Here is a 57,117-nt window from a genome sequence, read left to right on the forward strand (position 1 = left end):
GAAAGTACAGCGCAAGCTCAAGGCGCAGCGTGATTTCTGTAGGAATGGGTTTGCCCGCGAAGGAGGCACCACCTTGGATGGCACGGGCTTCGCCCGTGTTCGCGGGTAAACCCGCTCCCACAGGGTCAGCAACTCGCTTACGAACTTTGTTCTCTGCTCGACAACGCGGTCCAAAGGGCTGGCTGATTTCCCAGAGGACGGAATGCCCCCAGAAATTTGAACAAGACAGTTGCTCCCACCCGAACTGTGTAGCCTCCAAGTCTAGCGCCGCACCTGTGGGAGCTGGCTTGCCAGCGATTGGGCCGCAAAGCGGCCCCTAATTTATCTGGGTAACTCGATACGCGAGGTCTCCCCCGGTACCGTAGGCCAATCTCCCGCAGCCCACCTCACCCTGGCCTGCTCGATCAAGGCCGGATCGCTCGCCACGAAATTCCAGTTCATCCGCCGCGGCCCATCCAGTGGCTCGCCGCCGATCAACACCAGCTGGCACTCACCCTCCGCATACAACGTCACCTGCTCACCCTCCGGCAGCACCACCAGGCTGCATGGCTCAACCTCCTCATCATTGAGCATCAACTCGCCATCCAGCAGGTAGAGCGCCCGTTGCACTGGCTCATCAGGTACCCGCAATGCAGTGGCGGGCTGCATCTGCACATGCGCGTAAAGGGTAGGGGAGAGCACGGGCACCGGCGATTCCAGGCAAAAGCCACTGCCCGCAATCATGCAAATGCGCACACCGAGGTTATCGCTCACCGGCAGGCTAGCCGCCGGGTGATGGCTGTAATGGGGCGTGCCTTGTTCGAGCGCGCGGGGTGACGCCAGCCACACCTGCAGGCCATGCAGCCGCGAGCCTCGGGCAAGCGCACTGGCAGGGGTGCGCTCGACATGCGCCACGCCACTGCCTGCCGTCATCCAGCTGACATCGCCCGGCTTCACGTGCTGTTCGGAGCCGAGGCTGTCCTTGTGCAGGATCTCGCCTTCGAACAGGTACGTCAGCGTCGACAGGCCGATATGCGGGTGCTGGCGTATGTCCATGCCATGGCCTGGGGCGTAGTCCGTTTCGAGCATATGGTCGAAGAACACGAAAGGGCCGACACTGCGGCATTGGGCCGAGGGCAGCGGGCGAAAAATCGGCTGGCCCTCGACCGACTCGGCACGTGGGCGGATGACCAGGGGGCTGCTCATGAGGGGCTCCAGGCAGGTTGCAGGTGCTCCAAGCATAGCGGTTTGCCGGGCATGGCTGAACTGCTGCGCTTGGCGGTCGGTCTACCCTGTTCGAACCAGGAGAAGGAAGCTGCCCATGATCGCCAGAATGCTGGCTGGCGCGTTGTTGTGCGCAGGGGTGTGCCTGTCGGCGCAGGCGCGTGATTACCGCTACAGTGACGCCCACCTGCACTACGTCGACTTTTTCCAGGAGACGGAGGGCATGCCGGCCTTGATCAAGGCCATGGATGAAGCCGGCATCGAGCAGTCGATGATTTCTGGTATTCCAGTGGCCAAGAAATGGCATGAGGACGAACCCAAGCGCCCGCGCTACTACGCCGGGGACGACGCCGATGCCTATTGGTACAGCGCGACCGATACCTACGTGGCGGCAGCGGTGCAAGAACTGCCCGCAGCGCAGCGCAAGCGCTTTCATCCGTTTCTGACCGGCTTCAACCCGGTGGACAAGAACGCGGTCAGCCATATCGAGCGCATGCTCGATCTCTACCCTGGGCTCTGGCAGGGCATTGGTGAGGTGTTCACCCGCCACGACGACCTGACGGCGTTGACCAGCGGTGACACCCCGCGCGCCAACAACGAGGCCATGACCCGCATCTATCACCTGGCGGCCGAGCGGGACTTGCCAGTGCTGCTGCACTCCAACATCACCTCCAAGCGTGAACGCAACCCACTGTACCTAGCCGAAATCGAAGAGCCGCTGCGCAATCACCCGCACACGCGTTTCATCTGGGCGCATGCTGGCAGCAGCATGGAAATTCATCGGCATCAGACGCAGATGGACTTTCTGCTGCCGGTGCTGACGCGCTTGTTGGAGGATTACCCGAACCTGTATGTCGACCTGTCGTGGAGCGTGCTCGAGCCTTATCTGCTGGATGACAAGGGTGTGCCGCGCAAGGCTTGGGTGGCGTTGGTAGAGCGTTACCCGGAGCGGTTCATGCTCGGGTCGGATGTGGTGGGCAAGTTTGGGAGCCTTGGCGAGCAGATGCACGGGTTCAAGCCGTTTCTGGATGCGTTGCCGGAGGCGGTGGCGCACAAGGTGGCCAAAGATAATTTTCTGGCTGTGTTGCCCAAGGCTAGGTAACACAAAAGAAAACGCCCCGAACCAGTCGGGGCGTTTTCATTACTGCATCAAGGCCTTACTTGCCTTCCCAGCGCTTGAGCACCAGGGTAGCGTTGGTGCCGCCGAAGCCGAAGCTGTTGCTCATGACCGTATCGATCTTGGCGTTTTCTTCGGTTTGACGCAGGATCGGCAGGTCGGCGACCTCCGGGTCCAGCTCGTCAATGTTGGCGGAGCCGGCGATGAAGTTGTTTTCCATCATCAGCAGGCAGTAGATCGCCTCGTGCACGCCAGCGGCGCCCAGCGAGTGGCCCGACAGGCTCTTGGTCGAGCTGATCTTCGGTGCCTTGTCGCCGAACACGGCGCGAACACCTTTGATCTCGGCAACGTCACCGACCGGGGTCGAGGTGCCGTGGGTGTTCAGGTAGTCGATCGGGGTGTCGACGGTGGACAGCGCCTGCTGCATGCAGCGGATGGCGCCTTCGCCGCTTGGGGCAACCATGTCGTAGCCGTCGGAGGTCGCGCCGTAGCCGACGATTTCGGCGTAGATCTTGGCGCCACGGGCCAGAGCGTGCTCCAGCTCCTCGACCACCACCATGCCGCCACCGCCCGCAATGACGAAGCCATCACGGTCGTTGTCGTAGGCGCGCGAGGCCAGTTCCGGGGTTTCGTTGCGCTTGGTCGACAGGGCGCCCATGGCATCGAACAGGAACGACTGGCTCCAATGCTCTTCTTCACCACCACCGGCGAAGACGATGTCTTGCTTGCCCCACTGGATTTGCTCCAGCGCGGTGCCGATGCAGTGTGCACTGGTGGCGCAGGCGGAGGAGATCGAGTAGTTCAGGCCCTTGATCTTGAACGGCGTGGCCAGGCAAGCCGAAACGGTGCTGCCCATGGTGCGGGTCACACGGTATGGGCCGACGCGCTTGACGCCTTTCTCGCGCAGGGTGTCCAGCGCTTCCATCTGGTTCAGGGTCGAGGCGCCGCCGGAGCCGGCAACCAGGCCGGTACGCGGGTTGGAAACCTGCTCTTCAGTCAGGCCGGCGTCCTTGATCGCGTCCTGCATCGCCAGGTAGGCGTAGGCCGCGGCGTGGCCGACGAAGCGGTAGACCTTGCGGTCGATCAGTTCTTCAAGGTTGAGGTCGATCGACCCGGAAACCTGGCTGCGCAGCCCCATTTCCTTGTATTCCGGGTTGAAACGGATACCCGGACGGCTTTTACGCAGGTTTTCGGTGACGGTCTCTTTGTCATTGCCCAGGCACGATACGATGCCCAGACCAGTGATAACGACGCGGCGCATGCGAATAACCCTTAGAAATTGTCAGTGGAGGTGAACACGCCAACCCGCAGGGCTTCGGCGGTGTAGATCTCGCGGCCGTCGACGCTGACCGAGCCATCGGCGATGGCCATGTTCAGCTTGCCCTTCAGGACGCGCTTGATATGAATGTTGTAAGTGACTTTCTTGGCGGTCGGCAATACCTGGCCGAAGAACTTCACTTCACCCGAACCCAGCGCACGGCCGCGGCCCGGCAGGCCTTGCCAGCCGAGGAAGAAACCGACCAGCTGCCACATGGCGTCAAGGCCCAGGCAGCCCGGCATCACCGGGTCGCCTTCGAAGTGACAGGCGAAGAACCACAGGTCCGGATTGATATCCAGCTCGGCGACCAATTCACCTTTGCCGTACTTGCCGCCTTCTTCGCTGATATGGGTGATGCGATCGACCATCAGCATGTTCGGCGCGGGCAGTTGCGCATTACCTGGGCCGAACAGCTCACCGCGACTGCAGCGCAGCAGGTCTTCCCGAGTAAAGGCGTGTTGTTTGGTCATGCGAGCTCCTCAATAACCCCCTGCGGCAGGGGATGAATCTTCCCGGCCGGCCCGAAAAGCGATGACTCCGGGGCGGCAGCCTACAGGTAGACTATTGCGTTGTGGTGAAAGTCACAGTGCACCTGGCGAAAGAAGTACAGGTGTTCACTGAAACGTCTATTTTCAGGTCCGAAGAACGTCCTGTCCAGTCCTTAAGACTGCCGCACTTTAGCATTTATCGCCAGTCGCGGTTGTCTGACCGGGTAACCAGCGTTGCAGCGCCCGCTGCAGCTCGGTGCGGCGCAAGGGTTTGCTCAGGTAGTCGTCCATGCCCGCGGCCATGCAACGCTCACGGTCGCCCTGCAAGGCGTTCGCGGTCAAGGCGATGATCGGCACGTGGATGCCGTTTGGCAGCAGGCGGATGCGCTGGGTGGCTTCATAGCCATCCAGGTTCGGCAACCGGCAGTCCATCAGAATGGCGGCGAACGGTTGCTGGCTGACCTGTTCGACCGCCTGGATACCGTCTGCCGCCACGCTGACCTCAAGCCCCAGGCTGCGCAGCATGGCTTCGATGACGTTTTGGTTGACCGGGTTGTCCTCCACCAGCAGCACCCGCTCGCTGCCGGTAAGTGGGCGCTGTTCACGCACCGCCCCGGGCAGTGGCGCCTGGGCCGGTGCGGCCAGGGCCAAGGGCATTTCCAGGGTAAAGGTCGAGCCCAGGCCTTCGCGGCTCTCACCGCGCAGCTTGCCGCCCATGCGTTCGGCCAGCGTACGTGCGATCGACAGGCCCAGGCCAGTGCCGCCATAGCGCCGGGAAATCGAGCTGTCGGCCTGCTGGAAGGCGACGAACATCATTTCCAGGCGGTCGCTGTCGATGCCGATACCGGTGTCGCGTACGCTGCAGGTGAACCACAGCAGTTGGCGGTCCAGCACCTGGCAGCGCGCTTCGACCTGCACCTGGCCCTGCTCGGTGAATTTCAGGGCATTGCCGACAAGGTTCAGCAGAATCTGCCGAATACGCGTGGGGTCGCCGTTCACGTTCAGGTGCTCGATGCCCGTCGGCATGTTCAGGTGCAAGCCAAGGCCACGTTGCTGGGCACTGTGCTGGAACGACTGGACACTGCTGGCGATCAGCTCGCCGAGGTTGAAGTCGATGCGCTCCAGCTCCAGTGCGGTGCGTTCGATGCGCGAGAAATCGAGAATGTCGTTGATGACCTTGAGCAGGTGCCCGGTGGACTCGCTGGCAACGGCGGTGTACTCGGCCTGCTCGCTGGTCAGCGGTGTGGTTTCGAGCAATTGCAGCATGCCCAGCACGCCATTCATGGGGGTGCGCAGCTCATGGCTCATCATCGCCAGGAAGTCCGACTTGGCCCGGTTGGCCTGTTCGGCTTCCTCGCGCGCCTGGGTCAACTGGGCGATGGCGCGCTTCTGCTCGTCACTGGCTTGCTCCAGGGCGTTGGCCAGGTTGTTGATGTGGTGCGCCAGATGGCCCAGTTCACTGTCATCCACCACGGGCAGCGGCGTGTTGTACTCGCCTTGCTGAATGGCCTTGACCGCGTGGCCCATGTCGCTGATCGGCTTGGCCAGGCTCATGGCCAGGCGGCGGGCCAGCAGGAAGGTGAACAGCAGGGCGAACAAGGCCAGGATGCCCGCCTTGATGACGATTTCCTGCTGGCGCTGGCTGAAGGCGTCATCGGACATGCCGACGATCACCCGCCCCAGGTAGTCGTCGCCAATGGCCGGCGTGGAGGTGTTGCCGGGCTGCAGGAAGTCGGTGTCCAAGCGAATTTGCTGAAGGCGGATCGGCGCTTGGAACACTTCCACCTGCTGTGCGCGGTTGGCGCTTTCGTCGGACTGCTCGACGTAGACCAGGATGTGGTTGCGGCTGTCCTGCACTTCGAGAAAGCGCACGTGCGGAATGCTCAGGGTGGCGCGCATCAGCCCTTCGAGCACCTCGTTGTTGCCCGAGATAACCCCGTATTCGGAGGCGGGCGCCAGCTGGTTGGCGATCAGTTGGCCGGTGTGGTTGAGTTCCTGGCGCAAGTCCTGGATACGCACGAAGGTAAAGAAGCTGATCAGCAGCAAGGTCAGCAGCAGGGCCGGGCCAAGGCTGATGATCTGGGTGCGGGTGTGGATGTCCCAGCTCAGGCGTCTGCTCATGGGGTGGATTCTCCTTCGGCCAGGGCCTTGGCAGCGGCGTTCGGGTCGATCGGTTCAAGGCCCAGGGCGCGTGCCACCTGCTGGTTGCCACTGACGCCGTAGCGCGCCGGGTAAAGGCTTCGCGGCCAGCGCGCGGGTGGCTGGTCGAGCAAATGGTCGAGCACGGCCAGCCAGTCGTCCTGGTCGCTGTAAGTGCTGGCCAGGGCGCCTGCGCGAACGAAGCCGGCATTTGGGCCAATCAACGCCATTTGCCGGCCGTAGCTGCTGAGCAGCAGGTTTTTCGCCGTCTTGGGGTTGTACAGGGCGGGGTCGTCGAGGCCCAGCAGTACATCGCTGTTGCCTAACAGCTGTTGCAGGGGCCGGCTGTCACGTTGGTCGGGCCAGTCCTGGGCAATGATCTCCAGGCCCAGCGGGCGGGCGGCATGGCGCAGTTCATCAAGCAAAAAGGCACTTTGCCTACCGTAAAGCACCCCGATGCGTTGCGCCTGTGGCAGCAGGTAGCGCGCCAGGCGCAGTTGCCGGGCCAGGGGCGGGTCGCTCCACAGCAGTGTAAGGAAGGGGGGGCGCGACTTTCCCAGGCGCTGTTCAGCCTGTACTCGGCTGACCCGCATGGCCAATGCTGGTGGCCCGGCGTTTTCACTCAGGCGCCAATCCAGCGCGGCGCTGTCAAGCAGCACCAGGCGTTGATCGCCCTTGAGCTGGCTTGGGCGGGGCAAGTCGGCAGTGGTTTGGAAGCGCACCCGATCATGCGGGCGATGGCTTTCGAATGCGGCGACGAAACTGCGAATGCCGGGCTGATCCTCGCCACCGACCAGCAAGATTTCACCGGCGGACAGCGGCCCCAGGGGCCACAGGCAAAGCAGCAGCACGCGCAGCAGGCGGGCCATCAGAACTCCAGCTCCGCGCTGACACTCAGGCGGTGGCGGCTGTCGTAGCGGTTTTGCAGCGCAGTCGTGGGCTCATCGTCCAGGCGCTGTTGCCACAGCGCCGCCAGCTCAAGGTTGCTGCCCTGCACCCGGAAGCGCTTGGCCAGGCGCAGGTCCAGGCGCTCGTAGCGGTACTGGTTGAGGGCATCGTCACCGTAGTAGAACAGCGCACTCGACCAGCCGTCGCCCCACTCGCGCATCCAGCCCGCCGAGCCGCTGTTGCGGGCGCTGAGGCGGCGGTCGTCGGGGTTGCTGGCCCAGGCGTCGACGTAGGCGTAGGTCACGCGCAGGCGGTCACGCAGGGTGGGGCGCCAGTCCAGTTGCGCCTCGCTGCCGGTAAAGCGCGCCTTGTTGCTGTTGCTGGCGATGTACTGGTTGTTCTTCAAAGGCTCGCTGATCATTCCGGTGATCTCGTCGTAGAACAGCTTCACATCCATGCTCAGGTCGATGTCGCTGAAATAGCCGTTGTAGCCCAGTTCGCGCGAGCGCATGCGCTCTTGCTCGAGGTCGCCCGGGCCGCGGGTCTTGACGAAATACTCACCGTGCGGCTGGCCAAACGCACTGGGGTTGAGGTTTTTGACCGTGTAGCTCCAGTTGACGTTGTTCTCGAACATGTCGGGGGAGCGTACCGCTTCGGAATAGACAGCACGCAGGCCATGGCGCGGGGTGATCAAGTAGTTGACCGCCACCCGTGGGGTCAGCGAACTGCCAGACAGGCGCGCGTCTTCGAACATCGCCCCGCCCTGGATGATCCAGTGTTCGTCGGCCCGCCATTCCAACTGGCCGAACAGGCGCCAGGTCTGGTCGACGAGGCTGCCATTGAAGTACGTCTGCGAGTCGGCACGATCATAGCGGTAGTTCATGCCGCTGAGCAGGCGCAGGCTGTCGGTCAGGCTCAGGGTGTCCTGGATTTCCAGGTCGTAGCGGGTTTCGCGGGTGCTCTGGTCGACATCGCCGCAGACCACATCGCGGCCACCTTGGTTGTTCCACTGGTCCTTGATGGCATCGACCAGCGCCTGTTCTTCGGGGTTGCTGCTGCGCGGTGGATCGTTTGCGCCGCGCGCCACCAGCTCGGCAAAGTTCGGGTTCAACTGCCACAGGCGGGTCAGCTCTGGGCTGAACGACAGCGCCGCATCGCAGGCGCGCCAGACTTGCTGGCGGTCGAAGTGCTGGGCCGAACCCTGGACGTAAAGGCTGTGCTCGGGGTTGAAGTCGATGTTCCAGCGTACCGAACCCGCGTAATCCTTGGCGTTGGCGTCGGTGTTGTCGCCGCGCTCGGTGACGTAGGGGAACACCGGCTGGTAGGTATAGGGGCGCTGGTTGCTGCCTTCCTTGGCCGCCAATTGCCATTCCAGGGTCTGGTCGGGGGCCAGGGTGTGGCTGGCGCTGAGGTTGAAGCGGGTGAGGCGGCGGCTGTCACGGTAGTCCTGGCCGTACTGGTCCTGATCGAAGCCATCGTCTTGCTGGCCGGACACCGACAGGCGCATGTCGCCGCCATCCCAGCCAAAACCATGGCTGGCGTAGAAATCGTTGATGCCATCCTCGCCGCGGGTGACCTTGAGGCGCGTGCCATGGCTGTCCGCCGGGTTGCGGGTGAGGATGTTGACTACGGCCATCAAGGCGTTGGCGCCATAGCTGACTGTGTTGGGGCCGCGGAACACCTCGATGCGCTCGATGTCTTCCATGGCCAGGGGGATGTCGCTCCAGTCCACCGTCGCCAGGCCCGCGCGGTACACCGAGCGGCCATCGATCAGCACCTGCATGCGCCGCGCATCGTTGACGTTGCTGCCATGGTAGTTGACCGTCGGCTGGTTGCCGGCGCCGTAGCCGATCATCATGCCCGGCACCAGGCGCAGCAGTTCGGGGATATCGCGGGCGCCGCTGGCGCGGATCAGCTCACTGTCGAGCACCGTCATGCTGCCAGGGACCGCTGCCGGGGATTGTTTGAGCCGGGTGGCGGTCAGAACCTGCGGCAGGTCGGCGTTGTCGATGAACAGATCGTCGGCCATGGCCGGGCCGCCGAGCAGGGCAGTCAGAAGCAGAAGACGCGGGTAAGGAGGCGTGCCTGGGAACACGGTACGACCTTGTTTCAGGGATGAAACAGGCATGTTAACCGACCGCAGGGCTTTTGCCAGTGATCTGGGTTTCCTTGCCGGCCCTTTCGTAGGCGCTGGCACTGGCCCTGTCGAATACGCACCGTATAATGCAGCGTCGCCACTTAACTTTTGGCTTTAACGGATTAGATATGACTGAACAGCAGCCTGTTGCAGTTCTGGGAGGCGGCAGCTTCGGCACCGCCGTGGCGAACCTGCTGGCGGAAAACGGTGTGCCGGTGCGCCAATGGATGCGCGACCCCGAGCAGGCCGAGGCCATGCGTGTCAACCGCGAGAACCCACGCTACCTCAAAGGCATTCGCCTGCACGACGGCGTAGAGCCGGTCAACGACCTGCTGGCCACCTTGCAGGCCTGCGACCTGGTGTTTGTCGCCTTGCCGTCGAGCGCCTTGCGCAGCGTGCTGGCGCCCCATGCCGAGTTGTTGCGCGGCAAGGGGCTGGTCAGCCTGACCAAGGGCATTGAGGCGCAGAGCTTCAAGCTGATGAGCCAGATCATCGAAGAAATCGCACCTCAAGCCCGCATCGGCGTCCTGTCGGGGCCAAACCTGGCCCGTGAAATCGCCGAACATGCGCTGACCGCCACCGTGGTCGCCAGCGAAGACGAACAACTCTGCCAACAGGTGCAGGCCGTATTGCACGGGCGTACCTTCCGCGTCTACGCAAGTGCCGACCGCTTCGGGGTCGAACTGGGCGGGGCACTGAAAAACGTCTACGCCATTATTGCCGGCATGGCCGTGGCCCTGGGCATGGGCGAGAACACCAAGAGCATGCTGATCACCCGTGCACTGGCCGAAATGACCCGCTTCGCCGTGAGCCAGGGTGCCAACCCCATGACCTTCCTGGGCCTGGCCGGTGTCGGTGACCTGATCGTTACCTGTTCCTCGCCCAAGAGCCGCAACTACCAGGTCGGCCACGCCCTGGGCCAAGGCCTGAGCCTGGAGCAGGCCGTCAATCGCCTGGGCGAAGTGGCCGAAGGGGTGAACACCCTGAAGGTGCTCAAGGCCAAGGCGCAGGAAGTTCAGGTGTACATGCCGCTGGTGGCGGGCCTGCACGCCATCCTGTTCGAGGGCCGTACCTTGAACCAGGTGATCGAGCACCTGATGCGCGCCGAGCCCAAGACCGACGTCGATTTCATTTCTATCAGTGGTTTTAATTAAGCCGTCAGCGGCTTCGGCCCGAACAAGGAGCGACACATGAACGATACGCCCGAACGCGCCCAGCGCGAGTCGATCATCCTGCGGGTGCTGTGGATGTTGGTGTTCCTGGTGGTCTGGCAATTGGCCGAGCTGCTGTTGGGCGGCCTGGTGCTGGTACAGCTGATCTACCGCCTGATCTATGGCGCCCCCAGCGCCAGCCTGATGAACTTCGGCGATAGCCTCAGCCAGTACCTGGCGCAGATCGGCCGCTTCGGCAGCTTCCACAGCGACCAGAAGCCTTGGCCATTCGCCGACTGGCCAGCCCCGCGCGCCCCGGAAGGTGAGGCGCCCCATGCTGTGGCACCCGCGCCACACCCGGTGCGTGACGAAGAGCCCAAGCTGTGAAGCTGTGGGTGCTGCGCCACGGTGAGGCAGAGCCTCGGGCCAACAGCGACGCCGAACGCCGTCTGACCAGCCATGGCCGCGAGCAGGTGCTGCACAGTGCCGCGCGCCTGCTTGGGCAGCCGTTGCAGGCCATCATCGCCAGCCCTTATGTCCGTGCCCAGCAAACGGCAGCGCTGGTGCATGACACCTTGGATTTCCCTGAGCCAGTGCGCACCGTGGCCTGGCTGACGCCGGACAGCAATGTGCAGCAGGTGATCGGTGAAATCGAAAAGCTCGGCCTGGAGCATGTGCTGTTGGTTAGCCACCAACCACTGGTGGGGGCCTTGGTCTGTGCCCTGGAGCATGGCCATGTACAGCAACCGGCGCCCATGAGCACCGCCAGCCTGGCGGAGCTGGAAGGGGAGTGGCCGTTGGCAGGCCTGATGACCTTGCGCGCAATCAGTTCGCCAGCCTGACGCCTCTTGGCAACTGGCATTTCTGCCAGTTGCCGCTTCACTCGACCGCTTGCTAGCGTGGCGCCACATCGAATGAGTGGCCAGGCAGGGAGCAGTTGATGAAGGGTGATATGCAAGCGCTGTTACGTTCACTGGACTTGCAACCCACAGTAGACAAAGTGCAGGAAGGCGTGGTGCTGGACTTTGCCCAGTACAGCGTGTTGCGCGACTCGGCCGACGCCAAGCTTTACCACCTGATGGGCAAGGTGGGCGATGCTAAAGACGACCTGGGCGAGCTGCAGGAAGCCTGCCTGCGGGTGTCCCGCTTGCTGCAGACCAGTTGCCTGGCGCTGCGCCGATTGCAGCTCGACTATGAGGACCAGTGCCTGGCGCGTGAAGTGCTCGAGAGCCAGCTGGCCTATATGCAGGCCTGCCTGCAGCGTTCGCTGGCCAGTTTTGTGCGTACCCGATGACCTGATAGCCCTCGCCGATGACCTTTCCGGACATTGCCGAGCGGCCCCGCGATGCCGACAATGGGCCATCTTCCCACCGTCCGGACCAGGCGCCATGTCGCAGCACATCTTCTTTGCCCACGCCAATGGTTTCCCGTCTGCCACCTACGGCAAGCTGTTCGCTGCCCTGGCGCCGGACTATCACGTTCACCACCTGCCCCAGCATGCCCACGACCCGCGCTTCCCGGTGAATGAAAACTGGCAGAACCTGGTCGATGAATTGCTGCACCACCTGGCGCAGCAGGACGCGCCGGTCTGGGGGGTTGGCCATTCGTTGGGCGGGGTATTGCACTTGCATGCCGCCTTGCGTTGCCCCGAGTATTACCGCGGGGTGGTGATGCTCGACTCGCCGGTGTTGACCCGCGCCGATCAGTGGCTGCTGCGCACTGCCAAGCGTTTTGGCTTTATCGACCGCATCACCCCGGCCGGCCGCACTTTGGGGCGGCGCGAGGCGTTTGCCGATCGCGACAGCGCACGGGACTATTTTGCCAGCAAACGCTTGTTCCGCCACTTTGATCCCGACTGCCTGGAAGCCTACCTGGAGCATGGCTTGGAGCCCGCGCAAGAAGGGCTGCGCCTGCGTTTCGACCCGGCGACCGAGATCAGTATCTACCGCAGCATCCCCCACGCCAGCCCAGCGCCTGCCCGGCAACTGCAGGTACCACTGGCGATGGTGCGCGGCGAGCGCAGCAACGTGATCCGCCGGCACCACACGCTGGCCGTGCGCGGCATGGCCAAAGGCGAGTACCACAGCGTGCCGGGCGGGCATATGTTCCCCTTGGAACGCCCGACCGACACCGCCAGCCTGATCAAGGGCCTGTTCGACCGTTGGAGCCACGAATGAGCGCGCACATGGAAGAAATCCGCCTGAGCCTGGGCCATATCGAACTGGCTGCGCACCTGTTCGGCCCTGAGGATGGGCTGCCGGTGATTGCCCTGCACGGCTGGCTGGACAACGCCAACAGCTTCGCCCGGCTGGCGCCGCGGTTGCAGGGCCTGCGCATCGTCGCCCTGGACCTGGCGGGCCATGGTTACTCGGAGCATCGCCCGCCTGGCGCCAGTTATGCGCTGGCCGACTACGCCCACGATGTGTTGCGGGTGGCCGAGCAGTTGGGTTGGCAGCGCTTTGCCTTGCTGGGCCATTCACTGGGGGCGATCATCTCGGTACAACTGGCGGGCGCCTTACCGGAGCGGGTCAGCCACCTGGCGCTGATCGATGGCGTCATTCCGCCCACCGGGGCCGAGCAGGACGCCGGTGAACGCCTGGGCATGGCATTGCAGGCGCAGTTGCGCCTGGATGGCAAACGTAAATCCGTCTACCCAGCGTTGGAGCAGGGCGTGCAGGCGCGCATGAAGGGTATGGTCGCCGTCAGCCGCGAGGCAGCCGAACTGTTGGCCCAGCGTGGGCTGATGCCGGTAGCGGGAGGGTACAGCTGGCGCAGCGACAGCCGCCTGACCTTGCCGTCCCCTGTTCGCCTGAGCCACGCGCAAGCCATGGCCTTTGTCAGGCGGGTGAGTTGCCCGGCCTGCCTGGTGGTGGCCGCCGACGGCATGCTGGCGCGCCACACTGAGTTGCTGGAGCAGCTACCCTTTGAACAGGTGACGCTGCCCGGGGGGCATCACCTGCACCTGAACGATGAGCAGGGCGCGGCCCTTGTCGCAGACTGTTTCAATCGCTTCTTTGGCTTTGCTTGACTTGCACCGGACAAGTGCCGAGGCTTGGCGGGTTGAACAGGGAGACAACCATGCACATGCCAGACACGCTGGACCTTAGCTTCGGCGCCCCGCGCCGACTGGGCTGCCGATGAGCGCGCCCGTAACCCTCCGTACTACCCTCGCTGCCTGCTTCGTGCTCGCCAGCCCCTTGCTGTGGGCAGGTAGCCTGCCCGTTCCCGTGGATGCCAAAGTGGTCGACCAACGCCCTGCGGTGGAGCAGGAGCGCGTGTACCCCATGGGGCCTTTGCGCAAGATCAGCGGCCGCCTGCGGGTCGACGACAAGGTCGAAAGCCGTGGCCAGGTCAGCTCGGTCACCTATGAACTGCCGGTGGAGCGCACGGCCCGCGAGGCGTTTACCAGCGCCCGCGAAGCACTGCAACACGACGGTGGTTACCCATTGTTCTGGTGCCAGGGCCGCGACTGCGGCGAAGCCAGCCTTTGGGCCAATGATGTATTCGCCAATGCACGGCTCAATGGCGGTGACGAGCAGCAGGCGTTCATCCTCCTGCGCCGTTCTGCAGAAGAGGCCGACACACTGGTGGCGTTGTACAGCGTCACCCGCGGCAACCGCCGCGCCTACCTGCACGTGGAAGAGTTCGTTGCTGCCAGCCCGCTGGGTGAGCTGCTGCCCACGGCCGCCACGGTGCTGCGCGAAATGCGCGACACCGGCAAGCTCGACTACCCTGACCTGAGCACGCCGCAACCTGCCTGGGTGGCGTTGTTGGGGCGTAGCCTCAACCTGGACAGCACCTTGCGCGCCAGCCTCAGCGGCAAAGAGGCCGAAGCGTGGCGTGAGCAACTGGTCAAGGCGGGCGTGCGCAGCAACCGGCTCGAGGTCGGCAACGCCCCTACCGATGGCCTGCACCTGGAACTGATCCGTTGAACGAGCACCGCCATGGCCAATAATGACCGCCTGCTGATCCAGATCGTCCTGTTGACGTTGCTCGGCGCTGCCTTGTGGGTCATGGCACCGTTCATTTCGGCGCTGCTGTGGGGCGCCATTCTGGCCTTTGCCAGCTGGCCGCTGATGCGCTTGCTGACGCGTGCGCTGGGCGGGCGCGAAACGTTGGCCGCCAGCCTGCTGACCGCAGCCTGGATCCTTATCGTGGCGTTGCCGCTGGTATGGCTGGGTTTCAACCTGGCGGATCATATCCGCGATGCCACGGCGTTTGTCCGTGATGTGCAGGTGGATGGGCTGCCCGAGGCGCCGGCCTGGCTGGGCAGCATTCCCCTGGTGGGTGAGCGCATGGTCAATTGGTGGCAATCGCTCGACCAGCAAGGTGCGGCTTTGATTGCTTCGATCAAGCCTTACCTGGGCCAGGTCGGCAACTGGTTGCTGGCGCGCAGTGCGCAGATCGGCAGCGGCATGCTCGAACTGAGCTTGAGCCTGGTCTTCGTGTTCTTCTTCTACCGTGACGGCCCGCGCCTGTCAGCGTTCGTGCTGCGCCTGTTGCAGCGCTTGACCGGTGACCGCGCCGAGTACTACCTGGACCTGGTGGCGGGCACCGTGCAACGTGTGGTCAACGGCGTCATCGGCACGGCAGCGGCCCAGGCCTTGCTTGCGCTGATCGGCTTCCTGATCGCCGGCGTCCCCGGGGCCATCGTGCTGGGCCTGGTGACCTTCATGCTCAGCCTGATCCCCATGGGGCCACCCCTGGCGTGGATCCCCGCGACGGCCTGGTTGGCGTGGAAAGGGGAGTACGGCATGGCGGTGTTCCTGGGTATCTGGGGCACCTTCGTCATCAGCGGCGTGGACAACGTGCTCAAGCCCTACCTGATCAGCCGTGGCGGCAACCTGCCGCTGGTCATCGTGCTGCTGGGTGTGTTCGGCGGGTTGATCGCCTTTGGTTTCATTGGCCTGTTCATCGGGCCGACGTTGCTGGCGGTGGGGTATAGCCTGCTGCTTGACTGGAGCCGCAACGCCGGGCAGCAAACACCGTAGGAGCGGCCTTGCGTCGCGAAAGGGCTGCATAGCAGTCCCAGCGATTATCGTGGTAACGCTGAAATCTGGGGCTGCTTTGCAGCCCTTTCGCGACGCAAGGCCGCTCCTACAAGGGGCTGCGTTTTTTACGCATTCTTTATGCGTTGATCCATCCCTCGATCTCGCCCCTTTACGCCCCTCCCTCGGACAATTTCCCCAAAGCGGCCCAAGCGCCGCACCACGGGGAGCTCCACACATGAACATGCTCGACGGGCTGTCACTGCTGCTGGCAGTGGCATTGGCGATTTACCTGCTGATGGCGCTGCTGCGCGCCGATCGCAGCTAGGGAGTGGCCATGCACAGTTACGACTTTGCCTTGTTACTGGCGTTTTTCGCCATCGTGCTGCTACCGGCACCCTGGCTTGGGCGGTTCTACTACAAGGTGATGGAAGGCCAGCGCACCTGGCTGTCACCGGTGGTGGGCCCGTTAGAGCTGGCCTGCTATCGACTGGCAGGCGTACGCGCCGACCAGGAGCAGAACTGGAAGCAATACACCCTGGCGTTGCTGGCCTTCAACCTGGCCGGCTTCCTGCTGTTGTTTGCCGTGCTGCTGTTGCAGGGCTACTTGCCGCTGAACCCACAGCAATTGCCCGGGCAGGAGTGGTCGCTGGCGTTCAACACCGCCGTAAGCTTCGTCACCAACACCAACTGGCAGGCTTATAGCGGCGAGTCATCAGTCAGCTACCTGAGCCAGATGCTGGGCCTGACGGTGCAGAACTTCGTCAGTGCTGCCACTGGCCTGGCAGTACTTGTGGCCCTGTGCCGCGGCATTGCCCGCCGTTCGGCCGCCACCCTGGGCAACTTCTGGGTCGACATGACCCGGGCCACGCTCTATGGGTTGTTGCCCCTGTGCCTGGTGCTGGCGCTGCTGCTGGTGTGGCAGGGTGTGCCGCAGACCTTTGCCGACTATGCGCACGCACTGACCCTGCAAGGCACTGACCAGACCATCCCGCTCGGCCCGGCGGCTAGCCAGATCGCCATCAAGCAGCTGGGCACCAACGGCGGCGGCTTCTTCGGCGTCAACGCGGCACACCCGTTCGAAAACCCCACGGCCTGGAGCAACCTGTTCGAGGTGGCGTCGATCATTCTCATCCCGGCGGCGCTGGTGTTTACCTTCGGCCATTACGTGAAAGACCTGCGCCAGAGCCGGGCGATTCTTGCCTGCATGCTGAGCCTGTTCCTTATCGGTGGGGCTACAGCGCTGTGGTCCGAATACCAGCCCAACCCGGCCTTGCAGAGCGCGCAGGTGCAGCAAAGCGCGCCGCTCGAAGGCAAGGAAAGCCGCTTCGGCACCACCGGTTCGGTGCTGTGGACAGTGACCACCACGGCAGCCTCCAACGGCTCGGTCAATGCCATGCACGACAGCCTCAACCCGCTGACCGGCATGGTTGCGATGGTCAACATGATGGTCGGCGAGGTGATCTTCGGCGGCGTCGGTGCGGGGCTCTACGGCATGCTGTTGTTCGTGCTGATCGCCGTGTTCCTGGCCGGCCTGATGATTGGCCGTACCCCGGAATACCTGGGCAAGAAGCTGCAGGCGCGTGAGGTGCAACTGTTGGTGGCGACCTTGCTGGTGATGCCGGTCGGCGTGCTGGTGCTGGGCGCCATCGCCGCCAGCCTGCCGGGCCCGGCGGCGGCGGTGAGCAACCCCGGTGCCCATGGCTTTAGCCAACTGCTGTACGCCTACACCTCCGGCACCGCCAACAACGGTTCGGCCTTTGCCGGTTTTGGCGCCAACACGGTGTACCACAACCTGATGCTCGGCCTGGCCATGCTGATCGGCCGCTTCGGCTACATCCTGCCGATATTGGCCTTGGCCGGCAGCCTGGCGGCGAAAAAGAGCGCACCCCAGGGGCTGAACAGCTTCCCCACCCACGGCCCGCTGTTCACCGGCCTGTTGCTGGTAACCATCCTGCTGGTGGGTGGCCTGACCTTCCTGCCGACCTTGGCCCTCGGGCCAATTGCCGAACACCTGAGCCTGGGCTTCTGAGGAACCACCATGAACATGCCCATTCCTGAAGTAAAAGCCCCCCACAGCGCCAAGGACCAGACCCGCTTCGCCGCGCTCTGGCGCCCGGCCCTGATCCAGGCCTTCGTTAAACTGGACCCTCGGCAGCTCAAGCGCTCGCCGGTGATGCTGGTGGTGGCGCTGACTGCCGCGCTGACCACTGTGTTGTGTTTTGCCCCCGGCAGTGGCGTGAGCACAACAGTGGCGGTGCAAATTGCCCTGTGGCTGTGGTTTACCGTGCTGTTCGCCAACTTTGCCGAAGCCCTCGCCGAAGGCCGTGGCAAGGCCCGCGCCGACAGCCTCAAGGCTGGGAGCCAGGGGCTGAACGCCCAACGTCGCGACAGCGCTGGCGCATTCGAAACGGTTGCCGCGACCGCGCTGCGCAAGGGCGATGTGGTCAAGGTGATCGCGGGTGAGCTGATCCCGGGTGATGGTGAGGTAATCGAAGGCATCGCGGCGGTCAACGAGGCGGCCATCACCGGTGAGTCGGCCCCGGTGATCCGCGAGTCCGGCGGCGACCGCTCGGCGGTCACCGGCAACACGCGGCTGGTGTCTGACTGGTTGCTGATCCGCATCACCAGCAACCCTGGCGAATCAACCCTGGACCGCATGATCGCCTTGGTCGAAGGTGCCAAACGCCAGAAAACGCCCAACGAGATTGCCCTGGATATCCTGCTGATTGGCCTGACCCTGATCTTCCTGATCGTGGTCGTGACCCTGCAGCCGTTCGCCCACTTTGCCGGCGGTAGCTTGCCGTTGATCTTCCTGGCCGCACTGCTGGTGACGTTGATCCCCACCACCATCGGCGGCTTGCTGTCGGCCATTGGCATTGCCGGCATGGACCGCCTGGTCCGGCTCAACGTCATTGCCCGTTCCGGCCGCGCGGTGGAAGCTGCGGGCGACGTGCACACCCTGATGCTCGACAAGACCGGCACCATCACCTTCGGCAACCGCCGCTGCAGCGCGCTGCATGCCGCGCCGGGCGTCACCGCCAAGGAGCTGGGGGAGGGCGCCTTGTTCGCCTCGCTGGCCGATGACACGGCCGAGGGCAAATCGATCGTCGAGTACCTGCGCCAGTTGCACGACTTCGTCGAACCCTCCGGGCAGCAGCTCGTACCGATCGCCTTCAGCGCCGAGACGCGGTTGTCGGGTGTCGACTTCCAGCAGCACCGCTACCGCAAGGGTGCTGTCGATGCGGTGCTGGCATTCGTTGGCCTGCAACGGCTGGAAATGCCGCCGGCATTGGCCCGCGAGGTCGAGCGCATTGCCCAGAGTGGCGGCACGCCGCTGTTGGTGTGTGTCGACCAGCGCTTGCTTGGGGTGATCCACCTCAAGGACGTGGTCAAGCCCGGTATTCGCGAGCGCTTTGCCGAACTGCGCAAGCTGGGCATCCGCACCGTGATGGTGACCGGTGACAACCCGCTGACCGCCGCTGCCATTGCCGCCGAGGCCGGGGTCGATGACGTGCTGGCCGAGGCCACCCCAGAGAAGAAGCTGGCGCGCATCCGTCAGGAGCAAAACGACGGCCGCCTGGTCGCCATGTGCGGCGACGGCGCCAACGACGCCCCGGCGCTGGCCCAGGCCGATGTGGGCATGGCCATGAACGACGGCACCCAGGCAGCGCGTGAGGCGGCCAACATGGTCGACCTGGACAGCGACCCGACCAAGCTGCTGGACGTGGTCCAGGTGGGCAAGGAACTGCTGGTGACCCGTGGCGCCTTGACCACCTTCTCGATTGCCAACGACGTGGCCAAGTACTTCGCCATCCTGCCGGCGTTGTTCGCGGCCATCTACCCGCAGCTGGGCGTGCTCAACCTGATGCACCTGGCCAGCCCGCAGAGCGCGATCTTGTCGGCGATCGTGTTCAACGCGCTGATCATCATCGTGTTGATCCCGCTGGCGCTGCGCGGTGTGCGGGTGCACGCGGCGAGCGCGGCCCACCTGCTGCGGCGCAACCTGCTGATCTACGGGCTAGGCGGGATCATCGTGCCGTTCGCCGGGATCAAGCTGATCGACATGCTGCTCAATGCCTTGCACCTGGTCTGAGGAGGCCGCCATGAACACTTATGTACGCCCGGCCTTGAGCCTGGCTTTGCTGATGACGCTGGTCACCGGCGCGTTGTACCCGTTGGCGGTGACCGGTATTGCCCAGGTCGCCTTCCCTGAACAGGCCAATGGCAGCCTGGTGCGTGACGCGCGCGGCGAGGTGCGCGGCTCGGCACTGATCGCCCAGGATTTCCAAGGCGATGGCTGGTTCCATTCGCGGCCCTCGGCAGGGGCTTATGCCACGGTTGCCAGCAGTGCCAGCAACCTGTCGCCGAGCAACCCGGCGCTGGCCGAGCGGGTGGGCAGCGAGGCCGCGAAGCTGTACCGGGCTGAGCACGGGCCTGTGCCGCAAGCCTTGTTGACCACCTCGGGCAGTGGCCTGGACCCGCATTTGCCGCCGGAGGCGGTGGCTTATCAGGTAGCGCGTGTGGCAGCGGCTCGCAAGGTGCCCGTTGAACGCTTGCAAGCCCTGGTGGAAGAGGCCACCCTCCACCCATTGATCGGGCCGCCTGTGGTCAATGTCCTGGCGCTGAACCAGGCCCTGGAGAGGTTGGGGCAGTGAGCTTGGGGCCGTATCGCACCGCTCGCAAGGGCGGTGAGGTCCCTGTAGGCGCGGGCTTGCCCGCGAAGGCCTGCAAAGTAGGCCCAGATTCACCGATCGCCGCACAATCTAAGGATGAAACATGAGTGATTCCGCCCGCGCAGACGCGCTGTTGGCCAACCTTCCGCGCGAAGGCCGCGGCAGGCTGAAGGTGTTCCTTGGCGCCGCACCGGGTGTGGGCAAGACCTACGCCATGCTGCAAGCCGCCCACAGCCAGCAACGCCAGGGCGTACACCTGCTGGCCGGGGTCGTCGAAACCCATGGCCGCGCCGAAACCGAATCGCTGCTTGGTGGCCTGCCCCAGCAGCCCCTGCTGCGCAGCGAGTACCGTGGCGTCACCCTGGAGGAGATGGACCTCGACGGCCTGCTCAAGGCCGCACCTGCGCTGGCCCTGGTCGACGAACTGGCCCACACCAACGCCCCCGGCAGCCGCCACGCCAAGCGCTGGCAGGACGTTCAGGAACTACTCGCCGCCGGCATCGACGTGTACACCACGGTCAACGTCCAGCACCTGGAAAGCCTCAACGACAAGGTCCGCGACATCACCGGCGTGCAGGTGCGCGAAACCCTGCCGGACTGGGTCCTGCAGGAAGCGTTCGAATTGGTCTTGATCGACCTGCCACCGCGCGAATTGCTGGAGCGCCTGCGCGAAGGCAAGGTGTACGTGCCCGAGCAGGCGCGGGCTGCGATCGATGCCTATTTCTCCCAGACCAACCTCACCGCATTGCGCGAGCTGGCCATGCAGACCGCCGCCGCCCAGGTCGACGCCGACCTGGCCCACGGCTACCGCCAACGCGGGCAGGAGGCTCCGGCCCTGCGTGGGCGCCTGCTGGTGGGCATCGATGGTGACGACCAGGCCGAACGCCTGGTGCGCCACGCCAGCCGCGTAGCACAACGCCGGCACTTGCCCTGGAGCCTGGTGCACGTCGACAACGGTAAGCTGCGCGACGAAGCCGCACGCCAACGCCTGCAAGCCGCGCAGCAACTGGCTGAGCGCCTGGGCGGCGAAGTGGTGCTGCTGCGCGCCGGTGAAGTGGCGCGCACGCTGATCCAGCATGCCGGCGAGCGGCGGGCCAGCCTGGTGCTGGTGGGGCAGTCGCGTGATCGCCTGCGCCGTCGCTTCTTCGGCGCCGGTGTAGCGGCGCGGCTGCTGCGCGAAAGCCACGGCCTGGAGATCAACGTGCTCGACCGCGATGCCCAGCCGGCCCCGGCCAGTGCGGCGGTGCAACGGGTATGGGTGTGGCGGCACTACCTGCTGGCCCTGTTTGCCACGCTGCTGGCGACCGGTTTGTCGTGGGCCGTGTCCAGCGTGCTGGCGCTGCCCAATATCTCCCTGGTGTTCCTTGCCGCCGTGCTGCTGGTAGCGGTGCGCAGCAGCCTGGGGCCGGCCTTGGCCTGCGCTGCCCTGTCGTTTCTGACCTACGACTTCCTGTTCATCCCGCCCAATTTCTCGTTCAGCATCCAGCGCGAAGAAGACGTGCTGACCCTGGTGTTCTTCCTGCTGATGGCGGCCCTCACCGGCAATCTTGCGGCCCGCCAGCGCCGCCAGTTGCAGGCGCTGCGCGAGACGCAGGCGCAGACCAACCAGTTGCTTGATTTATCCCGCCGCCTGACCGTTGCCGCCGACCGCCAAGCGGTGTTCAACGCCGCCGGCCAACACCTTGACGGCTGGCAGGATGTGCAAGTCTGCCTGCTCGAACGTAACCCCGAAGGCCAGCTGCACCTGGCCAGCGGCGAGGCCCACGGCCTCAGCGACAACGAGCGCGCCGCCGCCGAGTGGGCCTGGCAGCACGGGCAGGCGGCGGGCCATGGCAGTGACACCTTGCCCAATGGCCGCTGGTGGTGGTGGCCGCTGGCGGTCGATGACCACCCGCTGGCCCTGCTCGGCGTACGCCCGCGCTCTGGCGAACCGCTCAGCGCCCAGCGCCGGCGCCTGCTCATGGCCCTCGGCCAACCCCTGGCCCAAGCCCTGGCCCGCGCCCGCCTGGCCGAACAATTGGAGGCGGCGCGCCTGCATGGCGAAACCGAGCAACTGCGCAGTGCCTTGTTAGCCTCGGTCTCCCACGACCTGCGCACGCCCTTGACCGCCATGCGCGGCAGCATCGACAGCTTGCTGGCCCTGGGCGAGGCGATCCCCGAGGACGACCGCCGCGAGCTGCTGGAAGGCACCCGCAATGAAGCCGAGCGCCTGGACCGCTACATCCAGAACCTGCTCGACATGACCCGCCTGGGCCATGGCGGCCTCAAGCTGGCCCGCGATTGGGTGGCCCCCGCAGACATCGTCGGCAGTGCGCTGAACCGCCTGCGGGTGGTGCTTGCGCCCCTGCGCGTGCACACCGATGTGCCGGCCGAGCTGCCGTTGCTGTTCGTGCATGCGGCGCTGATCGAGCAGGCCTTGGTCAACGTGCTGGAGAACGCTGCACGCTTCTCGCCGGCCCAGGGTCGGCTGGAACTGCAGGTGTCGGTGCAGGGTGAACAACTGCGCATTGCCGTCAGCGACCAGGGCCCCGGCATTCCGGTGGCCGAGCGGGAGAAGATTTTCGACATGTTCTACACCGCCGCCCGCGGTGACCGGGGCGGGCAGGGCACTGGCCTCGGCCTGGCGATCTGCCAGGGCATGATTGGCGCCCATGGCGGGCAGATCCTGGTGGGTGAAGGGATCGATGGCCAGGGCACTGGCATCACTTTATGCTTGCCGCTGCCCCCTCAACCTGAAGCCGAAAGCGAAGCCCCATGAGCCAGTCCGCCACCCTCCTGGTCATCGACGACGAACCGCAGATCCGCAAGTTTTTGCGCATCAGCCTGACGTCCCAGGGCTACAAGGTGATCGAGGCCGCCACCGGCAGCGAGGGCCTGGCGCAGGCCGCCTTGGGCAAGCCCGACCTGGTGGTGCTCGACCTCGGCCTGCCGGACATGGACGGCCAGCAAGTGCTGCGCGAGCTGCGTGAATGGAGCGCAGTGCCGGTGCTGGTGCTGTCGGTGCGGGCCAGTGAGGTGCAGAAGGTCGATGCGCTGGACGGCGGCGCGAATGACTACGTGACCAAGCCGTTTGGTATTCAGGAGTTTCTGGCGCGGGTGCGCGCCTTGCTGCGCCAGGTGCCGCAGGCCGGCGGGGGCGAGGTGGCGGCCAGTTTTGGGCCGTTGACCGTGGACTTTGCCTTCCGCCGCGTGACCCTGGAGGGCGTCGAGGTGGCGCTGACCCGCAAGGAGTATGCGTTGCTGGCCCAGCTGGCCGGGCACCCGGGCCGGGTGATTACCCAGCAGCAGTTGCTCAAGGACATTTGGGGGCCGACCCATGTGGACGATACCCACTACCTGCGGATCGTGGTCGGGCACCTGCGGCAAAAACTCGGGGATGACCCCATGGCGCCGCGTTTCATCATCACCGAGGCGGGCGTCGGCTACCGGTTGGTCGCGCCCGCCTGATGATGCCGGCCGGGCGGCCATTGCGCGTGGTCAGGCCCTTGGCGGCTCCTTTTCGAACAGTTGCCGTACGACTTCCAGGTAGCGCCGCGCGCCCAGGCCCAGGGGCCGCGGTTTGACCCAGATGATGTCGACCCACAGCCGTAAGCGGCTGGCCATGTTGTCGAAGCGCACCTCGGCCAAGGCGCCCGAGGCAATCAACGGTTCGACCAGCGGCTGCGGCAGGTAGGCCCACCCCAGGCCGGATTGCACCAGATCCAGCGTAGCCAGATAACTGTCGGTCAGCCAGATGCGCCGCGACAACACCATGCGCGGGTCGGAGCCGGTGGCTTTGCCGGAGGCCACGATGATTTGCCGTTGCTCGGCGAAGGCTTCTTCGGGCAGTGGTGTGCCACTGTTGCGCCCGGCGGGGTGGCGGGGTGATGCGACGGCGACCAGCAACTGGCTGCCGGCTTCAAGAAATGACTCACGCTCATCGATGCCGGGCCGTTCGAAAACCAGCGCCAACTGCACGCTGCCGTCATGCAGCAAACGAATCGCTTCGGCTTGCGTGGCCGAACGCACTTCGATCTCAAGGCTTGGGAATTCTTGCGCGAGGGTTTCCAGCGGTTGGCTCCAGCGGCCGGTTTGCAGCTCGGGGGCCATGGCGATGGTCAGGCGCTTTTCCAGCCCCTTGTGCAGCTGCAGGGCCTGGGCGTCGAGCAGGTTGAGCTGGCAGATCACCTGCCTGGCCTGAGGTTCGAGGGCCAAGGCGGCGCTGGTTGGCAAGGCTTTGCGCGTGGCCCGGTCGAACAGGGCCAGGTCCAGCTCGGCTTCCAGCTGGGCGATGGCCATGCTCACGGCCGAAGGCACGCGGCCCAGCTTGCGCGCTGCTGCGGAAAACGACCCTGCCTCCAGTACGGCCAGAAAAACTGCAAGTGAGTCGCTGGTGAAGGCCATTGTCAGAAAACCTGATTGATCGGTTGTGCCGCGTAGGCTGTGATGGGGGCTGCGCAGCGGCCCCCGTTATGACGGTGTGTTGCTGCAGAAAAGTATGAGTTTTCAAGCAGGCCTATAACAATCTCTTACAGATCTTCCGACAGGATACGGTCCACGCTGTCGACAAAGTAGTCCACGCTCGCCCGTGTGGTGCACATCGGTGGTTTGATCTTGAGGATGTTGAGGTAGTCGCCGGTCGGCTGCATGAAGATGCCCAGGTCACGCAAGCGGTCGCACAGCAGCAAGGTCTCCTCGGTCGCCGGTTCCAGCGTCTGCCGGTCGCGTACCAACTCAAGCCCCAGGTAGAAGCCCGAGCCATGCGCCGCACCTGCGAGTGGGTGCTTGTCGACCAGCGCCTGCAAGCGCGCCTTGAAGTAGCGGCCGGTGTCGCGGGCGTTGTCCCACAGCCCTTCCTCTTGCATCACGTCCAGCACCGCCATGCCGATGCGGCAACTGACCGGGCTGCCCCCCGCCGATGAGAAGAAGTAGCCCTGCGCCTCCAGCGCCTCGGCGATTTCGCGGCGGGTGATCACTACCCCCAGCGGCTGGCCGTTGCCCATGCCCTTGGCCATGGTGATGATGTCGGGCACCACCCCTTGCTCCTCGAAGCCCCAGAAGTACTCGCCCAGTCGGCCATAACCCACCTGCACCTCGTCGGCGATGCACACGCCACCACGGGCGCGCACCTTGGTGTAGGCGTCCTGCAGGTAGCCCGCTGGCAGCGAGATGCCCCCGGCGTTGCCGTACACCGGCTCGCAGATGAAACCGGCCAGTTGGCGGCCACGGGCATCGAGGTCGGCCAGCTTGGCGTCGACGTCGCGCAGGTAGTCGGCGGCACTGTCGGCACCACGGAAGCGCCCACGGAACGTGTTCGGTGCCTCGACCGGGTGCACCCAGTCTGGCCGGGTTTCCAGGGCTTGCGGGTTGTCGGCGATAGAGGTGGAAATGGCGTCTGTAGCCACCGACCAGCCGTGGTAGGCCTCCAGCACGCTGAGCAGGTCGCGCCCGCCGCTGTAGGCCCAGGCCAGGCGGATGGCCAGGTCGTTGGCCTCGGTGCCGCTATTGACCAGGAACACCCGGTCGAAGCCTGCTGGCGCCAGCTTCAGCAGGCGTTCGGAGAACTCGGCGATGGCCGCGTAGTGGAAGCGCGAGTTGGTGTTCAGCAGCGACCATTGCCGCGCCGATTCCGCCACCATGCGTGGGTGCCCGTGGCCAAGCACGGCCACGTTGTTGAGCATGTCCAGGTAAGACCGGCCCTGCATGTCGATCAAATAATTGCGCCAGCCGCGTTCGATATGGGGCGGTTGCGTGTAGTAGTGCTTTTGCGAACGGGCGAAGCTGGCATCACGACGTGCCAGCAGCGCCTGTGCATCGGGCAGCGGTTCGGCGTCGCAATCAAAGCCCAGCAGCGCGGCAGGCGACGGGCACAGCGCTAGCCAGGCAGCGGCCTGGGAGGGGGTGGCGAAAAAGGGCGGGCGGGCGCCGTTATCCAGGCACAGCTGAATGCTGAGCAAGCCACCGCTGCTGCCCAATTTTTGACCTTTTGCCAGGGCCTGCCCATCTGCCGGAGCATCCTCCAGGCCACCTAGCCACAAGCTCCAGTGGGGTGTGCGCAGGCAACCGCGGCCATCGCCATGGCGCTGCCAGGTACCGGCCTGCGGCGCCTGCACGGTGCTGGTGTTGGGCACATGCAATTCGACACCCAGCGCGCAGGTGGCAGGTTCTTCAGCGCGGTCGATATGGGTTTGTGACAGGCGATATTGGCCATGCAGCGTGCACGCCGGGGCCGGTTGTGCAGCCAGCAGGTGCTGGTCGAAGCCTGGCTGTTCCCAGTTGCCTGCTTCGCAGTGCGGGCTGAGCACGCCCAGGTCGAGGCGAGCCACTGGCTGGCCGGCCTGTTCAGGCAACAGGGGCGCGCAACTGGCCAGGTCGGGCCGGCTGGGTTGAACACCGGCCGCCAGCAGAATAGCCGCCTCCATCAGCGCGAATGGCACGGCAGTAGCCGTGTCGAAAATTTCCCATTCGTGGGCGATGTTGTTGCGGATGTACTGGTTGCCCGGGTCTACAGCCAGCTGTTGCTCGCTGCTCAGCACCAGTACCGCAGCGCGGTTGAGCACCAGCGGCCACAGAGCACGCAGCTCGGCTTCGCTCAGCGGGTTGAGGGCCTGGTAGGCCCGCACCGCCGGCAGAATGCGCAGTGGGTCGCCTTCGGCATGGTGCAGCAGTGCCGCACAGGTCACCGAGAGGTCGGCAATGCGCCAGGTACGCAGCAGGTCGCCAAAATCGATGACGCCCTGCACCTGCCACTGGCGCTCGTCATCGCGGGCCCACACGGCGTTGTCATCGGTGATGTCCAGGTGCACGGCTTGGCTTGGCAGCTGCTCCACCAGTGGTGCCAGGCGCTCGGCCGCCAGTTGAGTGGTTTGCTCGACACGGGCGCGTTGCCCGGCGTCCTGCAGCACCGGCAGCAGGTGCTGGATCAACGCCTGCGCGTGCTGCGGGTCCCATTGCAGGGTGCGGTTCAAGCCGGGGTGGTCAAACTCGGCCAAGGCTTGGTCCACTTTCGCGCAAAGCCCGCCCAGCTCGGCTATCAGGCGCGGTGCCATGTGCTTGAGGCGGGTCAGCGGTTGGCCGTCGATGTAGTCAAGCAGGCGTACCCGCAGCGGTTGCCCGTCGATGTCCAGGGCCAGCAATGCCTGCCCGTTTTGCGCCGGGCGCACTGCGGGTACCGGCAAACCCTGTTCGCGCAGGTACGCCAGCGCGGCATGCTGCGCCTCCAGTTCGACCTGGGCATAGCTGCCGTGGCAGGCCTTGAGCACGAAACGGCCCTGGGCGGCATCCACGCGGAAGTTCAAGTCTTGCTGGCTGCCCAGCGATGACAGGCTGCCCGCGAAGCCGTAGTGCGCCTGCAGCAAGGCGTGTGCCTGGGCCTCGCTGAGCGCAGGGCTGGGCAGGGCGGAGCGCTGGATCAGGATGTCCAGGGCAGGGGAGGCGGGCGTTTGGTGGTGGCTGGGCATTGGGCTCTACCGTTGGTGCTGGGGGTTGACGGTAGAGAATTTATGCCCGTTTTGGCTGATGATGGAAGACGATTGTTGTCAGAATTTTTGATGATTGGGTGTGGGTTGTGGGTGCATGTCTTGAGTTTTGTGGGACCTATGAGATCGAGCGCCGCCCGCGCGGCGCTTCGCAGCACAAGGCTGCTCCCACATTTGTTTCGGGCCAGTTATTCCTCAGGCATGGGCGCGCGGCCCCTTGGTGCCCACCTTGATATCCAGTCGGACAAACAAGGCGGTCGCGCGCAGACTTCACAGGCCTCACTGGCCCGAAACAAACGTAGGAGCGAGCGTTGCTCGCGATGCGCCGCGCGGGCGGCGCTCGATCTGACAGGCGCTGCAAATCCATAGCCATGCACCTGGCGGCCCTCCCTCAATCTACCGCCGGCTCACCCCACCCCTCACATCAAAAACTGGCCTTGACCGACACCATGAAATTACGCGGCTCCCCATAATAATTACCAAACGTCTCTGTCCCGATACTGGCGTAATAACGCTTGTCGAACAGGTTGTTGCCGTTAACCGCCACCGACCAGGTATCGTCGATCCGGTAACCGATCCGGCCATTCCAAACTGCGTACCCCGCCTGGCTGATCTTCTCGCCACTGGCAGGCGAAACCCGGAAGTTATCGCTCTGCGCGTTCACCCCGGCACCCAGGCTGAACCGCTCAAAAGCGCCATCGAGCGCGTACTCGCCCCACAGGCGCAGCACGTGCCGAGGCACATAGCTGTTGAACGCCGCGCCGTTCAGGCTGGTGTCGATATCGTCGAGGGTCTTGGTCTGGGTGTAGGTGTAGCCCGCCAGCAATTGCAGGCGCTCGATGACTTCACCACTGATCTCGGCCTCGAAACCCTGAGCGCGGACCTTGCCAGCGTTGACATAGCAGTAGCCATCCGAGGAGGGGCACGACGAGTTGTAGTCGGTCTGCGCCTGGTCCTTCTGAATGGTGCGGAACAGGTTGAAGGCGCCGTTCAAACGCCCGTCGAACCAGGCCCCCTTGATCCCCAGTTCATAGCTCTGGCCCACCAGCGGTTTGAGCGCCGAACCTTGTTCGTCCCGGTAGCTGCCTTGCGGGGTGAAGATGTCCGAGTAGCTGGCGTAGGCCGTCAGGTTTTCGTTCAGGTCCAGCAGCACGCCGGCAAAGGGTGTGACCTGCCCGGTCTCGCGGGCGTTGGAGTGCTGCGGCGGCGTGGCGGTGTCGATGAAGACGGTATCGGTCTCGGCGTTATACCAACTCACCCGGCCCCCCATCACGAGGGTCAACGGGTCGGCCAGTTTCAGGCGCAGGGTCGAGTAGAGGCCTTTTTGTGTGGTCACGGACTTGACCGGGCCACCGCGCGACGAGTGCTCGATGAAGTAGCTGTCATCTGGCTCAGGGATGAACTTGTCGGGGTTGAACACGTTCTGCCGTTGCGCAAGGAACGCCACCGAGTAGAAGTCATCTTTCTTCGAGCGGCTGGCGTTCATGCCCAGCACCAGTTCATGTTGCTGGCCGAAGGCAGCGAACTTGCCATCCACATAGGCATCCAGGCCGTAATCGACCTGGTCATAGTCATACATACTGCCCAGCATGCCAGTGGTATCGATGCCAGGCGTCACCGCACCGGACGCGAAGGCGTACTTGATGTCTTGGGTGTTCTTTGTATAAACGCTCGCCACCTTGAGCTTCCAGTCTTCGTCGAGCTGGTGGGTGAGGTCGCTGAACACCGTGGTGCGCTGGCTGCGCCAGGTATTCCACGAAGGGTCGAGGCAGGTCGAGCGGCTGAGGTTCAGGTCGCTGCGGTCCCGGTAGCGTGGCAGGCCGCCCCAGCAGGGGTTGGCATCCACGTCCTCGTAGGCAACGCCTAGGCCCAACGTCGTGTCGGGGCTGACATCGACGTCGAGGGCGCCGTAGTACACCTGGTCCTTGCGGTTGGCGTCGTCGACCGAGTAATGCCGGCTCTGCTCCGCCACGACCGCCCGGCCACGCAAGATGCCGGCTGCGTTCAGCGGCCCACCGGTGTCGAGCTGCCCGCGATAGTTGTCCCAACTGCCTCCGGACAGGGTGATGTCGGTATGCGCCGCCGCCAGGCCACGCTTGCGCACGAAGTTCACCCCGCCAGCGGTTCCGCCCGACCCTTTCATCATGCCGGCTGCGCCGCGCAGCACCTCGACCCGGTCGTAGTAGGCCATGTCACTGCTGAAGCTGTCGGCTTGAACATAGAGGTTGCCCATGTCCAGCGGCACGCCGTCGTACTGGTACTGGCCCGACATGCGGAACCCGCGCGAATAGAAGTATTTGCCGCCCATGGTCGAGTCGTACACGGTGATGCCGGGCGTCTTTTCCATGACCTGATCGATGGTGTACAGGTTCTGGTCGTCCATCATTTTGCGCGTCATCACCGTGACCGACTGCGGCGTCTCCTTGAGCGAGTGCTCGCCCTTGCCGATGGTCACCGCGCCCGTGGTGTACGAGCCGCTGTTTTCAGTGGTTGCGCCCAGCACCTGGCTGGTGATGTTGGTGGCCCCCAGCTCCAGTGCCGAGCCCGACGACGGCACCGCCTGCAGCACATAAGTGCCGTTTGACCGCGGCTCGGCCTGCAGGCCGCTGCCTGCCAGAATCTGGGTAAAGCCCTCGCTTACACCGAACGCACCTTTGAGGCCGGGGCTCTGCAAACCGTCTGTTTGCCGGGCATCGAACGAAATCGCGGCGCCCGCCGCACTGGCGAAGCGGCTGAGGACTTCAGTCAGGCTGCCCCCCGCAATATTGTACGACCGTACGGCATTTTGCTGCGTCGGCTGCGGCGCTGCATACGTCGTCATGGGCCAGGCACCAGCGGTGGTTGCCGCCAACAGCCCAACATTTATTGCAGTCGCCAGACGACCACGCTTGAACACAGCAGACATACCAATCCTCCCCCTGAAAACGATCAATAGAACCCTTTGGGGGATGAGCCGAACGTCGTGTAAGAAAAGTGCAAAACCCGCGAAAGTTTTTTCAGCCCGCTGGGGCAGGGGGCGGTGATACGGTGACCCAAAAACGGCTGTAGCGCGTGACGCGCAGCGCAAACCCGGTCTCCAGTGCCGCCAATGCCCGGTCAGTGTCATCGATGGGGAACGCGCCAGAAACCTTCAGCTGGGCAATGCGGGGATCACAGCGCAGCACCCCGGTGCGATAGCGCGAGAGGTCCGCCAGCAGTTCGCCCAAGGGACGGTCCAGGGCGATGATGCTGCCTTGTTGCCAGGCCCCTACAGAGGCGTCATTGCGCCGTATTGCCCCCACCGAACGGTCAGAAAACGCAATGGATTGCCCAGCCTCAACACGCACTGCCAACGCACCGCTGGACGCCCTCACTTCCACCGCCTTCTCGAGCACGGCCACGTCACCCTCCAAGGCTTGGGAGCGAACCAGAAATCGCGTGCCCAGCGCCCGTACCTGGCCATGCCGGGTGCGCACAATGAACGGCCGTTGCGCGGGGTCGGCCGCCGTGGTGACCAGAATTTCGCCGCGCAACAGTTCCAGCACCCGTTGCTGGCCGTCGTACTTGAGGTTCACCGACGTGTCGGTGTTCAGCAGCAGCGAGCCGCCATCGGGCAAGCGAAACGCGCGGCGTTCACCCACAGCGGTGCGGTAGTCGGCCAGCAGCTGCTGCGAGGTGTCGCTGCGCCAACCCAGCCAGCCCAGCGAAGTGGCCGGCACCAGTATCACGACACTGCGCAACAGCTGGCGCCGAGAGCGCTCGGCGCCGCGCAAGGCAGGGGCCGCCAGGGCGCCGGGCACGCGGGTCATCTGCTCGCCCACGGCGGCCATGCGTTGCCAGGCCTGACGGTGGGCCGGGTCGGCAACCAGCCAGTCGTTCCAGGCGCTGCGGTCGGCGTCGGTGGCGATGCCCGAGTGCAGCCGCGCGTACCAGCGCGCGGCGACACTGATGGCGTTCAACTCGGCGGGCGACAGGCTCATGCCAGTTGCAACTGCATCAAACAGCAATGCTCCATGGCTTTGGCCATGTAGTTGTTGACGCTGCGCACGCTGATGTTCATGTGCTCGGCAATCTGTGGGTAGGTCAGGCCGTCGAACTGCGACAGCATGAACACCTGCTTCACCTTCGGGCCAAGCCCTTGCAGCAGGCGGTCGACTTCTACCAGTGCCTGCAACAGGATCGCCTGTTCCTCCAGCGAAGGCTGCAACGCCTCCGGCAGGCTAGCCAAGGCCTCCAGGTAGGCCTGCTCCAGTGAGCGTCGACGAATCAGGTCGATCAGCAGGCCCTTGGCAATTCGCGACAGGTAGGGGCGTGGCTCGCGAATATCCAGCGCAATGCGTGCCTTGATCACCCGCACGAAGGTGTCCTGCGTCAGGTCGGCGGCATCGAACGCATTGCCCAGGCGTTTGCGCAGCCAGCCATTGAGCCAGCCGTGATGTTCGCAGTACAGATCATTGACGGCGCTACGCAGGGATAGATCGTTGGCGGGCATGGTGATGGAATGGTTCGCGAGTGGTAATGAATCTTATTGTCGTGCGGGCTGTGGTTTTTTTGCAAGCGCTACAAAGATTCAAGAAACGCACGTATCGCCTGCCGCTCGCCTTTGCTCAGCGCCGCATAGCGTTGCCGGGCCACTTCTGCTTCACCGCCATGCCAGACAATCGCTTCTTCCAGGGTGCGCGCTCGGCCGTCGTGCAGATAGCCGCTGCCGGGGGTAATCCGCTCGCTCAGGCCAAGCCCCCACAGCGCCGCCGTGCGCCACTGCCGGCCGTTGGCGAGAGAGTCTTCACGGCCATCGGCCAGGCCGGGGCCCATGTCGTGCAGTAACAGATCGGTATACGGCGCGATGCGTTGCTGTGTCAGGGCGGGATAAAGCGGGTGTGTGCCGGTGATCAGCTCGGGGCGGTGACAGGCGCTGCAGCCACTGGCAGTGAACAGTTTTTCGCCCTCAATGACCGCAGGTTCGGCCTGTTGTCGACGGGCCGGTACGGCCAGGTGAGCGAGGTAGAAATGCAGGTCGCCGAGTTGCAGGGCGTCCAACTCCGGCTCGCCGCCATGCGCTGCTTGGGCACAGGCCAGTTGAGTGGGCGTGCAGTTCTGCACGGGGGCGAGCGGGGACGTGATGCCAAGATCACCCAGCATGGCGTGGGCGATTTGTTGGCGCAGGTCCGGTTGGTTGGCCTTGAGGCCAAAGCGGCCTGCCTCGGTGCGTTGTCGCTCGACACTCCACACCTGATTGACCTGCCCCGTCACGCCATCTGGTTTGGCTTCGGAGGCCATGGCGTGCAGGGTGCGCTCATCGATAGCCTCCAGCAAACCAAGGCCAATGACCGGCGAACCCACGCGTGCCGACGTTAACACCGCGTCCAATGGCCCATAAGCCAGCTCACGCAGCTCGACACGCGGCTTGCGCAGCATGACGGTTTCGCCATCGCCCAGCTGCACCGCCTGCTCCTCCCAGTGCACATGGGCGCGCCCTTCACCCGGCACGCCAGGCACACCCTGATCGTTCAACTGATCGCCGTAGAGGGGGTGAGGCTTTGGCCCGCCATGGTCGTCGTGCCCCGGCAGGGACAAGCGCAGCAACATGCTGCGCATCGGCTGCCCGTGTTCAGGCGCCTGGCCACGGCCGTTCTTGGGGTGGCAGGCGATGCACGACACCCGGTTGTACAGCGGCCCAAGGCCATCCACCGCCTCGTCTCGGGACGGTGCAACCACCCAGGCCTGGCGGAACAGGCTGCGCCCGCGGAAGAAGCGTTCCAGTTGGCCTTCGTCCAGCCCGGTGAACGGCTGGGCGTAGGCTTCACGGTTGGCCGCGGTGTGCGTGGTCTCGGCGCTGGCGAGCAGGCTCGTCAGCACACCCATCGTTAACCAAGCAGCGCGCACGGCAGTCACTGCCCCAAACCATCGAGCAAACGGGCGGCCTCTGCCCGGTGAAGCGCGGCCTGGAACTGCCAGCTGATTTCCCGGCGGCCGAGTTCGTCCGCGTCGGTGGCCGGCGCTTGCGTCATGCCCTGGTCCTGGCGCGCCGCGAACAGTGCCAGTAAGGGCTTAGCCTCGGCGTGTTCGGCATCCAGGGGCGGTGCAGTCAACTGTTGGCGTATGGCGGTGACGTCCAGCCCAGCTGCTTCGGCCGCGTGCAGCCGAGCCCAGAGCTTGCCCAAGGCTTCATGGGGCATGCCGAGCCAGTGGGTGAACAATGAGCTGATCAAGGCCAGGCGTTCGCGTGAGCTGCCGTTGCCGTAGTCATAGGCGCCCAGGCCGGCAGCAACGAACGGGTCATGGTAGTCCGCCGGCAACTGCCGATAGACACTGGGGCGTACGGGCAGTTTGCGGATATCGGCATCGGCCAGCAGCCCTTGGCCTGCTTCCGACAGCACGAACTGCGCAAACGCTCGGGCACCCGCCAATGCCTGGCTGTGGGCTGTAATGGCGATGAATGCAGGGTTAAGGCCGCCATGGGCCGGATAGACGAAATCCACCGGCTCGCCATTGGCTTTGGCCGAGGCGACAAAGAAATCGATCGACAACCCGACGGCTGCACGCCCGCTGGTCACTTCATCACTGACCAGGGTGCCACCCCGCGTTACCAGGCGCGCCTGGCCGGCCAGTTCACTCCAGAGGGCCCAGCCACGTTCCCAGCCATAGGCACGCAAGACGATATCCAGCAGGACCGGCGCAAAGCCGACCCGGCCTGGGTCTGGCAGCGCAATGCGCCCGCGCAGTCGTGGGTCGAGCAAGTCTGGCCAGTCCCTTGGTACCGGAACCCCCAGTTCGCCCAGCGACGTGGCGTTGATGGCAAAGCCATAGCCCGCGAGCTCGGTTGCCTGGTACAGCTGGCGTTGGTCACGCAATGACAAACCACCGATCTGTGCCGGCAGGCCCTTCAGGCTGATCCCCAGGGGTTGCCAGCTACCGGCTTTCGCCAGCCGGGCGAAGTTGCCCGGCGACGGTGCCCAATAGACATCGACACCGCCCTGCTGTGCTTGCAGCAGATAGGGCAGGGCATCGAAGCCCTGGCGCCAGAGGATGTGCAGGCGATAGCCTGGGTGGGCTTGAGCAAAGCCATCCTCGATCCGCGTCATCACCTCTTCGGGGTAGCTGGTCATGACCACCACGGTTTGCGGGGCAGCGTTCAGCAGCGTGCTGACCGTCAGCAGCAGGCCCGCCAGCCAGCGGTTACAGCGGCACATTGAATTGCACGAAGTATTGACGGCCCATTTCAGGGTAGCCCTCGCTGTACTCATACAGCCGGTCGAACAGGTTGCGAATGCCGCCCTCGATCAGCACATCGTTGCTGAAGCGGTAGCCGCTCTTGAGGTTGTACACCGCGTAGCCGGGCGCCATCTGGTTGCCGTCCGAGGTGTTGTAGCGACGCGATGCGGCTTCCACGCTGGCAGTGTGTTGCCAGTCACCCAGATGCCACGAGGCCGAGCCGAACGCGCTGTGGCGTGGGGTATCGGTCGGGTGCAGGTCGTGGTCGCTGAGGTTCTCGCGGTCGAGCCAGGTGTAGTTTGCCGCCAATTCCCAGTTGCCCAGGTCGCCGTTGATGCCAAGCTCCAAACCCTGGTTTCGCGCTTTGGCAATGTTCTGGTACTGGCCGCAGGGCGCAGCGCAGTTAGGCTGCGCGGGTACCGTGACGTTTTGAATGGAGTCCTCGATGTTGGCCACGAACAGCGCGGCGTCCAGCTTCCATTGCGGGGCGATCTGGCCGCTGTAGCCGAGCTCATAGTGAGTCGCCCGCTCAGACTTCAAGTCGGGGCTGGGGATCACCGTGCCGAAGCGCGTCGAGTAGCGGTCCTTGATGGTCGCGAAGCGGCTTTTGCGTGCCACGGTCAGGCGCAGTTGGCCGTCGTCGTGGGTGCCTAGCAGCGGGTTGGTATTGGCGAACAGGCCCAGTTGCGCGTTGACGGCGTCGTTGCTGCCAGTGGGTTCGTCATAGCGCGTGGCCTGCGATGGCGAGCTGGCGTTGGTGCCGTAGTTCTGTGCGTCCAGGCTCTTGCGGTAGTTGTACGAGACGCCGCCCACCACGCTGAAGATGTCGTTCAGGCGCAGGGTGTCTTCCAGGGCAATCGACTGAGTCTGGTCGCGGAAGTGGGTCTGGGGGTTGGCGCCATCACGCGAGCGATGCACATCGTCTTTGAAGTGATAGGCAATGCCCAGGCGGTTGGCCTCGCTCAAGGCCAAGTCGCCTTCCACCGAAAAGCCGCTGCTCTCGTCATCGTATTTACTGGGGAAGCCCGGCTGCAAAGCGCCGACCACGCCATTGCGATAGGTGAAGCTTTCCAGCGAGTTCTTGAAGGTGTCGTGGTACACGCGCGTTTTCAGGGCGTGCTCGCCAAAGCCGGTCTTGGTGGCGATGAACACACTGGTATTGTCCGACCGCGGCCACTCCCACCAGCGCGCACGTTGGCCGGTGGTCGGCAGGTCGCCGGCATACGGCGGTTGGCCCTTGCTGCCTTCCTGCTGAACGTAGCCGAGCACGTATTCATCGGTTTCACTGGGGGTGAAGCCGACTTTGAAGCTGAATTTGCTGTCGCGGTGGTTGCTGTTCTCGCGCCGCCCCGTGCCCTGCTGGTTGTTGGTTGGCTTGAAGTCATCGGGCAGCAGGGTGTAGTCGTAATCGACATAGGACACGCCGCCCTGAACCCACCACAGGCCCTGGTTGGAACCCACGTTGGCGTAACTGCGGTAGGCATTCACGTTACCGTGATCGGTCAGCTCCAGCCCCCCACCCACTTCGCCCTCGAACGCTTGCGTGGGGCGGCGGGTCACCAGGTTGATCGCCCCGCCCAGGGTGTTGGGGCCGTACAGCAGTGAGGCGAAGCCCTTGTCCACCTGGATGCGTGACAGGTCGTTGGTGGTGAAACGCCCCAGGTCGATGTTGCCGTCGTAAGGTACGTAGGTGGGAATGCCGTCGATGAACACCGGCACCTGCAGGCGATCGAAACCGCGCACGAATACCACCTGCTCGGCGCGACCACCGATGTAACCGAGGTTGACCCCAGGGGCCAATGTGAGTGCGCTGCCGACGGTCTCGCGGTCGTGCAGCCGAATGTCTTTCAAGTCGATGACGCTACCACCCGTGGACAGCGTTTCGTCCCGTGGTGCGGAAATCTGGATTTCGCCGAGGTTGAAGGTGTTGTTTTGTTCGGCGACAGCGGGTTGAGCACCGAGGGCTGCGACGGCAACCATCACGGTGCGCGGTGTTAGCGGCTTCATTACTGCTCCTGGGTCGGCCATGGCGGTGGCGGGCCTGGCAACGTTATATATTGTTGTATATAGCGATAGGCGAAATTAACCGACCACGACCTCCCCAGGGCGTGATCAGTCAGCGATCGCAAAAAAGATGGCAGGATGGCAGATGGCCAACCGCGGGGAATCCTAGCGTTGTTTACGGGTGGTTACAACGATGTATACAAAAATATATAGCGTGTGCCGAGATCGGTAGGGAGGGAGGTCGCAATGGTGCCCCTCCGGTCATGCGCGGTCTGTGTAGGAGCAGCCTTGTGCTGCGAAGAGGCCGGTGGCAGCGCTGAAGATTCCCGGTGGGGTCACGGGCCTCTTCGCAGCACAAGGCTGCTCCTACAGTGGAAGGCGTATGCCTTGAGGATCAAACAACGCTCCGAAACCTAGCCCGCCGTCTCAACTTCCAAAAACGCCGCCTCCAACAACTGCCGCGTATACGCATGCTGCGGCGCGTGGAAGATCGCCTGCGCATCCCCTTGCTCTACCACCTGCCCCTGCTTGATCACCATCAACTGATGGCTCAGCGCCTTGACCACTGCCAGGTCATGGCTGATGAACAGGTAGGTCAGGTTGTACTTCTGCTGCAGGCTGCGTAGCAACTCCACCACCTGCCGCTGCACCGTTCGGTCCAGCGCCGAGGTGGGTTCATCCAGCAGGATCAACGCCGGTTTCAACACCAACGCCCGGGCAATCGCAATGCGCTGGCGCTGCCCGCCCGAGAACTCATGCGGGTAGCGGTGCCGTGTCCGCGGGTCCAGCCCCACTTCCTCCAACGCAGCAATGATCGCCGCTTCCTGCTCTTCAGCGGTGCCGATGCGGTGAATTCGCAACCCTTCACCTACGATGTCTGCCACGCACATGCGTGGGCTGAGGCTGCCAAACGGGTCTTGGAACACCACCTGCATTTCTCGCCGCAGCGGGCGTACTGCCTTCTGGTTCATCCCGGCGAGGTCTTGGCCGTGAAAGCGAATGCCGCCCTGGCTTGAAATCAAGCGCAAGATGGCCAGCCCGAGCGTCGACTTGCCCGAGCCACTCTCGCCGACAATCCCCAGCGTCTGCCCCTGGGGCAAGCTGAAGTTGATGCCGTCCACCGCCTTCACATGGTCCACGGTGCGCCGCAAGAAGCCTTTTTTGATGGGGAACCAGACCTTGAGGTCATCCACTTCCAGCAACGGCGCGCCGACTGGGTTGTGGGCAGGTTGGCCGCTGGGTTCGGCATTGATCAGCATCTGCGTGTAGTGATGCTGCGGCGCACTGAACAGCGTCGCGCAATCCGCCTGCTCGACAATCTGCCCGCGCTGCATCACGCACACGCGGTGGGCAATGCGCCGCACCAGGTTCAGGTCATGGCTGATCAACAGCAGCGCCATGCCCAACCGCGCCTGCAGCTCCTTGAGCAGGTCGAGAATCTTCAACTGCACGGTCACGTCCAGCGCGGTGGTGGGTTCGTCGGCAATGAGCAGTTCTGGCTCGTTGGCCAGCGCCATGGCGATCATCACCCGCTGCCGCTGCCCACCCGACAGCTCGTGGGGCAGGGCCTTGAGGCGCTTGCGCGGTTCGGGAATCCCAACCAGCTCCAACAGCTCCAGCGTGCGTGCGGTGGCTTCCTTGCCGGTCAGGCCTTTGTGCAGCAGCAGGATTTCGTTGATCTGCTTCTCGATGCAGTGCAGCGGGTTCAGCGAGGTCATCGGCTCCTGGAAGATCATGGCAATGCGGTTGCCACGGATATGCCGCAAGGCCTTCTCGCTCTGCTGCAGCAAGTCTTTGCCCTCGTAGCGGATGCTGCCGCTGGGGTGGCGGGCGAGGGGGTAGGGCAGCAGGCGCAGGATCGAGTGGGCGGTCACCGATTTGCCCGAGCCGCTCTCGCCGACCAGGGCCAGGGTCTCGCCCTTGCGGATGTCGAAACTGATGCCGTCGACCACCCGGTTGACCTGCTCGCCGGTGACGAACTCCACCGCGAGATCACGCACTTCGATCAGGTTGTGTTCGCTCATGTCATTTCCTTGGGTCGAAGGCATCGCGGGCGGATTCGCCGATGAACACCAGCAAGCTCAGCATCACCGCCAGCACGGCGAATGCGCTGATGCCGAGCCATGGCGCCTGCAGGTTGGATTTGCCTTGGGCGACGAGTTCGCCCAGCGACGGCGAGCCAGCGGGCAGGCCGAAGCCGAGGAAGTCCAGGGCGGTCAGCGTGCCGATGGCGCCGGTGAGGATGAACGGCATGAAGGTCATGGTCGAGATCATCGCGTTGGGCAGAATGTGCCGGTACATGATCGCGCCATTGCGCATGCCCAGGGCGCGGGCGGCGCGCACGTATTCAAGGTTGCGGCCACGCAGGAACTCGGCGCGCACCACGTCCACCAGGCTCATCCACGAGAACAGCAGCATGATCCCCAGCAGCCACCAGAAGTTGGGCTGCACGAAGCTTGCGAGGATGATCAGCAGGTACAGCACCGGCAAGCCCGACCAAATCTCCAGAAAGCGCTGACCGGCCAGGTCGACCCAGCCGCCATAAAAGCCCTGCAAGGCCCCGGCGATGACGCCGACGATGGAACTGAGGATGGTCAGGGTCAGGGCGAACAGCACCGACACGCGGAAGCCGTAGATCACCCGCGCCATCACATCACGGCCCTGGTCATCGGTGCCCAGCCAGTTGTCCGCCGAAGGCGGGGCGGGGGCCGGGACCTTGAGGTCGTAGTTGATGCTTTGGTAACTGAAGGGGATTGGCGCCCACAGCACGAAGCTGTCTTTCTTGGCCAGCAGTTCGCGGATGTACGGGCTCTTGTAGTTGGCCTCCAGCGGGAACTCGCCGCCAAAGGTGGTCTCCGGGTAGCGCTTGAACGCAGGGAAGTACCACTCGCCGTCGTAACGCACGGCAATCGGTTTGTCGTTGGCGATCAGCTCGGCGCCCAGGCTCAGGCCGAACAGGATGAGGAACAGCCACAACGACCACCAGCCGCGGCGGTTGGCCTTGAAGCGCTCGAAGCGCCGGCGGTTGAGAGGGGACAGTGCCATGTCAGTGCTCCCGGCTGGCGAAGTCGATGCGTGGATCGACCAGGGTGTAGGTCAGGTCGCCGATCAGTTTCACCACCAGCCCTAGCAGGGTGAAGATGAACAGGGTGCCGAAGACCACCGGGTAGTCGCGGTTGATGGCCGCCTCGAAGCTCATCAGGCCCAGGCCGTCGAGCGAGAAAATCACCTCGATCAGCAGCGAGCCTGTGAAGAAGATGCCGATGAAGGCCGAGGGGAAGCCGGCGATCACCAGCAGCATGGCGTTACGGAACACATGCCCGTACAGCACCCGCGAGCGGCTCAGGCCCTTGGCCTTGGCGGTGACCACGTACTGCTTGTTGATCTCGTCGAGGAAGCTGTTTTTGGTCAGCAGGGTCATGGTGGCGAAGTTGCCGATGACCAGTGCGGTGATCGGCAGCACCAGGTGCCAGAAGTAGTCGAGCACCTTGCCGGTGGTGGACAGTTCATCGAAGTTGTTCGAGGTCAGCCCCCGCAGCGGGAACCAGTCGAAGTAGCTGCCACCGGCGAACAATACAATCAGCAGGATGGCGAACAGGAACGCCGGGATGGCGTAGCCGACGATGATCGCCGAACTGGTCCAGACGTCGAAGTGGCTGCCGTGGCGCACGGCCTTGGCGATGCCCAGGGGGATGGACACCAGGTACATGATCAGGGTGCTCCATAACCCTAGCGAGATCGACACCGGCATCTTCTCGATGATCAGGTCGATGACCTTGGCATCGCGGAAGAAGCTGTCGCCAAAATCCAGCTGGGCGTAGTTCTTGATCATGATCCAGAGGCGTTCGGGCGGTGACTTGTCGAAGCCGTACATACGCTCGATCTCGGCAATCAGCGCCGGGTCCAGGCCCTGCGCGCCGCGGTAGCTGGAACCGGCCACCGAGACTTCGGCGCCGCCGCCGGCGATGCGGCTGGTAGCGCCTTCGAAGCCTTCGAGCTTGGCGATCATTTGCTCGACCGGGCCGCCGGGCGCGGCCTGGACGATGATGAAGTTGATGATCAGGATGCCGAACAGGGTCGGGATGATCAGCAGCAGGCGGCGCAGGATATAGGCCAGCATCTCAGTTGGCCTCGCCCGCGGAGGCATCGGTGACGGCTGGGGTCACGCCAGGCTTGATCCACCAGGTGTCGATGCCGATGTCGTACTTGGGCGACACGCTCGGGTGGCCGATGTGGTTCCAGTAGGCCACGCGCCAGGTCTTGATGTGCCAGTTGGGGATCACGTAGTAGCCCCACAGCAGTACGCGGTCGAGCGCCCGTGCGTGGTTGATCAGGCTCTGGCGTGAGTCAGCGTTGATCAACTGTTCCACCAGTTGGTCGATGGCCGGGTCACGCAGGCCGATGAAGTTGCGGCTGCCGGGGTTGTCGGCGGCGGCGCTTGACCAGAACTCGCGCTGTTCGTTGCCCGGCGAATTGGATTGCGGGTAACCGCCGACGATCATGTCGTAGTCGCGTGAGCGCAGGCGGTTGATGTATTGCGAAACGTCGACCCGGCGGATGTTCAGGTCAATGCCCAAGTCGGCAAGGTTGCGTTTGAACGGCAGCAGAATGCGCTCGAATTCGGTCTGGGCCAGCAGAAACTCGATGGACACCGGCTTGCCGTCCTTGTCGACCATCTTGTCGTCGACGATTTTCCAGCCGGCCTCCTGCAGAAGCTTGTAGGCCTGGCGCTGCTGTTCACGGATCATGCCGCTGGCGTCGGTGACCGGGTTGTGGAACGCCTCGCTATAGACCTGCTCGGGCACCTTGCCGCGCAGCGGTTCGAGTATTTTCAGCTCGTCAGGGGAGGGCACGCCCCTGGCGGCCATGTCGGAGTTTTCGAAGTAGCTGCCGGTGCGGGTGTAGGCACCGTTGAACAGCTGCTTGTTGGTCCACTCGAAGTCCAGCAGCAGGCTCAGCGCCTGGCGCACGCGGATGTCCTGGAAGACCGGTTTGCGCAGGTTGAAGATGAAACCCTGCATGCCGGTGGGGTTGCCGTTGGGCAGCTCTTCCTTGATCAAGCGGCCATCGCGGACCGCCGGGACGTTGTAGGCGGTGGCCCAGTTTTTTGCGCTTACCTCGAGCGCGTAGTCGAACGCCCCAGCCTTCAATGCCTCCAGCGCTACGGCCGTGTCGCGGTAAGCGTCGAAGGTCATGGCATCGAAGTTGAACTGACCACGGTTGATCGGCAGGTCCTTGGCCCAGTAGTCCTTGACCCGCTCGTAGCGGATGGTACGCCCGGCCTTGACCTCGGCGACTTTGTACGGGCCGCTGCCCAGCGGTATTTCCAGGTTGCCGCGGTTGAAGTCGCGGTTTTCGTACCAGTGTTTGGGTAGCACAGGCAGCTGGCCGAGAATCAGCGGCAGTTCGCGGTTGTTCTGGTGCTTGAACTTGAACAGCACCCGCAGCGGGTCTTCGGCGACCACTTCGGCAACGTCGGCGTAGTACTGGCGGTACAGCGGCGCGCCGTCCTTGATCAGGGCATTGAAGGTGAAGACCACATCGTCGGCACGCATCGGGTGGCCGTCATGGAAGCGGGCTTCGGGGCGCAGGTAGAAGCGTACCCAGCTGTTGTCCGGGGCTTTTTCGATCTTGCCGGCAACCAGGCCGTATTCGGTGAACGGCTCGTCCTGGCTCTGGCGCATCAGGGTGTCGTAGATGACGCTGATGTTTTCGGCGGCCACACCCTTGTTGATGAAGGGGTTGAGGCTATCGAAGCCACCGAAGCTGGACTGGCGGAACGTGCCGCCCTTGGGCGCATCGGGGTTCACGTAGTCGAAATGCTTGAAGTCGGCGGGGTATTTCGGCGCCTCGTCGTAGAGCGTCAGTGCGTGTTGGGGGGCGGCCAGCGTGGGCAGGCTCAGGCACGCGAGCAGCAGGCTGCCGGCCAGCTGGCGCAGGCGGTGCGTTGGCATCATTTGGCTTTCTCCGAAGGCTTGATCCACCAGCTGTTCAGCCCGAGGGTGTAGGGCGGCGTGGTGACAAAGGCGAACCGGTTGCGGTAGGCCAGGCGGTGATTGTCGAGATACCAGTTGGGGATCATGTAGTACTGCCATGAAAGCACGCGGTCCAAGGCGCGGGCGGCGGCGACCTGGTCGTCGCGGGTGCGCGCGGCGAGCAAGGTGTCGAGCAGGTGGTCGACCACCGGGTCCTTGACCCCAGCATAGTTCTTGCTGCCCTTGGTCGCGGCTTGGCTTGAGTGAAAGTACAGCCACTGTTCTAGGCCTGGGCTCAAGGTCTGGTTCAGGGTCATCAGAATCATGTCGAAATCGAACTGGTCCAGGCGTTGTTTGTACTGGGCGCGGTCCACGGTGCGCAAGCGTGCGTCGATACCGATGCTGGACAGATTTTCGACATAAGGTTGCAGGATACGTTCGAGGTTCGGGTTTACCAGCAGCAGCTCCAGGCGCAACTGCTGGCCTTTGCTGTCCACCAGGCGCTGGCCGTTGAGCTTCCAGCCCGCTTCGCCGAGCAGGGCCAGGGCTTGGCGCAGGGTTTGGCGGTTGATGCCGCGGCCATCGGTCTGGCTGACCTTGTAGGGCTCGCTGAAGAGCTGTTCGGGCAGTTGGTCGCGGAACGGTGCCAGCAGCAGCCATTCCTTGCCGGTGGGCAGGCCGCTGGCGGCGAATTCGCTGTTGGGGTAGTAGCTGGTCGAACGGCGGTAGGCGCTGCTGAACAGGGCGCGGTTGGTCCACTCGAAGTCGAGCATCAGGCCCAGTGCCTGGCGCACGCGCGGGTCGCTGAACGTGGCCCTGCGGCTGTTCATGAACAGGCCTTGGGTCTGGGTCGGAATACGGTGCGGGATCTGTGCCTTGATCACCTCGCCGCGGCGCACCGCCGGGAAGTTGTAGCCATTGGCCCAGTTTTTGGCCTGGTGTTCGATATAGATATCGAATTCGCCGGCCTTGAACGCTTCGAACGCCACGGTGGCGTCACGGTAGAACTCGTATTCGACCCGCTTGAAGTTGTACTTGCCACGGTTGACGGCGAGGTCCTTGCCCCAGTAGTTCTTCACCCGTTCGAACACCAGCCGCCGGCCAGGCTCAACCTGGGTAATGCGGTAGGGGCCGCTGCCCAGCGGCGGCTCGAAGGTGGTCGCCTTGAAGTCGCGGCCCTGCCAGTAATGCTTGGGCAGCACCGGCATTTCGCCCAGGCGCAGGATCAGCAGCGGGTTGCCGGCGCGCTTGAAGACGAAGCGGATGCGCAAGGGGCCAAGTATGTCTACCCGTTGCACTTCCTGCAGGTTGGTGCGGTAGAGGGGGTGGCCATCCTTGAGCAGCGTGCGATAGGAGAACGCGACGTCCGCCGAGGTGATCGGGTGGCCGTCATGGAAGCGTGCCTGCGGGCGCAGGTTGAACACGACCCAGCTGCGGTCCTCGCTGTACTCCACCGAGCGTGCGATCAGGCCGTAGCTTGAGGTCGGTTCGTCGCCCGACGGGTCGTACTGCCCGGTGCCGATCATCAACGGCTCGTTCAGCTCGCTGATGCCATATTGCTGGAAGTTTGGCGTGGTAATCGGGCTCGATCCCTTGAAGGTGTAAGGGTTGAGCGTGTCGAAGGTACCGAATGCCATAGCCCGCAAGGTGCCGCCTTTAGGCGCTTGCGGGTTGACCCAGTCGAAGTGGGTGAATGTAGCTGGGTACTTGAGCGTGCCGAACTGCGCGTATCCGTGGCTTTCGCTCACCATCGCGACGGCGGGAAAGCTCAAGGCCAGGCTGATTGACAGCAGGAGGGGACGTATCAAGTCGGCATCCGATCCAGAGGCGTTGGGCTTTGATCGAGTACAGTAACAGCTTGGTGGGGTTGGAAAAAGAGAGGTTTTGAAGGCGGTATTGGCGGGAAAGCCCAGTGCAGGTAACGCTGTACCTGTAGGAGCAGCCTTGCGACGCGAAAGGGCCGCTGCGCGGCCCCTGGCGTTACATCAATGCGACAGGTAAACCGTCAGCGTCTGACCGGGTTTTAGCGCATGCCCGCTGCGCGGGTTCCAGCGTTTGAGGTGCTTCATCTCGACATTGAAGCGCTTGGCCACGAGGTACAGCGAGTCGCCCTTGCGCACCTTGTATTGGGTTGAACGCTGCGAAGACGCCGCTACCCGGTTGCCCGCGGCGCTCGGCGCATTACCACCGCGCAGTGCCAATACCTGGCCTGCCTTCAGGCTGTTGCCCGACATGCGGTTCCAGCGCTTGATGTCCCGGACCGACACCCGGTTGGCCTTGGCGATGCTGCCCAAGTTGTCGCCCCGTTTTACCCGGTAGCTGCGCGCGGCCGTCGCGGGTGCCTTGGCTTCGGCCACGGCGCGGGCGAACACGGCCTTGTTCGGTTGCAGGCTGACCAATTGCTCAGGCTTGAGGTTGGACAGGCTGGCGGACAGCAATTGCGCCTTGGCAGTCGGTACCAGCAGCTGCTGGGGGCCGTCCACGGTCATGCGCTTCTTGAAGGCCGGGTTGAGCTGGATCAGTTCGTCTTCGTCGATGTCGGCAAAGGCGGCAACGCGCGACAGGTCGAGGCGATCGTTAATGGCCACCGCCTCGAAGTAGGGTTCGTTGGCGATCGGGTTCAGGTTGACGCCATAGGCGTCAGGCGTGGATACCACCTGCGACAGGGCCAAAAGCTTGGGCACGTAGTCGCGGGTTTCCTGCGGCAGTGGCAGGTTCCAGTAGTCGGTCGGCAGGCCGAGCCGTTCGTTGCGTTCGATCGCACGGCTGACGGTACCTTCACCGGCATTGTAGGCCGCCAGGGCCAGCAGCCAGTCACCGTTGAACATGTCGTGCAGGCGGCTCAGGTAGTCCAGTGCGGCGTTGGTCGACGCGGTCACGTCGCGGCGGCCGTCGTAGAAATTGGTCTGGCGCAGGTTGAAGTGGCGCCCGGTGGACGGGATGAACTGCCACATGCCCGCTGCATGGGCACGGGAGTAGGCCATCGGGTTGTAGGCGCTTTCGATGGCTGGCAGCAGGGCCAGTTCCAGCGGCATGTCGCGCTCTTCGAGGCGTTCGACGATGTAGTGCAGGTAGAGGCTGCCACGCTCGCCCGCGCTTTCGATGAAGCGTGGGTTGCTGGCAAACCACAGGCGCTGCTGTTCGATGCGCGGGTTGACGTCGATGCTGTCCTGCAGGGCGAAGCCTTGGCGCATGCGTTCCCACACGTCCTGCGGCGCCTGCTCGGCTGGTTTGACCAGCAGCGGTGCCGGTTTGTGCTTGATCCGCGCCTGGTAGTTGTGCGCGCGAACGCTATCGGATTCGTCGAGCTGACGGGTGCTCTGGCAGCCCACCAAGGTGGCGGCCAGGGCAAACGCACTGATCTGGGCCAGGCGCGTCAGGGCGACGGAATGAGAGGTTCTGCGGCTACGGGAAGGCATCGGCTGGGACAGGTTTCCGGGCGAAAAATTTCGGCGATTCTAGAAACCGCTACCCGCCGGGTCAACCGTTGTGCCGCACATGCGATATATCTTGAGGTTATCAGAAGGTGTCCTTCCAAGACCTCAAGGCAGCAAAAACAGCGACATGCGTGGTGTTTGAATGTCCCTTCCATTCGTCTGCTTTTTGTTTAACGGATGTTTCAGTCGTGCGAATAAAGGGGTTCGTCAGGCGTTCCAAGCCGATCGTTGATGGCAATGTGATGCGATTTTCGGCGCGCAGCTGGGTAACCTCGTCGAAGCGTTGCAGAACGTGCAGGTTTTGCGGTTCGACGGCTTTGGCAAAACGCAGGTTGCTCAGCGTGTATTCGTGGGCGCAATACACCTCGGTGTGCTCGGGCAGGGCGGCCAGGCGCTGCAGCGACGGGTGCATCTGTTCGGCGGTGCCCTCGAACATGCGCCCACAGCCGGCCGCGAACAGGGTATCGCCACTGAACAGCAGGGGCGTTGCCGGTTGCGCCGAATAGAAGGCGATATGGCCAAGTGTGTGCCCGGGCACGCCGATGATCTGGAAGGGCACGCCGAGTACCGTGATTTCATCGCCGTCCGCCAGCGCTACATCGCGGGCGGGGATGCGCTCGTTGGCCGGGCCGTAGACCTTGGCATCGGTCAGTTGCTTGAGCCGTTCGACACCGCCGACATGGTCGTTGTGGTGGTGGGTGACCAGAATATCGGTCAACACCCAGTCGGGGTGGGCCGCCAGCCATCCTTCCACTGGGCCGGCATCGCCAGGGTCGACCACCGCACAGCGGCGTTTGGCAGTATCCTGTAACAACCAGATGTAGTTGTCGGAGAAAGCGGGGAGAGCATCGATCTGTATCATGGTGCGGATCCGTATCGCCAAGCGTGGGACATGAGGGCATCTTAGCCGCGATGGCGTGGCGCGAGAACCTTCGAGGGAGAACGCAATGACCGACCAAGCCTTTGCCCAGGCCGACCCCGACTGGGTCGAGCTGATCAGCCTGGCCCGTGAGTGGTTCAACGGCCCGCTCGGGCAACTGATGCTCAAGGAAGAAGAAAAACTGCTGGAAGAAGAGCTCGGGCGCTTCTTCGGCGGTTACCTGGTGCACTATGGGCCCTGCGCCGAAGCGCCGCCCAGCGCCCCTCAGGTGCAACGCAACGTGCGCCTCGGGGCACCGCTGCCGGGGGTGGAGATCGTCTGTGAGGAGCAAGCCTGGCCGTTGAGCGAGCACGCCGCCGACGTGGTGGTGCTGCAGCATGGCCTGGACTTCAGCCTGTCACCCCATGGCCTGTTGCGCGAGGCCGCCAGCGCCGTTCGCCCGGGTGGGCATCTGCTGATCATCGGTATCAACCCCTGGAGCGGGTGGGGCATGCGCCACCTGTTCAGCCATGGCGCCCTGCGCAAGGCGCGCTGTATCTCGGCGTCGCGGGTGGGCGACTGGCTCAACCTGCTGGGCTTCGCGCTGGAGAAACGCCGCTTCGGGTGCTATCGTCCGCCGCTTGCCTCGCCGGCCTGGCAGCAACGCCTGGCGGGCTGGGAACGCGCGGCAGGCAACTGGCAAACCTCGGGCGGCGGCGTCTACCTGCTGGTGGCGCGCAAGATGGTGGTCGGCCTGCGGCCGTTGCGCCTGGAGCGCCGCGAACCCATGGGCAAACTGCTGCCGCTGCCGCTGGCCAAGGTCAACCGTACGGCGGCCAATCCTGATTCTGAAAAGCACTGAACAAGAGTGGTACATGAGCGATAGCGTCGAAATGTTTACCGATGGCGCCTGCAAGGGCAACCCGGGCCCTGGCGGCTGGGGCGTGCTGATGATCTACAAGGGCGTCGAGAAGGAACTGTGGGGCGGCGAACGCGAGACCACCAACAACCGCATGGAGCTGATGGCCGCGATCCAGGGCCTGATGTCGCTCAAGCGTGAATGCGAGGTGGTGCTGACCACCGACTCGCAGTACGTGATGAAGGGCATCAACGAATGGATGGTCAACTGGAAGAAGCGCGGCTGGAAGACCGCCGCCAAGGAGCCGGTGAAAAACGCCGACCTTTGGCAACTGCTCGACGAACAGGTCAACCGGCACAAGGTGAGCTGGAAGTGGGTGCGCGGCCACATTGGCCACCCGGGCAACGAACGCGCCGACCAGCTGGCCAACCGTGGGGTGGATGAGGTGCGCGCCGCGCGCTGAGCTGGGGTACAATCCTCGGCTTTGTCACTTTTGTCACTGAAGCAAGTGGGAGCCCCCGCGTGGAGCAGCAGCAAGATAAACGCCTGGTCATTCTCGATACCGAAACCACCGGTATGCCGGTCAGTGAAGGCCATCGCATCATCGAGATCGGTTGTGTCGAGGTCATTGGCCGTCGCCTGACCGGGCGGCATTTCCACGTCTACCTGCAACCCGATCGCGAGAGTGACGAAGGCGCCATTGGTGTTCACGGCATCACCGACACCTTCCTGATCGGCAAGCCGCGGTTCGCCGAGGTCGCCGAGGAGTTCTTCGAATTCATCCAGGGCGCCACGCTGGTCATCCACAACGCGGCGTTCGACGTCGGCTTCATCAACAACGAGTTCGCCCTGCTGGGCCAGCACGACCGCGCCGACCTTTCGCAGCATTGCACCATACTCGATACCCTGCTGCTGGCGCGTTCCCGGCACCCGGGGCAGCGCAACAGCCTCGACGCCCTGTGCAAACGCTACGACATCGACAACTCGGGCCGTGAGCTGCACGGCGCTTTGCTCGACTCGGAACTGCTGGCCGACGTCTACCTGGCGATGACCGGTGGCCAGACCAGCCTGTCGCTGGCTGGCAATGGCGCTGAAGGTGATAACGAAGGGCAGGGCAGTGGCGGCAGCGAGATTCGCCGCATTACCGGCCGTGCGCCCGGGCGGGTGATCATGGCCAGTGCCGAAGAGCTCGAGGCGCATGCCGAGCGGCTGGCGGCAATTGCCAAGTCGGCCGGGGCGCCTTCGATGTGGCAGGCGTTGACCGAGGCCTCTGCGGGCTAAACCCCAGCACACAAGGCCGCACCTGCAACTACCCTGAAAAGGACAGCCCGTCCTTCAGAGGTAGTTGCCTGATGTACAAGGACCTCAAGTTCCCCATCCTCATCGTCCACCGTGCGATCAAGGCCGACAGCGTCGCCGGTGACCGCATACGGGGGATTGCCGAAGAGTTGAGCCAAGATGGCTTTGCCATTTTGGCCGCAGCGGACCACGCCGAAGCGCGACTGGTCGCCGCCACCCATCACGGCCTTGCCTGCATGCTGATCGCAGCCGAAGGCGTGGGCGAAAATACCCACCTGCTGCAGAACATGGCCGAGCTGATTCGCCTGGCCCGCTTGCGCGCGCCAGACCTGCCGATTTTCGCCTTGGGCGAACAGGTCACCCTGGAAAACGCCCCCGCCGAGGTCATGAGCGAGCTGAACCAGTTGCGCGGCATTCTGTATCTGTTCGAAGACACCGTGCCGTTTCTCGCACGCCAGGTGGCCCGCGCTGCCCACGGCTACCTCGACGGCCTGCTGCCGCCCTTTTTCAAAGCCCTGGTGCAGCACACCGCGCAATCCAATTACTCCTGGCATACACCGGGCCACGGCGGCGGCGTGGCTTATCACAAGAGCCCTGTTGGCCAAGCCTTCCATCAGTTTTTTGGGGAAAACACCCTGCGCTCGGACTTGTCAGTCTCGGTGCCAGAGCTGGGTTCGTTGCTTGATCACACCGGCCCGCTGGCCCAGGCAGAGGCCAGGGCCGCGCGTAATTTTGGTGCCGACCACACCTTCTTCGTGATCAACGGCACCTCCACCGCCAACAAGATCGTCTGGCACGCCATGGTCGGCCGTGATGACCTGGTGCTGGTGGACCGCAACTGCCACAAGTCGGTGGTCCACGCGATCATCATGACCGGGGCCATCCCGATCTATCTTTGCCCGGAACGCAATGAGTTGGGCATCATCGGCCCGATCCCGCTCAGTGAATTCAGCCCAGCTTCGATCCAGGCAAAGATCCAGGCCAACCCCCTGGCCCGTGACCGCGGGCAGCGCATCAAGCTGGCGGTGGTGACCAATTCCACCTACGACGGCCTGTGCTATCACGCCGGGCTGATCAAGCAGACGCTCGGTGCCAGCGTCGAGGTGCTGCACTTTGACGAGGCCTGGTTCGCTTATGCGGCGTTTCATGAATTCTTCGAGGGGCGCTACGCCATGGGCACGGCTTGCGCGGCCGACAGCCCGCTGGTGTTCAGCACCCATTCCACGCACAAGTTGCTGGCGGCGTTCAGCCAGGCGTCGATGATTCATGTGCAGGACGGCGCCAGGCGCCAGCTGGACCGGGACCGCTTCAATGAAGCGTTCATGATGCACATCTCGACCTCGCCGCAGTACAGCATCCTGGCGTCGCTGGACGTGGCCTCGACCATGATGGAAGGGCCGGCCGGGCGCTCGCTGTTGCAAGAAATGTTCGACGAGGCGCTGAGCTTTCGCCGCGCGCTGGCCAATTTGCGTACGCACATCGCTGCCGCCGACTGGTGGTTCAGCATCTGGCAGCCGCCGACGGCAGAAGGCATCCAGCACCTGGCCGCGCAGGACTGGCTGCTGCAGCCAGGGGCAGAGTGGCATGGTTTTGGGGAGGTGGCGGGCAACTACGTGCTGCTCGACCCGCTGAAGGTGACCTTGGTCATGCCCGGTTTGAGCGCAGGCGGTGTGCTGGGCGAACAGGGTATTCCGGCAGCGGTGGTCAGCAAGTTTCTCTGGGAGCGTGGGCTGGTGGTAGAAAAGACCGGCCTGTACAGCTTCCTGGTGCTGTTCTCCATGGGCATCACCAAGGGCAAATGGAGCACCTTGCTGACCGAGTTGCTGGAGTTCAAGCGCCACTACGATGGCAACACGCGGTTGAGCGCCTGCCTGCCCAGTGTGGTGGCAGCCGATGCCTCACGTTATCAGGGGATAGGGCTGCGCGACCTGTGTGACCAGTTGCACGAATGCTACCGCGCCAATGCCACGGCCAAGCAGCTCAAGCGGCTGTTCACGCGTTTGCCGGAGGTGGCTGTCAGCCCGGCCCGGGCGTATGACCAGATGGTACGCGGCGAAGTGGAGGCCGTCCCGATCGAGGCCCTGCTGGGACGGGTAGCGGCGGTGATGCTGGTGCCGTATCCGCCTGGCATTCCGTTGATCATGCCGGGAGAGCGGTTCACCGAAGCGACCCGCTCGATACTCGACTACCTGGCATTTGCCCGGGCGTTCAACGATGGCTTCCCCGGATTCGTCGCCGACGTGCATGGCCTGCAGAACGAAAACGGTCGCTACACCGTGGATTGCATCAAGGAATACGAATGATCTCGACGCCGGTCTGTGCCAGCTCGAAACGGTTTTCGCCCAGGTGGTTGACCCGATCGCCGATGGCCAGGCGATAGGTAGTGATTGGCGCGCCCAATGTGCTGCCGTCGACCTGGAGGGTCGACTCTTGGAACTCGTGGACGGGGTAGATGCGGCCTTCGGCGTCACGGGCGTGGAATTGGCCGACCATTACTGCTGCCATTTGGGTGAAAACCTCTGAATTACGTAAGAAATGTCTGGAAACATAGACCGTACAAGATACCCGGAAGTTTTCGCCGGGTGGAAAAAAAACCAAAGCGCCGAGAAACGGTCATCTATAACTACAACGTCCTCTTAGCCAGCAAAGGTTGGAAATCGCCATGAGCCAGGTGTATTCGGTAGCGGTCGTCGTCGGCAGCTTGCGCAAGGATTCCTACAACCGCAAGGTAGCCCGCGCACTTTCGGAGCTGGCGCCGTCCAGCCTTGCCTTGAAGATTGTCGAGATTGGCGATCTGCCCCTATATAACGAAGACGTCGAGGCCACCGCGCCAGCGTCCTGGAAGCGCTTTCGTGACGAGATTAGCCGCAGTGACGCAGTGCTGTTCGTCACGCCGGAGTACAACCGTTCGATGCCGGGTTGCCTGAAGAACGCAATCGATGTTGGCTCACGCCCTTATGGCGAAAGCGCTTGGAGCGGCAAGCCGACGGCAGTGGTGAGTGTGTCGCCGGGGGCCATTGGCGGCTTTGGTGCCAACCATGCCGTGCGCCAGTCGCTGGTGTTTCTCGATATGCCTTGCATGCAGATGCCTGAGGCGTACCTAGGGGGCGCGGCGAACCTGTTCGAGGAATCCGGCAAACTCAACGATAAGACGCGGCCGTTTCTGCAGGGGTTTGTCGACAAGTTCGCTGCGTGGGTGAAGTTGAACAGGGCGGTCTGAAGCCCTGTTCAGGTGCGGGGGCGCATGGCGGCCCCGGCGTTTATCGGAAGCTGTATGAAACCCCCGCATAAACCCCAAACCCTTCACCCGGCGTCGAGCGGGCAATGTCCTGCCCGGCGTCGTTGTAGCCTGGCGTTACTGTCGCGGCGTAGCGTTTGTTGGTCAGGTTGCGCAGGTCCAGCCAGGTCTGCCAGTCCTGTTTCGGTGAGTCCCAACCCAGGCGCGCGCCCAGCAAGGCATAGGCGTCGGCGTGATAGCTGTTGGCATAATCCACCTGCACCTTCGACGCCATCTGCGTGTTGACCCCGGCATAGAAGCCGTTGGGCCAGTCATAACGCAGCTCACCCTGGTAGTAGTGCATGGGGATGCCTGGCAGGCGGTTGTCACCGAACTGCTCGTCGTCACGGTAGTGGAAGTCACTGAAGGTGTAGGCCTGGCGCAGGCTCAGCTTGCCTGTGCCTGCTCGCTCCCACAGCGTAGTGTCCAGGCCTGCCTCGACACCCTGGTGCACGGTGGCGCTGGCATTGATCTCTTTGGCCGGCAGGCCTGGCACGATTTCCACGGCCAACAGTTCGTGGCGCACTTGCGAGTAATACCAGGCCAGGTCCCAACGCCCCAACGCCGAGTCGCCGCGCGCGCCGAGCTCCAGCGTGGTGGCTGTCTGATTTTGCAGGTCGATCGGCTGCGTCGCTACCGGTGAGCTCCAGATCAGCGACCAGGGGTGGGGCGGCTCGACCGAGCGGCTCAGGTTGCCGTAAACCTGCAGTTGCGGGCTGATGTCGTAGCGCAGGCCCAGGCGCGGCGCGTAGTCCCAGTCATGCTGGCTGACCTTGCCACCCGTGAGCGGGTAGCTGACGTCGCTTTCGCGGCGGGTATAGATCATCGCCAGGCCGGTGGTCAGCCACAGGTCCGGGATCAGCTCCAGATCGTTGCCTGCATGTAACACGGTGTCCGAGCCCTGGTAGCTGAAGTCGCGGCTGCGTGCGCCGAAGTTATCGCCGCTGGTGCGGGCAAATTGCGAAGCACCACTGTTGGGCAGGTGTTTGGTGGTTCGCCAGCCTAGGGTGGTTTTGCTCTCGCGACCCAGCAGGGTGTCGCGGCGGAAGTAGTTCAGGGTGCCGCTGACATCGGTGTAAGCGACCTTCAGGCGCATCGGGCCTTCGCGCAGGTCCATTGGGAAGTCGTGATAGACCAGCCCGGCTTCCACCCGGGCATCGTCCTCGAGGTAGAAGGTGGTCTTGTTGGCCACCCAGGTGCTGCCCGGTTGCGGGCGGCTGTCGTCGCGCGCCAGGTAGGCCGCGTTGGCGGCACGCGGGTCATGCTTGATCTGGTCCTTGGTCAGGCGCCCGGCCAGGTCGTTCTCGGTTTCCCGGTAGCGCAGGTAGAAACGCGTTTCCAGGTTCGGGTTGAAACGGTAGCCGACGTTCGCGGCAATACCTTTGGCACTGCCACTGCTGTGCACCTGATAGCCGTCGTATTCCGAGTCGGTCAGCGCCACGTAGTAATCGAGGTTGCCCAGCACCTGCCCAGAGCTGATGTGCCGATGCTGGTAGCCGCGGCTGCCGACCTCGTATCGCACCTGCAAGGGCGCGGCATCGTAGCCGGTATGGGTGACGTAGTTGATGGCGCCCCCCAGGGCCAAGGCGCCTTGATCGAAGCCATTGGCCCCGCGCAAAACCTCGGCACGGCTCAGCCACAGGGGCTCGAACAGCTCGTATGGGGTACCGCCTGGGCCGGTGAGCGGCAAACCGTCGAACATCGTATAGACCCCGGAGCCGTGCGCCCCGGGTGCCCGGTTGATGCCCGACCCACGGATCGACAGCTTGATACCGTCATTGCCCGCCGACTGCGCGAACACGCCAGGCTGGTAGGCGAGTACATCCTGGTTACTGGCGACCCGGCCTTGCCCCACACGCTGCATGTCCACCAGGTTGCTGGCGCCTGGGATTTCGCGCAAACGCTCGCTGGCGGCCGTCAGTTCGCTTTGCTCCTCGTCGGTGATCAGCACCTGGCCCAACTCGACCGATTGTGCGGCCAGGGCCGGTGGCGTGGCGGTGATGGCAGCCAGCAGGCCAAGGCAAGACGAGAGGGGTAAAACGGAACGCATCGTACGACTCCAGGCGAAAGGCGAATGGACAACGGCGTTGAGACGAGCGAAACGGCGCTTGGAGCACGAAGAACTGCAGTAAATCTCGCGCAACCTTCGTCAGACGGTTTTGTAGGCAAGTTCTTTACAAGTTGCTCGGCTGGAGGGGGGGCGGGGTGCTTCGTAAGGTGTTTGCAGATCGGCAGTGATGCCTCTCTCAAACACTCGTGGAGTTCAACGATGAATGACAACGCACGACACTCGCTCGAATCCCTCTCGGATTCACCCATCCACCTGACGCCGCGTGAGCGGCAGGTATTGCTGTGGTGTGCCTACGGCAAGAGCTCGTGGGAAATTGGCCAGATACTGGAGTGCAAGGAGTCAACGGTGAACTTTCACGTTGCCAATATCTTGCGCAAGTTCGATGTGCCTACACGCGTGGCGGCCGTCATCAGGGCGATTCGCTACGGCATGCTGGCCGAGCAGTGAGGGGGGATGAACATGAATCAGCGTCCAGCAACTCATCTTGAACCTACTGCCGTAGGGCCCCGGTTCCCAGACTGCCATGACCCGTTCTGGCCGCGCCTGGAGCTGTCGGCATTGCGTGAGCGCTTGCAGCTTCGGCCCGATACCAGCCAGGCGCATTTCGAGGTTGCAGCACAATGCGCCGCTATCGATGCAGCGCGAGAGTTCGCGCGTTGGCGCGCGGCACTGCGTGAGCGGGGCTATAAGCGTCTGGAGGATGTGTCTGGGCACGATCATGGGCGGGCACTGCTGGTTTGTTACACGCGCTTTGTAGAGGCCTCGATCCTGCGAGATCTGCGCGAAGTTCCCCACCGGAAGGCGTCGCGCAGGGGAGGTGCTTATGCGTGAATGCACATTGTTCGAGGGCCTGTTCGTGGCCGCTTTGGAGCTAGTGGGCATGGATGGCACGGTCCTGTTCAGCGCGTTGTTGGGGGCCCTGTTGGTCAGCGCGGCCCGAGACCGCTTGATCACCAACACATCCAGGCGGCTTACGATCTGCAAGAAAGGGCTGCTGGTGTTCGTGACCGTAGGTGTGGGCCACCTGTTCGAGCCCTTGGTGACGTCCCTGGCACCCATGCTTACCCGTGGCATGGCTGCCTTCGTGGCAGCCGTGGTGGTAATCCCGATCAGCCTAAAGGTCATGGCTTCGCTGGATGCGCTGGACCCGAAGGAAATCATCCAGCGTTGGCGACGCAGAGGTTAACGGCTGAGGGTTTCAGGCAGGTGTTTGGCAAGCGCGCTCAGTTGCTGTTCCAGTTGTTGGATACGTTGTTTGTCCTGGATGAGCAGCAGCACCGCCTGGCGGTCGTCTGCAGAAAGCGTGCGTAGCCGCTCGAGCATGTCCCACTCCCAGTCATCCTTTTCAGCGTTGCGATGTTGAACAGGTTCACCCAGCAGCAGCCAGTCGAGGGAGCACGCATGCTGCCTGGCGATTTCTATGCATATTGAGTATGGAATGCTGTCGCGAACCTTCCAGCTGCTCAACGTCTGCGGGCTGATGGCCAGCGCTATGGATAGCTCAGCATCGGTCTTGCACCCCATCAAAAGCTTCAGGCGCGCAAGTACAGGCGAGAGCAAGTTAGTACTCATAACAAATATCCATGTCTGGTTTAATGATATTCCATGGGCTTAAACTAATCGCTATGAATACAGCCCTGCGTTTTTAAGGAGCATTTCTGCAATGAGAAGCATCAAACCGAAGAATACAGTCACTTATGCAGTAAATACTGACACAACTAAACGATCATTCTCACAGATCAACAGCGTATGTAATGCCAGCAGGTGCCTATCGTGAGTACGTATAAGCTGGTCTGCCCGCATTGCAACAGCCGTATGCGCATACGTACCAGTGAGGGGCGCCATATATTTCTTCGGGTCGCCTACCTGCAATGCACCACCGAGGCCTGTGGCTGGTCAGTGCGAGCCGAGTTTGAAATGACCCATGAACTTTCTCCCAGCGGTATGCCTAACCCTGAAGTCCACCTGCCATCGGCCAATGGCGACCTGCGCAGGGCCGCATTGCCTGAAGCGGTCGAGTAGACAGCCCCTTTGGCGCAGAAAAAAAAACACCCCGCATGAGCGGGGTGTTTTGTCTTGCAGGGCTGATCAGCCGATCAGTTGCAGGCCGGCCTGCTGAACCATTTCCAGCAGCGGTTGCGGGTACACACCGAGCACGAAGGCCAGGATAGCGATGGCCAGCAGCATGACGCCGCCGGTGCGCTGTTCCCACTTCAGCGGGGCATCGTGACGACGCAGGTTTGGCTCGACCAGGTACAGGGTGACCATGACGCGCAGGTAGTAGTAAACACCGATGGCGCTACCGATCACCAAGGTGCCGACCAGCCACCACAGGTGCGACTCGACGCCGGTGGCGATGATGTAGAACTTGCCGATGAAGCCTGCAGTCAGCGGGATGCCGGCCAGCGACAGCATCATCACGGTCAGCACGGCAGTCAGGTACGGACGGCGCCAGAACAGGCCACGGTACTCGTACAGGGCGTCAGCATCACGGCCGCCGTAAGGCGAGGACATCAACGTGATGACGCCGAAGGCACCCAGGCTGGTGATCACGTAGGTGACCAGGTACACGCCCATGGC

General features: G+C 63.7%; 49 protein-coding genes (1 of these 49 only partly in view). 24 read left to right on the plus strand and 25 right to left on the minus strand.

Annotated elements, in window-relative coordinates; translation table 11 throughout:
- Nucleotides 1–321: 321 nt before the first annotated feature.
- The gene (locus tag HU750_RS14355) at nt 322–1,185 is read right to left on the minus strand and encodes a pirin family protein (RefSeq protein WP_186680721.1); all 864 of its coding nucleotides are present in this window, start codon (nt 1,183–1,185) and stop codon (nt 322–324) included.
- Between the two features lie 115 nt (nt 1,186–1,300).
- Between HU750_RS14355 and HU750_RS14360 the strand changes: the two genes are divergently transcribed.
- Nucleotides 1,301–2,305, plus strand: coding sequence for an amidohydrolase family protein (locus tag HU750_RS14360; protein ID WP_186680723.1), 1,005 nt, complete (start codon nt 1,301–1,303; stop codon nt 2,303–2,305).
- Nucleotides 2,306–2,360: 55 nt separating this feature from the next.
- Here HU750_RS14360 and fabB read toward each other — a convergent pair whose 3' ends face one another.
- From fabB to HU750_RS14385, 5 genes are all read right to left on the minus strand, one after another.
- Nucleotides 2,361–3,581: a beta-ketoacyl-ACP synthase I gene (gene fabB / locus HU750_RS14365; protein ID WP_099454829.1), complete on the minus strand. Its 1,221-nt coding sequence runs from the start codon at nt 3,579–3,581 to the stop codon at nt 2,361–2,363.
- Nucleotides 3,582–3,592: 11 nt separating this feature from the next.
- Nucleotides 3,593–4,108 carry a 3-hydroxyacyl-[acyl-carrier-protein] dehydratase FabA gene (fabA, locus tag HU750_RS14370; protein WP_027592861.1) on the minus strand — a complete coding sequence of 172 codons (516 nt, stop codon included), beginning with the start codon at nt 4,106–4,108 and terminating at the stop codon, nt 3,593–3,595.
- A 207-nt stretch (nt 4,109–4,315) separates the two neighbouring features.
- Complete coding sequence (locus tag HU750_RS14375) at nt 4,316–6,247, minus strand: ATP-binding protein (RefSeq protein WP_027592860.1); 1,932 nt, start codon at nt 6,245–6,247, stop codon at nt 4,316–4,318.
- Nucleotides 6,244–7,134: an ABC transporter substrate-binding protein gene (locus HU750_RS14380; RefSeq protein ID WP_085272569.1), complete on the minus strand. Its 891-nt coding sequence runs from the start codon at nt 7,132–7,134 to the stop codon at nt 6,244–6,246. The genes HU750_RS14375 and HU750_RS14380 overlap by 4 nt, the downstream gene beginning before the upstream one ends.
- Nucleotides 7,134–9,281, minus strand: a complete 2,148-nt coding sequence (locus tag HU750_RS14385) for a TonB-dependent receptor plug domain-containing protein (RefSeq protein ID WP_186680725.1) — start codon at nt 9,279–9,281, stop codon at nt 7,134–7,136. Before HU750_RS14385 ends, HU750_RS14380 begins: the two co-directional genes overlap by 1 nt.
- Nucleotides 9,282–9,418: 137 nt before the next feature.
- Here HU750_RS14385 and HU750_RS14390 point away from each other — a divergent pair, with 137 nt between their 5' ends.
- The 14 genes from HU750_RS14390 to HU750_RS14455 all read left to right on the plus strand — a co-directional run bounded on the left by HU750_RS14390 (nt 9,419) and on the right by HU750_RS14455 (nt 23,552).
- Nucleotides 9,419–10,444, plus strand: a complete 1,026-nt coding sequence (locus HU750_RS14390; RefSeq protein ID WP_027592857.1) for an NAD(P)H-dependent glycerol-3-phosphate dehydrogenase — start codon at nt 9,419–9,421, stop codon at nt 10,442–10,444.
- A gap of 36 nt (nt 10,445–10,480) precedes the next feature.
- On the plus strand, nt 10,481–10,828 hold the full coding sequence (locus HU750_RS14395) for a DUF4389 domain-containing protein (protein ID WP_085272571.1): 348 nt from the start codon (nt 10,481–10,483) through the stop codon (nt 10,826–10,828).
- Nucleotides 10,825–11,283, plus strand: coding sequence for a phosphohistidine phosphatase SixA (gene sixA, locus HU750_RS14400; RefSeq protein WP_186680727.1), 459 nt, complete (start codon nt 10,825–10,827; stop codon nt 11,281–11,283). The genes HU750_RS14395 and sixA overlap by 4 nt, the downstream gene beginning before the upstream one ends.
- Before the next feature lie 110 nt (nt 11,284–11,393).
- Complete coding sequence (locus HU750_RS14405) at nt 11,394–11,735, plus strand: hypothetical protein (protein ID WP_186680887.1); 342 nt, start codon at nt 11,394–11,396, stop codon at nt 11,733–11,735.
- 94 nt (nt 11,736–11,829) lie between these two features.
- Nucleotides 11,830–12,618: an alpha/beta fold hydrolase gene (locus HU750_RS14410; RefSeq protein WP_027592853.1), complete on the plus strand. Its 789-nt coding sequence runs from the start codon at nt 11,830–11,832 to the stop codon at nt 12,616–12,618.
- Nucleotides 12,615–13,469 (plus strand): alpha/beta hydrolase, encoded by an 855-nt coding sequence (locus HU750_RS14415; RefSeq protein ID WP_085272574.1) that lies wholly within the window; start codon nt 12,615–12,617, stop codon nt 13,467–13,469. The genes HU750_RS14410 and HU750_RS14415 overlap by 4 nt, the downstream gene beginning before the upstream one ends.
- Nucleotides 13,470–13,578: 109 nt before the next feature.
- Nucleotides 13,579–14,373 (plus strand): DUF4892 domain-containing protein, encoded by a 795-nt coding sequence (locus HU750_RS14420; RefSeq protein ID WP_027592851.1) that lies wholly within the window; start codon nt 13,579–13,581, stop codon nt 14,371–14,373.
- Between the two features lie 12 nt (nt 14,374–14,385).
- A complete protein-coding gene (locus tag HU750_RS14425; protein ID WP_027592850.1) occupies nt 14,386–15,432 on the plus strand; it encodes an AI-2E family transporter in 1,047 nt (348 codons plus the stop codon).
- Between the two features lie 235 nt (nt 15,433–15,667).
- Entirely contained in the window at nt 15,668–15,757 is a 90-nt protein-coding gene (gene kdpF, locus HU750_RS14430; protein ID WP_033693985.1) for a K(+)-transporting ATPase subunit F, read from the plus strand.
- Between the two features lie 9 nt (nt 15,758–15,766).
- Nucleotides 15,767–17,461 carry a potassium-transporting ATPase subunit KdpA gene (gene kdpA, locus HU750_RS14435; protein ID WP_186680729.1) on the plus strand — a complete coding sequence of 565 codons (1,695 nt, stop codon included), beginning with the start codon at nt 15,767–15,769 and terminating at the stop codon, nt 17,459–17,461.
- 9 nt (nt 17,462–17,470) lie between these two features.
- The gene (kdpB, locus tag HU750_RS14440; RefSeq protein WP_186680731.1) at nt 17,471–19,525 is read left to right on the plus strand and encodes a potassium-transporting ATPase subunit KdpB; all 2,055 of its coding nucleotides are present in this window, start codon (nt 17,471–17,473) and stop codon (nt 19,523–19,525) included.
- Nucleotides 19,526–19,535: 10 nt separating this feature from the next.
- Complete coding sequence (kdpC, locus tag HU750_RS14445) at nt 19,536–20,087, plus strand: potassium-transporting ATPase subunit KdpC (protein ID WP_186680733.1); 552 nt, start codon at nt 19,536–19,538, stop codon at nt 20,085–20,087.
- Nucleotides 20,088–20,208: 121 nt separating this feature from the next.
- On the plus strand, nt 20,209–22,863 hold the full coding sequence (locus HU750_RS14450) for a DUF4118 domain-containing protein (RefSeq protein ID WP_186680736.1): 2,655 nt from the start codon (nt 20,209–20,211) through the stop codon (nt 22,861–22,863).
- Entirely contained in the window at nt 22,860–23,552 is a 693-nt protein-coding gene (locus HU750_RS14455) for a response regulator (protein WP_027592845.1), read from the plus strand. The genes HU750_RS14450 and HU750_RS14455 overlap by 4 nt, the downstream gene beginning before the upstream one ends.
- A 30-nt stretch (nt 23,553–23,582) precedes the next feature.
- Here HU750_RS14455 and HU750_RS14460 read toward each other — a convergent pair whose 3' ends face one another.
- The 15 genes from HU750_RS14460 to gloB all read right to left on the minus strand — a co-directional run bounded on the left by HU750_RS14460 (nt 23,583) and on the right by gloB (nt 47,034).
- Nucleotides 23,583–24,488 carry a LysR family transcriptional regulator gene (locus HU750_RS14460; RefSeq protein ID WP_027592843.1) on the minus strand — a complete coding sequence of 302 codons (906 nt, stop codon included), beginning with the start codon at nt 24,486–24,488 and terminating at the stop codon, nt 23,583–23,585.
- A gap of 125 nt (nt 24,489–24,613) precedes the next feature.
- The gene (locus tag HU750_RS14465; protein WP_186680738.1) at nt 24,614–27,544 is read right to left on the minus strand and encodes an aminotransferase; all 2,931 of its coding nucleotides are present in this window, start codon (nt 27,542–27,544) and stop codon (nt 24,614–24,616) included.
- Nucleotides 27,545–27,986: 442 nt separating this feature from the next.
- Nucleotides 27,987–30,467 carry a TonB-dependent siderophore receptor gene (locus HU750_RS14470; RefSeq protein ID WP_186680740.1) on the minus strand — a complete coding sequence of 827 codons (2,481 nt, stop codon included), beginning with the start codon at nt 30,465–30,467 and terminating at the stop codon, nt 27,987–27,989.
- A 91-nt stretch (nt 30,468–30,558) separates the two neighbouring features.
- Nucleotides 30,559–31,521, minus strand: a complete 963-nt coding sequence (locus HU750_RS14475; protein ID WP_186680747.1) for a FecR domain-containing protein — start codon at nt 31,519–31,521, stop codon at nt 30,559–30,561.
- Complete coding sequence (locus HU750_RS14480) at nt 31,518–32,033, minus strand: sigma-70 family RNA polymerase sigma factor (protein ID WP_186680749.1); 516 nt, start codon at nt 32,031–32,033, stop codon at nt 31,518–31,520. Before HU750_RS14480 ends, HU750_RS14475 begins: the two co-directional genes overlap by 4 nt.
- Before the next feature lie 68 nt (nt 32,034–32,101).
- Nucleotides 32,102–33,406, minus strand: a complete 1,305-nt coding sequence (locus tag HU750_RS14485; RefSeq protein WP_186680751.1) for a di-heme oxidoreductase family protein — start codon at nt 33,404–33,406, stop codon at nt 32,102–32,104.
- Nucleotides 33,407–33,432: 26 nt separating this feature from the next.
- Nucleotides 33,433–34,734 (minus strand): ABC transporter substrate-binding protein, encoded by a 1,302-nt coding sequence (locus tag HU750_RS14490; protein WP_186680753.1) that lies wholly within the window; start codon nt 34,732–34,734, stop codon nt 33,433–33,435.
- Entirely contained in the window at nt 34,721–36,763 is a 2,043-nt protein-coding gene (locus HU750_RS14495; RefSeq protein WP_186680755.1) for a TonB-dependent receptor plug domain-containing protein, read from the minus strand. The genes HU750_RS14490 and HU750_RS14495 overlap by 14 nt, the downstream gene beginning before the upstream one ends.
- 410 nt (nt 36,764–37,173) lie before the next feature.
- A complete protein-coding gene (locus HU750_RS14500) occupies nt 37,174–38,784 on the minus strand; it encodes an ABC transporter ATP-binding protein (protein WP_186680757.1) in 1,611 nt (536 codons plus the stop codon).
- A 1-nt stretch (nt 38,785) separates the two neighbouring features.
- Nucleotides 38,786–39,805: an ABC transporter permease gene (locus HU750_RS14505; protein ID WP_027592834.1), complete on the minus strand. Its 1,020-nt coding sequence runs from the start codon at nt 39,803–39,805 to the stop codon at nt 38,786–38,788.
- Between the two features lies 1 nt (nt 39,806).
- Nucleotides 39,807–40,880 (minus strand): microcin C ABC transporter permease YejB, encoded by a 1,074-nt coding sequence (locus HU750_RS14510; RefSeq protein ID WP_027592833.1) that lies wholly within the window; start codon nt 40,878–40,880, stop codon nt 39,807–39,809.
- 1 nt (nt 40,881) lies between these two features.
- Complete coding sequence (locus tag HU750_RS14515) at nt 40,882–42,717, minus strand: extracellular solute-binding protein (protein WP_027592832.1); 1,836 nt, start codon at nt 42,715–42,717, stop codon at nt 40,882–40,884.
- Nucleotides 42,714–44,543 (minus strand): extracellular solute-binding protein, encoded by a 1,830-nt coding sequence (locus HU750_RS14520; protein ID WP_202883852.1) that lies wholly within the window; start codon nt 44,541–44,543, stop codon nt 42,714–42,716. The genes HU750_RS14515 and HU750_RS14520 overlap by 4 nt, the downstream gene beginning before the upstream one ends.
- Before the next feature lie 177 nt (nt 44,544–44,720).
- Complete coding sequence (locus HU750_RS14525) at nt 44,721–46,154, minus strand: lytic transglycosylase domain-containing protein (RefSeq protein ID WP_186680759.1); 1,434 nt, start codon at nt 46,152–46,154, stop codon at nt 44,721–44,723.
- A 100-nt stretch (nt 46,155–46,254) separates the two neighbouring features.
- Nucleotides 46,255–47,034: a hydroxyacylglutathione hydrolase gene (gloB, locus tag HU750_RS14530; RefSeq protein ID WP_186680762.1), complete on the minus strand. Its 780-nt coding sequence runs from the start codon at nt 47,032–47,034 to the stop codon at nt 46,255–46,257.
- Between the two features lie 85 nt (nt 47,035–47,119).
- On the opposite strand from gloB, the gene HU750_RS14535 reads away from it, so the two are divergent.
- The 4 genes from HU750_RS14535 (at nt 47,120) to ldcA (ending at nt 51,492) form a co-directional block, all read left to right on the plus strand.
- Nucleotides 47,120–47,893 carry a class I SAM-dependent methyltransferase gene (locus tag HU750_RS14535; protein WP_186680764.1) on the plus strand — a complete coding sequence of 258 codons (774 nt, stop codon included), beginning with the start codon at nt 47,120–47,122 and terminating at the stop codon, nt 47,891–47,893.
- 13 nt (nt 47,894–47,906) lie between these two features.
- Nucleotides 47,907–48,353 carry a ribonuclease HI gene (gene rnhA, locus HU750_RS14540; RefSeq protein WP_027592827.1) on the plus strand — a complete coding sequence of 149 codons (447 nt, stop codon included), beginning with the start codon at nt 47,907–47,909 and terminating at the stop codon, nt 48,351–48,353.
- 59 nt (nt 48,354–48,412) lie between these two features.
- Nucleotides 48,413–49,171 (plus strand): DNA polymerase III subunit epsilon, encoded by a 759-nt coding sequence (gene dnaQ / locus HU750_RS14545; RefSeq protein ID WP_085272590.1) that lies wholly within the window; start codon nt 48,413–48,415, stop codon nt 49,169–49,171.
- A gap of 71 nt (nt 49,172–49,242) precedes the next feature.
- On the plus strand, nt 49,243–51,492 hold the full coding sequence (ldcA, locus tag HU750_RS14550) for a lysine-specific pyridoxal 5'-phosphate-dependent carboxylase LdcA (RefSeq protein WP_186680767.1): 2,250 nt from the start codon (nt 49,243–49,245) through the stop codon (nt 51,490–51,492).
- On the opposite strand, the gene HU750_RS14555 is transcribed toward ldcA, so the two are convergent.
- A complete protein-coding gene (locus HU750_RS14555; protein WP_027592824.1) occupies nt 51,476–51,694 on the minus strand; it encodes a hypothetical protein in 219 nt (72 codons plus the stop codon). The two genes, ldcA and HU750_RS14555, sit on opposite strands and share 17 nt — an antisense overlap.
- Before the next feature lie 157 nt (nt 51,695–51,851).
- Here HU750_RS14555 and HU750_RS14560 point away from each other — a divergent pair, with 157 nt between their 5' ends.
- Nucleotides 51,852–52,409 (plus strand): NADPH-dependent FMN reductase, encoded by a 558-nt coding sequence (locus tag HU750_RS14560; RefSeq protein ID WP_186680769.1) that lies wholly within the window; start codon nt 51,852–51,854, stop codon nt 52,407–52,409.
- Between the two features lie 40 nt (nt 52,410–52,449).
- On the opposite strand, the gene HU750_RS14565 is transcribed toward HU750_RS14560, so the two are convergent.
- Entirely contained in the window at nt 52,450–54,516 is a 2,067-nt protein-coding gene (locus tag HU750_RS14565) for a TonB-dependent receptor family protein (protein ID WP_186680771.1), read from the minus strand.
- A gap of 219 nt (nt 54,517–54,735) precedes the next feature.
- Between HU750_RS14565 and HU750_RS14570 the strand changes: the two genes are divergently transcribed.
- The 3 genes from HU750_RS14570 to HU750_RS14580 are packed head-to-tail and all read left to right on the plus strand — an operon-like array spanning nt 54,736 to nt 55,723.
- The gene (locus HU750_RS14570; RefSeq protein ID WP_186680774.1) at nt 54,736–54,984 is read left to right on the plus strand and encodes a helix-turn-helix domain-containing protein; all 249 of its coding nucleotides are present in this window, start codon (nt 54,736–54,738) and stop codon (nt 54,982–54,984) included.
- A gap of 12 nt (nt 54,985–54,996) precedes the next feature.
- Complete coding sequence (locus HU750_RS14575; protein WP_186680891.1) at nt 54,997–55,368, plus strand: head completion/stabilization protein; 372 nt, start codon at nt 54,997–54,999, stop codon at nt 55,366–55,368.
- Entirely contained in the window at nt 55,361–55,723 is a 363-nt protein-coding gene (locus HU750_RS14580; protein ID WP_186680776.1) for a hypothetical protein, read from the plus strand. Before HU750_RS14575 ends, HU750_RS14580 begins: the two co-directional genes overlap by 8 nt.
- On the opposite strand, the gene HU750_RS14585 is transcribed toward HU750_RS14580, so the two are convergent.
- A complete protein-coding gene (locus tag HU750_RS14585; protein WP_186680779.1) occupies nt 55,720–56,109 on the minus strand; it encodes a helix-turn-helix domain-containing protein in 390 nt (129 codons plus the stop codon). The two genes, HU750_RS14580 and HU750_RS14585, sit on opposite strands and share 4 nt — an antisense overlap.
- 201 nt (nt 56,110–56,310) lie before the next feature.
- Between HU750_RS14585 and HU750_RS14590 the strand changes: the two genes are divergently transcribed.
- The gene (locus tag HU750_RS14590) at nt 56,311–56,559 is read left to right on the plus strand and encodes an Ogr/Delta-like zinc finger protein (protein ID WP_081717454.1); all 249 of its coding nucleotides are present in this window, start codon (nt 56,311–56,313) and stop codon (nt 56,557–56,559) included.
- A 66-nt stretch (nt 56,560–56,625) separates the two neighbouring features.
- Here HU750_RS14590 and nuoN read toward each other — a convergent pair whose 3' ends face one another.
- Nucleotides 56,626–57,117: the end of an NADH-quinone oxidoreductase subunit NuoN gene (gene nuoN / locus HU750_RS14595; RefSeq protein WP_186680781.1), read on the minus strand. 978 nt of this gene lie beyond the right edge of the window; the window shows 492 of its 1,470 coding nt (coding positions 979–1,470); its start codon lies off the right edge, out of view; the stop codon is at nt 56,626–56,628.

The sequence above is a fragment of the Pseudomonas sp. SWRI50 genome (genome assembly GCF_014269095.1).
Taxonomy (GTDB): domain Bacteria; phylum Pseudomonadota; class Gammaproteobacteria; order Pseudomonadales; family Pseudomonadaceae; genus Aquipseudomonas; species Aquipseudomonas kermanshahensis.

Coding starts and splice junctions, on each gene's coding strand:
- HU750_RS14355 (WP_186680721.1), bottom strand. CDS start 1,185: ATGAGCAGCCCCCTGGTCATCCGCCCACGTGCCGAGTCGGTCGAGGGC.
- HU750_RS14360 (WP_186680723.1), top strand. CDS start 1,301: ATGATCGCCAGAATGCTGGCTGGCGCGTTGTTGTGCGCAGGGGTGTGC.
- fabB (WP_099454829.1), bottom strand. CDS start 3,581: ATGCGCCGCGTCGTTATCACTGGTCTGGGCATCGTATCGTGCCTGGGC.
- fabA (WP_027592861.1), bottom strand. CDS start 4,108: ATGACCAAACAACACGCCTTTACTCGGGAAGACCTGCTGCGCTGCAGT.
- HU750_RS14375 (WP_027592860.1), bottom strand. CDS start 6,247: ATGAGCAGACGCCTGAGCTGGGACATCCACACCCGCACCCAGATCATC.
- HU750_RS14380 (WP_085272569.1), bottom strand. CDS start 7,134: ATGGCCCGCCTGCTGCGCGTGCTGCTGCTTTGCCTGTGGCCCCTGGGG.
- HU750_RS14385 (WP_186680725.1), bottom strand. CDS start 9,281: ATGCCTGTTTCATCCCTGAAACAAGGTCGTACCGTGTTCCCAGGCACG.
- HU750_RS14390 (WP_027592857.1), top strand. CDS start 9,419: ATGACTGAACAGCAGCCTGTTGCAGTTCTGGGAGGCGGCAGCTTCGGC.
- HU750_RS14395 (WP_085272571.1), top strand. CDS start 10,481: ATGAACGATACGCCCGAACGCGCCCAGCGCGAGTCGATCATCCTGCGG.
- HU750_RS14405 (WP_186680887.1), top strand. CDS start 11,394: ATGCAAGCGCTGTTACGTTCACTGGACTTGCAACCCACAGTAGACAAA.
- HU750_RS14410 (WP_027592853.1), top strand. CDS start 11,830: ATGTCGCAGCACATCTTCTTTGCCCACGCCAATGGTTTCCCGTCTGCC.
- HU750_RS14415 (WP_085272574.1), top strand. CDS start 12,615: ATGAGCGCGCACATGGAAGAAATCCGCCTGAGCCTGGGCCATATCGAA.
- HU750_RS14420 (WP_027592851.1), top strand. CDS start 13,579: ATGAGCGCGCCCGTAACCCTCCGTACTACCCTCGCTGCCTGCTTCGTG.
- HU750_RS14425 (WP_027592850.1), top strand. CDS start 14,386: ATGGCCAATAATGACCGCCTGCTGATCCAGATCGTCCTGTTGACGTTG.
- kdpF (WP_033693985.1), top strand. CDS start 15,668: ATGAACATGCTCGACGGGCTGTCACTGCTGCTGGCAGTGGCATTGGCG.
- kdpA (WP_186680729.1), top strand. CDS start 15,767: ATGCACAGTTACGACTTTGCCTTGTTACTGGCGTTTTTCGCCATCGTG.
- kdpB (WP_186680731.1), top strand. CDS start 17,471: ATGAACATGCCCATTCCTGAAGTAAAAGCCCCCCACAGCGCCAAGGAC.
- kdpC (WP_186680733.1), top strand. CDS start 19,536: ATGAACACTTATGTACGCCCGGCCTTGAGCCTGGCTTTGCTGATGACG.
- HU750_RS14450 (WP_186680736.1), top strand. CDS start 20,209: ATGAGTGATTCCGCCCGCGCAGACGCGCTGTTGGCCAACCTTCCGCGC.
- HU750_RS14455 (WP_027592845.1), top strand. CDS start 22,860: ATGAGCCAGTCCGCCACCCTCCTGGTCATCGACGACGAACCGCAGATC.
- HU750_RS14460 (WP_027592843.1), bottom strand. CDS start 24,488: ATGGCCTTCACCAGCGACTCACTTGCAGTTTTTCTGGCCGTACTGGAG.
- HU750_RS14465 (WP_186680738.1), bottom strand. CDS start 27,544: ATGCCCAGCCACCACCAAACGCCCGCCTCCCCTGCCCTGGACATCCTG.
- HU750_RS14470 (WP_186680740.1), bottom strand. CDS start 30,467: ATGTCTGCTGTGTTCAAGCGTGGTCGTCTGGCGACTGCAATAAATGTT.
- HU750_RS14475 (WP_186680747.1), bottom strand. CDS start 31,521: ATGAGCCTGTCGCCCGCCGAGTTGAACGCCATCAGTGTCGCCGCGCGC.
- HU750_RS14480 (WP_186680749.1), bottom strand. CDS start 32,033: ATGCCCGCCAACGATCTATCCCTGCGTAGCGCCGTCAATGATCTGTAC.
- HU750_RS14485 (WP_186680751.1), bottom strand. CDS start 33,406: ATGGGTGTGCTGACGAGCCTGCTCGCCAGCGCCGAGACCACGCACACC.
- HU750_RS14490 (WP_186680753.1), bottom strand. CDS start 34,734: ATGTGCCGCTGTAACCGCTGGCTGGCGGGCCTGCTGCTGACGGTCAGC.
- HU750_RS14495 (WP_186680755.1), bottom strand. CDS start 36,763: ATGAAGCCGCTAACACCGCGCACCGTGATGGTTGCCGTCGCAGCCCTC.
- HU750_RS14500 (WP_186680757.1), bottom strand. CDS start 38,784: ATGAGCGAACACAACCTGATCGAAGTGCGTGATCTCGCGGTGGAGTTC.
- HU750_RS14505 (WP_027592834.1), bottom strand. CDS start 39,805: ATGGCACTGTCCCCTCTCAACCGCCGGCGCTTCGAGCGCTTCAAGGCC.
- HU750_RS14510 (WP_027592833.1), bottom strand. CDS start 40,880: ATGCTGGCCTATATCCTGCGCCGCCTGCTGCTGATCATCCCGACCCTG.
- HU750_RS14515 (WP_027592832.1), bottom strand. CDS start 42,717: ATGATGCCAACGCACCGCCTGCGCCAGCTGGCCGGCAGCCTGCTGCTC.
- HU750_RS14525 (WP_186680759.1), bottom strand. CDS start 46,154: ATGCCTTCCCGTAGCCGCAGAACCTCTCATTCCGTCGCCCTGACGCGC.
- gloB (WP_186680762.1), bottom strand. CDS start 47,034: ATGATACAGATCGATGCTCTCCCCGCTTTCTCCGACAACTACATCTGG.
- HU750_RS14535 (WP_186680764.1), top strand. CDS start 47,120: ATGACCGACCAAGCCTTTGCCCAGGCCGACCCCGACTGGGTCGAGCTG.
- rnhA (WP_027592827.1), top strand. CDS start 47,907: ATGAGCGATAGCGTCGAAATGTTTACCGATGGCGCCTGCAAGGGCAAC.
- ldcA (WP_186680767.1), top strand. CDS start 49,243: ATGTACAAGGACCTCAAGTTCCCCATCCTCATCGTCCACCGTGCGATC.
- HU750_RS14555 (WP_027592824.1), bottom strand. CDS start 51,694: ATGGCAGCAGTAATGGTCGGCCAATTCCACGCCCGTGACGCCGAAGGC.
- HU750_RS14560 (WP_186680769.1), top strand. CDS start 51,852: ATGAGCCAGGTGTATTCGGTAGCGGTCGTCGTCGGCAGCTTGCGCAAG.
- HU750_RS14565 (WP_186680771.1), bottom strand. CDS start 54,516: ATGCGTTCCGTTTTACCCCTCTCGTCTTGCCTTGGCCTGCTGGCTGCC.
- HU750_RS14570 (WP_186680774.1), top strand. CDS start 54,736: ATGAATGACAACGCACGACACTCGCTCGAATCCCTCTCGGATTCACCC.
- HU750_RS14575 (WP_186680891.1), top strand. CDS start 54,997: ATGAATCAGCGTCCAGCAACTCATCTTGAACCTACTGCCGTAGGGCCC.
- HU750_RS14580 (WP_186680776.1), top strand. CDS start 55,361: ATGCGTGAATGCACATTGTTCGAGGGCCTGTTCGTGGCCGCTTTGGAG.
- HU750_RS14585 (WP_186680779.1), bottom strand. CDS start 56,109: ATGAGTACTAACTTGCTCTCGCCTGTACTTGCGCGCCTGAAGCTTTTG.